51 protein-coding genes are annotated in these 56,069 nt (G+C 32.5%); 29 read left to right on the forward strand and 22 right to left on the reverse strand.

What is annotated here, in order from left to right; all coding sequences use genetic code 11:
* Positions 1 to 348: 348 nt before the first annotated feature.
* Genes B8T70_RS04580 through B8T70_RS04600 form a run of 5 tightly spaced genes read left to right on the forward strand, consistent with a single transcriptional unit; the run spans position 349 to position 4,382 of the window.
* A complete protein-coding gene (locus B8T70_RS04580; RefSeq protein ID WP_086894083.1) occupies positions 349 to 1,125 on the forward strand; it encodes a hypothetical protein in 777 nt (258 codons plus the stop codon).
* Positions 1,126 to 1,133: 8 nt separating this feature from the next.
* Positions 1,134 to 2,525, forward strand: coding sequence for an RtcB family protein (locus B8T70_RS04585; protein ID WP_086894084.1), 1,392 nt, complete (start codon positions 1,134 to 1,136; stop codon positions 2,523 to 2,525).
* A 14-nt stretch (positions 2,526 to 2,539) separates the two neighbouring features.
* On the forward strand, positions 2,540 to 3,145 hold the full coding sequence (locus B8T70_RS04590; RefSeq protein ID WP_086894085.1) for a hypothetical protein: 606 nt from the start codon (positions 2,540 to 2,542) through the stop codon (positions 3,143 to 3,145).
* Complete coding sequence (prfH, locus tag B8T70_RS04595) at positions 3,133 to 3,822, forward strand: peptide chain release factor H (protein WP_086894086.1); 690 nt, start codon at positions 3,133 to 3,135, stop codon at positions 3,820 to 3,822. Before B8T70_RS04590 ends, prfH begins: the two co-directional genes overlap by 13 nt.
* 35 nt (positions 3,823 to 3,857) lie before the next feature.
* Positions 3,858 to 4,382: a hypothetical protein gene (locus tag B8T70_RS04600; protein WP_086894087.1), complete on the forward strand. Its 525-nt coding sequence runs from the start codon at positions 3,858 to 3,860 to the stop codon at positions 4,380 to 4,382.
* Positions 4,383 to 4,426: 44 nt separating this feature from the next.
* On the opposite strand, the gene B8T70_RS04605 is transcribed toward B8T70_RS04600, so the two are convergent.
* Complete coding sequence (locus B8T70_RS04605) at positions 4,427 to 8,494, reverse strand: T9SS type B sorting domain-containing protein (protein WP_086894088.1); 4,068 nt, start codon at positions 8,492 to 8,494, stop codon at positions 4,427 to 4,429.
* A 166-nt stretch (positions 8,495 to 8,660) separates the two neighbouring features.
* On the opposite strand from B8T70_RS04605, the gene B8T70_RS04610 reads away from it, so the two are divergent.
* The gene (locus B8T70_RS04610; RefSeq protein WP_165763188.1) at positions 8,661 to 10,892 is read left to right on the forward strand and encodes a radical SAM protein; all 2,232 of its coding nucleotides are present in this window, start codon (positions 8,661 to 8,663) and stop codon (positions 10,890 to 10,892) included.
* Between the two features lie 321 nt (positions 10,893 to 11,213).
* On the opposite strand, the gene B8T70_RS04615 is transcribed toward B8T70_RS04610, so the two are convergent.
* The gene (locus B8T70_RS04615; protein ID WP_086894090.1) at positions 11,214 to 11,903 is read right to left on the reverse strand and encodes a response regulator transcription factor; all 690 of its coding nucleotides are present in this window, start codon (positions 11,901 to 11,903) and stop codon (positions 11,214 to 11,216) included.
* Positions 11,900 to 13,162 (reverse strand): sensor histidine kinase KdpD, encoded by a 1,263-nt coding sequence (locus tag B8T70_RS04620; protein ID WP_039119963.1) that lies wholly within the window; start codon positions 13,160 to 13,162, stop codon positions 11,900 to 11,902. Before B8T70_RS04620 ends, B8T70_RS04615 begins: the two co-directional genes overlap by 4 nt.
* A 170-nt stretch (positions 13,163 to 13,332) precedes the next feature.
* On the opposite strand from B8T70_RS04620, the gene B8T70_RS04625 reads away from it, so the two are divergent.
* Both B8T70_RS04625 and B8T70_RS04630 read left to right on the forward strand, forming a co-directional pair.
* Entirely contained in the window at positions 13,333 to 13,740 is a 408-nt protein-coding gene (locus tag B8T70_RS04625; protein ID WP_039111192.1) for a DUF1573 domain-containing protein, read from the forward strand.
* A gap of 161 nt (positions 13,741 to 13,901) precedes the next feature.
* Positions 13,902 to 15,482, forward strand: a complete 1,581-nt coding sequence (locus tag B8T70_RS04630; protein ID WP_086894091.1) for a murein L,D-transpeptidase — start codon at positions 13,902 to 13,904, stop codon at positions 15,480 to 15,482.
* Between the two features lie 105 nt (positions 15,483 to 15,587).
* On the opposite strand, the gene B8T70_RS04635 is transcribed toward B8T70_RS04630, so the two are convergent.
* Positions 15,588 to 16,094: a C40 family peptidase gene (locus B8T70_RS04635; RefSeq protein WP_086894092.1), complete on the reverse strand. Its 507-nt coding sequence runs from the start codon at positions 16,092 to 16,094 to the stop codon at positions 15,588 to 15,590.
* A 292-nt stretch (positions 16,095 to 16,386) separates the two neighbouring features.
* On the opposite strand from B8T70_RS04635, the gene B8T70_RS04640 reads away from it, so the two are divergent.
* Positions 16,387 to 16,989 carry an HdeD family acid-resistance protein gene (locus tag B8T70_RS04640; protein WP_086894093.1) on the forward strand — a complete coding sequence of 201 codons (603 nt, stop codon included), beginning with the start codon at positions 16,387 to 16,389 and terminating at the stop codon, positions 16,987 to 16,989.
* Between the two features lie 45 nt (positions 16,990 to 17,034).
* Here the strand turns inward: B8T70_RS04640 and B8T70_RS04645 are convergent, their stop codons facing one another.
* Together B8T70_RS04645 and B8T70_RS04650 are read right to left on the reverse strand one after the other, a co-directional pair.
* Positions 17,035 to 17,373, reverse strand: coding sequence for a DUF5615 family PIN-like protein (locus B8T70_RS04645; protein WP_086894094.1), 339 nt, complete (start codon positions 17,371 to 17,373; stop codon positions 17,035 to 17,037).
* Positions 17,373 to 17,603: a DUF433 domain-containing protein gene (locus B8T70_RS04650; protein WP_086894095.1), complete on the reverse strand. Its 231-nt coding sequence runs from the start codon at positions 17,601 to 17,603 to the stop codon at positions 17,373 to 17,375. Before B8T70_RS04650 ends, B8T70_RS04645 begins: the two co-directional genes overlap by 1 nt.
* Positions 17,604 to 17,702: 99 nt before the next feature.
* Here B8T70_RS04650 and B8T70_RS04655 point away from each other — a divergent pair, with 99 nt between their 5' ends.
* On the forward strand, positions 17,703 to 18,659 hold the full coding sequence (locus B8T70_RS04655; protein ID WP_086894096.1) for an aldo/keto reductase: 957 nt from the start codon (positions 17,703 to 17,705) through the stop codon (positions 18,657 to 18,659).
* A 131-nt stretch (positions 18,660 to 18,790) separates the two neighbouring features.
* Here B8T70_RS04655 and pepT read toward each other — a convergent pair whose 3' ends face one another.
* Positions 18,791 to 20,068, reverse strand: coding sequence for a peptidase T (gene pepT / locus B8T70_RS04660; protein ID WP_086894097.1), 1,278 nt, complete (start codon positions 20,066 to 20,068; stop codon positions 18,791 to 18,793).
* 125 nt (positions 20,069 to 20,193) lie between these two features.
* Entirely contained in the window at positions 20,194 to 21,333 is a 1,140-nt protein-coding gene (locus tag B8T70_RS04665) for a formylglycine-generating enzyme family protein (RefSeq protein ID WP_039111186.1), read from the reverse strand.
* Positions 21,334 to 21,488: 155 nt separating this feature from the next.
* On the opposite strand from B8T70_RS04665, the gene B8T70_RS04670 reads away from it, so the two are divergent.
* Positions 21,489 to 22,508 (forward strand): quinone-dependent dihydroorotate dehydrogenase, encoded by a 1,020-nt coding sequence (locus B8T70_RS04670; RefSeq protein ID WP_086894098.1) that lies wholly within the window; start codon positions 21,489 to 21,491, stop codon positions 22,506 to 22,508.
* Here B8T70_RS04670 and B8T70_RS04675 read toward each other — a convergent pair.
* A complete protein-coding gene (locus tag B8T70_RS04675; protein ID WP_086894099.1) occupies positions 22,494 to 23,207 on the reverse strand; it encodes a DUF3307 domain-containing protein in 714 nt (237 codons plus the stop codon). The genes B8T70_RS04670 and B8T70_RS04675 overlap by 15 nt on opposite strands.
* On the reverse strand, positions 23,204 to 23,815 hold the full coding sequence (locus B8T70_RS04680) for a hypothetical protein (RefSeq protein WP_086894100.1): 612 nt from the start codon (positions 23,813 to 23,815) through the stop codon (positions 23,204 to 23,206). Before B8T70_RS04680 ends, B8T70_RS04675 begins: the two co-directional genes overlap by 4 nt.
* A 359-nt stretch (positions 23,816 to 24,174) precedes the next feature.
* On the opposite strand from B8T70_RS04680, the gene B8T70_RS04685 reads away from it, so the two are divergent.
* The 4 genes from B8T70_RS04685 to guaB all read left to right on the forward strand — a co-directional run bounded on the left by B8T70_RS04685 (position 24,175) and on the right by guaB (position 28,789).
* Positions 24,175 to 25,041, forward strand: coding sequence for a hydroxymethylglutaryl-CoA lyase (locus B8T70_RS04685; RefSeq protein WP_086894101.1), 867 nt, complete (start codon positions 24,175 to 24,177; stop codon positions 25,039 to 25,041).
* 81 nt (positions 25,042 to 25,122) lie between these two features.
* On the forward strand, positions 25,123 to 25,674 hold the full coding sequence (locus B8T70_RS04690) for a hypothetical protein (protein WP_086894102.1): 552 nt from the start codon (positions 25,123 to 25,125) through the stop codon (positions 25,672 to 25,674).
* Entirely contained in the window at positions 25,671 to 27,071 is a 1,401-nt protein-coding gene (locus B8T70_RS04695) for a DUF5723 family protein (RefSeq protein ID WP_086894103.1), read from the forward strand. The genes B8T70_RS04690 and B8T70_RS04695 overlap by 4 nt, the downstream gene beginning before the upstream one ends.
* Positions 27,072 to 27,316: 245 nt before the next feature.
* Positions 27,317 to 28,789, forward strand: a complete 1,473-nt coding sequence (gene guaB, locus B8T70_RS04700; RefSeq protein WP_039111178.1) for an IMP dehydrogenase — start codon at positions 27,317 to 27,319, stop codon at positions 28,787 to 28,789.
* 579 nt (positions 28,790 to 29,368) lie between these two features.
* On the opposite strand, the gene hypE is transcribed toward guaB, so the two are convergent.
* From hypE to B8T70_RS04720, 4 genes are read right to left on the reverse strand one after another with little or no spacing between them, the layout of a single operon-like run.
* Positions 29,369 to 30,385 (reverse strand): hydrogenase expression/formation protein HypE, encoded by a 1,017-nt coding sequence (gene hypE, locus B8T70_RS04705; protein ID WP_086894104.1) that lies wholly within the window; start codon positions 30,383 to 30,385, stop codon positions 29,369 to 29,371.
* 9 nt (positions 30,386 to 30,394) lie between these two features.
* Complete coding sequence (locus tag B8T70_RS04710) at positions 30,395 to 30,631, reverse strand: HypC/HybG/HupF family hydrogenase formation chaperone (RefSeq protein ID WP_039111175.1); 237 nt, start codon at positions 30,629 to 30,631, stop codon at positions 30,395 to 30,397.
* A gap of 4 nt (positions 30,632 to 30,635) precedes the next feature.
* A complete protein-coding gene (gene hypB, locus B8T70_RS04715; protein ID WP_086894105.1) occupies positions 30,636 to 31,499 on the reverse strand; it encodes a hydrogenase nickel incorporation protein HypB in 864 nt (287 codons plus the stop codon).
* A gap of 6 nt (positions 31,500 to 31,505) precedes the next feature.
* Positions 31,506 to 31,847, reverse strand: a complete 342-nt coding sequence (locus B8T70_RS04720; RefSeq protein ID WP_039111173.1) for a hydrogenase maturation nickel metallochaperone HypA — start codon at positions 31,845 to 31,847, stop codon at positions 31,506 to 31,508.
* Positions 31,848 to 32,045: 198 nt separating this feature from the next.
* On the opposite strand from B8T70_RS04720, the gene B8T70_RS04725 reads away from it, so the two are divergent.
* The 8 genes from B8T70_RS04725 to B8T70_RS04760 are packed head-to-tail and all read left to right on the forward strand — an operon-like array spanning position 32,046 to position 40,945.
* Positions 32,046 to 33,173 (forward strand): hydrogenase small subunit, encoded by a 1,128-nt coding sequence (locus B8T70_RS04725; protein WP_039111172.1) that lies wholly within the window; start codon positions 32,046 to 32,048, stop codon positions 33,171 to 33,173.
* An 18-nt stretch (positions 33,174 to 33,191) separates the two neighbouring features.
* Complete coding sequence (locus B8T70_RS04730) at positions 33,192 to 34,928, forward strand: nickel-dependent hydrogenase large subunit (RefSeq protein WP_039111171.1); 1,737 nt, start codon at positions 33,192 to 33,194, stop codon at positions 34,926 to 34,928.
* Between the two features lie 15 nt (positions 34,929 to 34,943).
* Positions 34,944 to 35,711, forward strand: a complete 768-nt coding sequence (gene cybH / locus B8T70_RS04735) for a Ni/Fe-hydrogenase, b-type cytochrome subunit (protein WP_242667423.1) — start codon at positions 34,944 to 34,946, stop codon at positions 35,709 to 35,711.
* 8 nt (positions 35,712 to 35,719) lie between these two features.
* Positions 35,720 to 36,235, forward strand: coding sequence for a HyaD/HybD family hydrogenase maturation endopeptidase (locus tag B8T70_RS04740; protein ID WP_242667424.1), 516 nt, complete (start codon positions 35,720 to 35,722; stop codon positions 36,233 to 36,235).
* 3 nt (positions 36,236 to 36,238) lie between these two features.
* A complete protein-coding gene (gene hypF / locus B8T70_RS04745; RefSeq protein ID WP_086894106.1) occupies positions 36,239 to 38,512 on the forward strand; it encodes a carbamoyltransferase HypF in 2,274 nt (757 codons plus the stop codon).
* A 3-nt stretch (positions 38,513 to 38,515) separates the two neighbouring features.
* Positions 38,516 to 39,142: an FKBP-type peptidyl-prolyl cis-trans isomerase gene (locus B8T70_RS04750; protein WP_052250167.1), complete on the forward strand. Its 627-nt coding sequence runs from the start codon at positions 38,516 to 38,518 to the stop codon at positions 39,140 to 39,142.
* 1 nt (position 39,143) lies between these two features.
* Positions 39,144 to 40,220, forward strand: coding sequence for a hydrogenase formation protein HypD (hypD, locus tag B8T70_RS04755; protein ID WP_086894107.1), 1,077 nt, complete (start codon positions 39,144 to 39,146; stop codon positions 40,218 to 40,220).
* A 5-nt stretch (positions 40,221 to 40,225) separates the two neighbouring features.
* Complete coding sequence (locus B8T70_RS04760; RefSeq protein WP_052259328.1) at positions 40,226 to 40,945, forward strand: sulfite exporter TauE/SafE family protein; 720 nt, start codon at positions 40,226 to 40,228, stop codon at positions 40,943 to 40,945.
* 10 nt (positions 40,946 to 40,955) lie between these two features.
* Here the strand turns inward: B8T70_RS04760 and nudK are convergent, their stop codons facing one another.
* The 6 genes from nudK to B8T70_RS04790 form a co-directional block, all read right to left on the reverse strand.
* Positions 40,956 to 41,537: a GDP-mannose pyrophosphatase NudK gene (gene nudK, locus B8T70_RS04765; protein WP_086894108.1), complete on the reverse strand. Its 582-nt coding sequence runs from the start codon at positions 41,535 to 41,537 to the stop codon at positions 40,956 to 40,958.
* Positions 41,538 to 41,594: 57 nt separating this feature from the next.
* Positions 41,595 to 42,866 (reverse strand): adenylosuccinate synthase, encoded by a 1,272-nt coding sequence (locus tag B8T70_RS04770; RefSeq protein ID WP_039111167.1) that lies wholly within the window; start codon positions 42,864 to 42,866, stop codon positions 41,595 to 41,597.
* A gap of 106 nt (positions 42,867 to 42,972) precedes the next feature.
* Positions 42,973 to 43,428, reverse strand: coding sequence for a Fur family transcriptional regulator (locus tag B8T70_RS04775; RefSeq protein ID WP_035618963.1), 456 nt, complete (start codon positions 43,426 to 43,428; stop codon positions 42,973 to 42,975).
* A 92-nt stretch (positions 43,429 to 43,520) separates the two neighbouring features.
* Positions 43,521 to 45,743, reverse strand: a complete 2,223-nt coding sequence (locus tag B8T70_RS04780; RefSeq protein ID WP_039111166.1) for a bifunctional (p)ppGpp synthetase/guanosine-3',5'-bis(diphosphate) 3'-pyrophosphohydrolase — start codon at positions 45,741 to 45,743, stop codon at positions 43,521 to 43,523.
* 219 nt (positions 45,744 to 45,962) lie between these two features.
* Complete coding sequence (locus tag B8T70_RS04785; RefSeq protein WP_039111165.1) at positions 45,963 to 47,507, reverse strand: serine hydrolase; 1,545 nt, start codon at positions 47,505 to 47,507, stop codon at positions 45,963 to 45,965.
* Positions 47,508 to 47,517: 10 nt separating this feature from the next.
* The gene (locus B8T70_RS04790; protein ID WP_039119935.1) at positions 47,518 to 48,315 is read right to left on the reverse strand and encodes an RNA methyltransferase; all 798 of its coding nucleotides are present in this window, start codon (positions 48,313 to 48,315) and stop codon (positions 47,518 to 47,520) included.
* A gap of 178 nt (positions 48,316 to 48,493) precedes the next feature.
* On the opposite strand from B8T70_RS04790, the gene B8T70_RS04795 reads away from it, so the two are divergent.
* The 4 genes from B8T70_RS04795 (at position 48,494) to B8T70_RS04810 (ending at position 52,381) form a co-directional block, all read left to right on the forward strand.
* A complete protein-coding gene (locus B8T70_RS04795) occupies positions 48,494 to 49,099 on the forward strand; it encodes a trimeric intracellular cation channel family protein (RefSeq protein ID WP_039111163.1) in 606 nt (201 codons plus the stop codon).
* A 32-nt stretch (positions 49,100 to 49,131) separates the two neighbouring features.
* Entirely contained in the window at positions 49,132 to 50,109 is a 978-nt protein-coding gene (locus B8T70_RS04800) for a GNAT family N-acetyltransferase (RefSeq protein ID WP_086894109.1), read from the forward strand.
* Between the two features lie 36 nt (positions 50,110 to 50,145).
* Positions 50,146 to 51,654, forward strand: a complete 1,509-nt coding sequence (locus tag B8T70_RS04805; protein ID WP_255398700.1) for an oligosaccharide flippase family protein — start codon at positions 50,146 to 50,148, stop codon at positions 51,652 to 51,654.
* 106 nt (positions 51,655 to 51,760) lie between these two features.
* Positions 51,761 to 52,381, forward strand: a complete 621-nt coding sequence (locus tag B8T70_RS04810; RefSeq protein ID WP_242667425.1) for a transferase — start codon at positions 51,761 to 51,763, stop codon at positions 52,379 to 52,381.
* An 11-nt stretch (positions 52,382 to 52,392) separates the two neighbouring features.
* Here B8T70_RS04810 and B8T70_RS04815 read toward each other — a convergent pair whose 3' ends face one another.
* Positions 52,393 to 53,529 carry a glycosyltransferase gene (locus B8T70_RS04815; protein ID WP_086894111.1) on the reverse strand — a complete coding sequence of 379 codons (1,137 nt, stop codon included), beginning with the start codon at positions 53,527 to 53,529 and terminating at the stop codon, positions 52,393 to 52,395.
* 40 nt (positions 53,530 to 53,569) lie between these two features.
* Between B8T70_RS04815 and B8T70_RS04820 the strand changes: the two genes are divergently transcribed.
* Both B8T70_RS04820 and B8T70_RS04825 read left to right on the forward strand, forming a co-directional pair.
* Positions 53,570 to 54,664, forward strand: coding sequence for a glycosyltransferase (locus B8T70_RS04820; protein ID WP_086894112.1), 1,095 nt, complete (start codon positions 53,570 to 53,572; stop codon positions 54,662 to 54,664).
* A gap of 2 nt (positions 54,665 to 54,666) precedes the next feature.
* Positions 54,667 to 55,077 (forward strand): FdtA/QdtA family cupin domain-containing protein, encoded by a 411-nt coding sequence (locus B8T70_RS04825; protein WP_086894113.1) that lies wholly within the window; start codon positions 54,667 to 54,669, stop codon positions 55,075 to 55,077.
* On the opposite strand, the gene B8T70_RS04830 is transcribed toward B8T70_RS04825, so the two are convergent.
* The gene (locus B8T70_RS04830) at positions 55,061 to 56,011 is read right to left on the reverse strand and encodes a glycosyltransferase family A protein (protein ID WP_086894114.1); all 951 of its coding nucleotides are present in this window, start codon (positions 56,009 to 56,011) and stop codon (positions 55,061 to 55,063) included. The two genes, B8T70_RS04825 and B8T70_RS04830, sit on opposite strands and share 17 nt — an antisense overlap.
* Positions 56,012 to 56,069 lie beyond the last annotated feature (58 nt).

The following is a 56,069-nucleotide window of genomic DNA, read 5'->3' on the forward strand; positions in this document are numbered from 1 at the left end:
GTTTTAAAATTTGTTTATTTCAAAAAAAAATCACAAAATTTGCATCAGAAAATAAATCATTAACCAAATTAATAACGAAGACAATGTTTGTACTAAACTTTACCTCTCAAAACATCACATCAGGATTAGATTCTGTTGGTATGTGTCTTCGTGGCTTTTCGCAATCATAGCAAATCAATTTTAGATATATGAACAAGCCCGAAGGAAATTAACTTTCGGGCTTTTTTTATTCTAGACACTTCAAAAAATTCCCGATACCCCGAACTCAATTTATCTATTGGAGATAAAATGCTTTTGCCTTGTATTTTCTAATACTTGGCAGGAAAACTATAATTTAAATTTTTTTAAATGGACAATTATCTTTTAGATGATTACATCTTGTGTAGTCGTTTGAAGAAAAAAAAGCAAAAGAAGAGTGCAGTTAAAAAAGATTTTGAGAAACAATTAATTCAGTTAGATAAGTTTGAGGATGAGCTATTGCATAAGCGTAGAGCTTTACCATTAGTGCCTTTGGCAACACCTTATCAAAAAGGATGGGAACGCAATTTTGTACTTAGGGAAGATATTGCGAGATCTAAAGAAGCATTGTTCTATAAAACATTATTGGAGAAGATAAATACGGTGCAATATTCTTCTGAGAAATCTTTTAAGAAAAAGAAAAAGAAGAAAAGAAAGCATGTATACGTCGAGAAACTTCAGATTGTAAAAGAATTTTCAGAATCGGAATGGAGAAGTCCAAAACTAACATTAACAGACAAAGAAAAAATACATTTTTATAAGAGGGAACGATGGTGTCCTAATTGTAAACGCTATAAGATCCATTATATATTTGATGAGCCTTGGCGATATGTATTGCGTGTGAGACCAAATATGATAACACATACTAAAATGGTCGATGGTGTTTTGGAAAGTGAAATTGCTAGGATAAGTAATTATATCACGAATCATTTTCTTCGAAATTCAATGATAAAAATTGCACACGGAAGTGTGAACTATTGGAGATGGAATACTAAGAAATTGAAATATCTAAATCCATTGAACAATAAACAGATTCATACCGTAATGGATGAATATTATAAAGAAATAGAATATCTAAATAAAGAGTCATTAGAACTCATAAGATAAAAAATATAATGGGAAATAAATTATCCGGAAAAGACCTGATTAAAATAGGCTTTCCAAAAAATAATAGTATCAACATTGCCTTGGGGCAAATAAACAGATACAGAAAACGAGAAAAAAAAGAGAGTATATTAAACGAAGCCAAAGAAGTTTTACTATCTCCTGAAAAATTTACAGGACATGGTACTTGGGGTAAAGTTGCTGAAGGATTGGTAAATCCGGTACAAGTAAGAATGCATCAGCTTAATAATACAAGAGCGCCTTTTTCCATATTTGGAGAAAATGAAATTGATGAGCAAGCTAAATATCAGTTATACGATGCTTTAAAATTGCCAATTTCGGTTGCTGGAGCTTTAATGCCCGATGCACATTCGGGCTACGGACTGCCAATAGGTGGTGTACTGGCAACAGACAATGCTGTGATTCCGTATGGAGTAGGAGTGGATATTGGTTGCCGAATGAGTTTGTCAATTTTTGATATTCCTGCGTCTTTTTTTAAAGGAAAAGACCATCAGTTACAAGCAATCTTAAAAGATAATACCAAGTTTGGAATGTATGAAACACATACAATACGAGCAGATCATGAAGTGTTTAGCCGAAGCGAGTTTCAGGATATTCCGCTTATAAAAAGTTTGTTGAGTAAAGCCTACAAACAACTTGGTACTTCGGGAGGAGGAAACCATTTTGTAGAGTTTGGAATTGCTAAAATAACAAATCCGCTTAATGAATGGAAAATTGGTGTAGGTGAATATTTTGCTGTGCTTTCGCATAGTGGTTCAAGAGGTTTGGGAGCTAATATTGCTAAACATTATACGTACTTGGCAACAAAACAATGTCCGTTACCTAAAAATGTACAGCATCTGGCTTGGTTAGATTTAAATACGCACGACGGACAGGAATATTGGCTGGCTATGAATTTAGCTGGTGATTATGCCAAGGCTTGTCATGATGATATTCATCGCAGAATTGCTAAAGCGATTGGTAAACGTGTGGTTGTAACAATCGAAAACCAGCACAATTTTGCTTGGAAAGAAATGGTAAATGGCAAAGAAGCTATTGTACATCGTAAAGGTGCAACTCCAGCTAATGCAGGTGAACTTGGGATTATTCCAGGGTCTATGACTGCACCTGGATTTATTGTTCAGGGCAAGGGAAATACGGAGAGTTTAAACTCTGCATCTCATGGAGCTGGACGACTTTTTTCTCGTAGAAAATGCAAGGAATCGTTTACACAAAGTGAGATTAACAAAGTCTTAAAAGCAAACGACGTATGCTTGATTGGTGGTAATATAGATGAAGCGCCAATGGCATATAAAGACATTAATAAAGTAATGGCTAATCAAACGGAATTGGTGGATGTGTTAGGCACGTTTACACCAAAAATCGTTAGAATGGACAGATAAACAAGTTCAAGATTATGGAAAGGTTTAAAGATGAAAATAAATGGTTAGGCAGTTTTGGAAATGAAATTTTGGTAAAATGTCCAAAATGTGCTTCTCAAGCAGTTGTTAGGAGAGCTTTGGAATCTGAACTTTATTATAGAGATAAAAGAATTTTAGAATGTAAAAATTGCTATTATTCTTTAAAAGAAGGGATGTTAAAATACATTGCTTATGTAGATACTTATTGCTGTAATAATGAAGACAAGATAAAGTTTGAGTCGCAATTACTAAATATGAAACCAGAAACAATCAAGCTAAAATGTTCAATATGTAATGAGATAAAAGAGTTTAAGCCTAATATAAAAGAAGTTCCTTTTGTGTTAGATACTGATAAATCATTACAAAGAGTAGGTGCTTTTAATGCTGAAATATGGTATCAGAAAGAATTTGACCAATCAATTTTTTGGGCTTATAATTTGGAACATATCAATTACTTAGAGAGATACATTAAAGCTGATTTAAGAGAAAGAAACAATAACGGAAGTGGTAACGGGACAATGGTTTCCAGACTTCCGAAATTTGTAAAAGAAGCAAAGAACAGAGAAAAACTGTTGAAAATTATAGAGAAATGGAAAAAATAATTCAAATAACATCAGGTCGTGGCCCAGCAGAATGTAGCTGGGTTGTGGCTCAGGTTTTAAAGACTTTTCTGGAAGAAGCAAATGATAATAAAATAAAAACAACATTGCTTCAGAGAGAAACAGGAATTGAAAATGGTACGGTCGAAACGGCTACAATTTTATTAGAGAGTAATAATCTTAATGAGTTTGTAAACTCTTGGATTGGAACAATCCAATGGATAGGGCAGAGTCAATTCAGGAAATTTCATAAACGTAAAAATTGGTTTATCGGGATTTTTGAAATTGATAAAGCAACAACAACTCAAATTTCTGAAAATGATATTCAGTATCAGGCAATGCGTAGTTCGGGTGCTGGTGGGCAACATGTAAACAAAGTGAGTTCGGCAGTAAGAGCAACTCATATTCCTACAGGAATAAGTGTTGTGTCGATGGATTCACGGTCGCAGCATCAGAATAAAAAGCTAGCTACCGAGAGATTATTACAGAAGTTTAAGGATGAAACTGTAAAGCAGTTTAAAGCCGAATTTCAGGCTCAATGGATGAATCAATTGCAAATTCAGCGAGGAAACCCAATTCGGGTTTTTCAAGGCTCGGATTTTAAAAAACAAAAACAAACAAAAAATTACAAACAGGAAAGGCAAAGATTAAAAAGAGAAGATTATTTAGATAATGATTGATTTCTAAATCTCTGAATTTCTAAACAGAATAAACTATGAAAACAGTAGATAAATATCTTTTTCAGGCATTAGATAGTTATCCATATTCGCTGGAAGAAACCATCGAATCATTGGATTATGCTTTGTCTTATGATGATAAAAATACAATGGCTTTGTGTTTATATGGACAGGTTTTAAGCGACCAGTTATTTAAATATGAAGAAGCCAAAGAATACTTTCAACAGGCAATTTCGATTAATATTAATGCAATCGAAGTGTATACTTTTTACATTCATACCTTAGTTTTAAATGAAGATTATGAGGAAGCCGTGAAGTTGATTGATTTTGCATTAACAATTAAAGGAATTAATAAAACAGAAATTCTTCTGAAGAAAGTGATGCTTTTAGAAAGTCAACAAGAGTTTAAAAAAGCCTTGAAAGCAATGAAAGAGGCTAAACTTGCAACTTTAAATTCAGCTTATGATTATGGTATTGAAGAAACCGAAAAAAGATTAAATAAAAAATTTGATAAAGGTTCTGGAAAAAGTAAGTCAGATAAGAAGAAAAAGAAAAATAAGTAAAGAAAAAAAGGATGCTGTAAGGCATCCTTTTTTAGTTATATAATTTATCGTTTTAAAGTGAAATGTCCTCTAAACGATGTACCGTCTAATCGGGTTATTGTAAACCAATAATCAGAAGCGGGTTCTTGGCGACCAATGTATGTTCCGTCCCAAGAATCGTTTTTATGTAATTCTTTGATGAATTTACCGTAACGGTCAAAGATTCTAATCCCGGTGTTTGGAGCTAAATAATCAAAATCAATTGTCCATGTGTCGTTGTAGCCATCATTATTTGGAGTGAAAAATTTCGGAAAAGGAAATTCCTTCATGTAATTAATGCATTCTACAGTAGTTGGTTTAAGAATTTGTATTGTAATAGGAGTTCTATTGCTTTCGCAGCCATCAATAGTTTGAGAAGCATAATACCTATTCCCATTTTCAAGTGGAGTTGTTTCGGATAAACTAGTTCCTAGCGTTGCTGTGTTATACCATTTTATATTTTCGCCAGTAATTTTGATGTTATTTATTGTAGCATTTTGTTGTTCGCAAAAAGTCTGAATTGCATTTCCAGACGGAGCTTGTGTATCTTGAATTTTTATAGCAACGACATATCTTTCGCTTTCACAACCATTTAATGTTTGCGTAGCGTAATAAGTACCGTTTTGTAGTATCGTAGTAATAGGTAAAATATTCCCAGCTGTTTTGGCATCATACCATGTAGTTAATGTTCCAGTTATATCAATATCATTTATAGTAGCATTTTCATAGATACAGAAAGTTTGTTTGTTATTTCCATTTGGTAAAGGAGTATCATAAACTTTGATAGAAATTGGAGTTCTCTGGCTTTCGCATCCTACATTTTGTGAAGCATAATAAGTCGTATTATCTTGTAATAATGTACCATTCGCTAATGTAGTGGTCGAAGTGTTTGATTCGTACCATTTTATATTTGTGCCAAAAACAGCAATATTATCTAAAGTCGCTTTCTGACTTTTACAAAAGGATTGATTGGGATTTCCTGTCGGAGCAAGAGGTGTATTACCAACCGTCACGGTAATTCCAAATCTTTCACTTTCGCAATTATTAAGAGTTTGCGATGCAAAATAAGTTTTTCTGTTTTGAAGGTTAGTTGTCGGTGGCAGAAGATTCCCATTTGAAATTGCATCATACCATTTTATTGCATCTCCATTAACTTGAATATTTGCTATAGTTGGGTTTTGTCCAGAACAAAAAGGCTGATTTGCAGTTCCTGTTGGAGGAGGAGTATTCGAGATATTTATTGCTACTGGAACTCTTTCGCTTTCGCAGCCACTTATCATTTGCGAAGCGTAATATGTAGTTCCGTTTTGTAGTAATGTTGTATTCAATAAAAGATTCCCAGCTGTTAGCGCATCGTACCATTTTATATTTTGACCAGTTGTTATTGCTATGTCATTTATTGTTGGATTTTGCAGAATACAAAAGGATTGAGGAGTATTAGCAACAGGAAGTGGTTGACTTGTAATAGTAACGGTTTGATTTTGGGTAGACTTATTCCCGTTTCCGTCATTATAATTCCAGACAATTGTATAATTTCCAGCTAAGCTATAAGACAAAGGATTTGTAGTTGTACCAGTGATTGCTCCTGCACAAACATCAGTAGCAGTAGGAATTGTAGTCACTGTTGTGTGACAATCTCCCGTTATAGTAGGAAGAATGGTAATGTCTGGAATTGGAGGTTGAATGTCACCAATAACGACTGTGGTTTTTCCGGTATCATCACAACCTCCTGTTCCTGTAATTAAACAACTGTATTCGCCACTATTATTAACTGTAGTATTTATTATTGTTGGATTTTGATCTGTTGAGGTAAATCCGTTTGGTCCTGTCCATAAATAACTAGTTCCTCCAGAAGCTTTAAGTTCTAATGTTTTGCCAATACAAACAGGGGAATTGCTTGATGCTAATGGATTTGATAGGCAGTCTTGGAATTCTGCAATAAAAATATCAATAAATCCACCGCCATTCGTTTTATGTACTCCTGGCGTACTTAAATCTGTTGAGTCATCGTAAACTGTACGACCAGAAACAACAATTTTTCCTGCTAAGTAATCAATACTTTTTAGGAAATCTCCTCCTTTTCCACCATAATAAGTACCCCAATTTAAGTTTCCATTTGTTGAGAATTTTGCAATGTATCCATCAGGACCGATTTTAATAGTACTTTGAAAAGAATTTGGAGTAGAGATATTATTTGGACTATCGGTATAACCAATTAAATAAATATTACCTTCAGCTGAAATAAAACAGTTTGTACCGGAATCAGTATATAATGTAGAATCATCACCAAAATATGTTCCCCATTGTCTCTCACCATTTGTATTAAATTTTGCTATGAAGGCATCTTGACCTCCAATATTTTGAGAAGTTTTAAATGCTCCGGGTGTAGACATATTGTTTGAACTAGTTGTAGTCCCAATAATATAAATATTATTTGCATTATCGCTTCCAATTCCACTTATTAAATCTGAATTTGCAGACGGATCTATAACTGTTTTATCTCCACCATAATAAGTGCACCAAAGTTTAGTAAAACTAGGACTAAATTTAATTACAAAAACATCATTAGAATTATGATTTGTTTTAAAAGCCCCATTGGTTGAGATATTTGGAAAACTGTAAAAATCGCTAAAGTATTGATCACCTGCTAGAATTATATTGTCGTTTGCGTCTATTGTACTACATTTTATCACAAACGGGAAATAACTTCCATAAAGTCGATTACCATCTTTATTAAATTTGGCGAAGAATCCTGTATAATCAGAGGAATTACTTAAGGTAGTTTGATATCCATCTGGAGTTGCAATTCCTTCATAACTATGAGTTTCTCCAGCTATTATTATATTTTCCTGACTATCTAAAGAAATAGCATCTATCCGATCAAAATTTTGTCCACCATAATAAGTTCCCCAAATTCGTTGGCCGTTCGTATCAAATTTCATCAACAGACCATCCGTGAAATCTCCAATTTCCTTAAATGAATTAGGAGTTGCAAGTGATCCTGCTCTAGCATATCCAACAAGGTAAATCTGATTTAGAGAATTAATTTTAGCATTCTGTATGCCTGCCCCCATTAGGAATGTTCCCCAAATTCTTACTCCATTTGAATTTAACTTAGCCATAAAACCATTTCCAACGAAATTAGTTGGATTTGACTCAAAAGTACCACTTGTTGCAATGTTATTAGTGTTCTCAGTATATCCTGTAAAAATAGTATTCCCTAGAAGATCAAAACCGACAAAATTTGGCTCGTTAGTAAGGTATTTGTCTCCATAATAAGTCCCCCAAAGTCTAATAGGTACAGGATCAATAACGATAGTTTTATCTGTAACAGCAACTGAGCTACTAAATCCATAAACATTTCTCTTAATCTTAGTATAACCAACTGCAATCTCTTTTTTATTATTTCCTTCTTCAATCCAACTTGCAGGCAGCGTTTCTTCCATTTTTCCAAAGCGAACATTCATCAGGATTTTATTATCTACCAAATCAGTTTCAGCACCATTAAATTTTAATTGGATATCTGATATTTTTCCTTTTGGATGTATGATAAAATTATATTCTACAGTTTTTTTAGGATCATCAGGAATTGTAAAAACAACATCGATATTAGGATAGATGTTTTTATATGTAATTTGTTTGTATTGACATACACCAATAATTCCTTCGGGTTTATTTGGTACATTGTAGTAATTATCAAAGTCGCTTGATTTTTGTTCAGCAATGAATTCAACTTTAGAATTTGAATTCACAAAATCAATATCTATTCGGTGGAATAAATATTCTAAATTATATTCTAAATTATATTCTGGATTTTCTTCTTTTTCCGGAATTAAATAGGGAAGTGTTTTTGACGTTGAAGGATGTGTAATTGGAGTTTTCTTTACTTCATAAATGTCATAAGAAAAGCCATTTTTCTTTAATTGAACATTTAAGCCTCCAGAATTTAGTAAATATTTTACTGCATTATTTGGTTTCCCTTTTTGATCAATTATTTGGCCTTTATTCTCTTTAAATCCAATAGATTGATTTTTATTTTGAGCAAATATCGGAAGATTAATTATTAAAAATAGAAAAAGTAAAGTATGCTTCATAGTGGTATTTTAAACGGATGTAAATGTAATTAAATATCTGTTAAAAAAAGTAGGAGTAAAATAGGAGTTTTAAAAAAAGAGAGGAATAAAAATAGCTATAAGACTCGCCAAATCTTTTTATAAAAAGTCCCTAAATATGCCTTATTTTTGCACAAAACATTTCCCTTTGAAAACTAAGCTTTTTATAATCACTCCTCCTTTTACACAACTGAATACACCGTATCCGGCAACCGCCTATATCAAAGGGTTTCTGAATACTAAAAATATAGAATCGGTTCAGGCAGATTTAGGAATCGAAGTGATTTTAGAATTGTTTTCGAAAGAGGGATTGAAGAATTTGTTTAAAGCTTATGAAGATAAGGTAGAAGCAAGAAGTAAGAGTAATCAAAATTTGGTCGATGCTGAAAAAATCTCGGATAACTCCAAACGTATTTTTGCTTTACAAGATGAGTATCTTAAAACGATTGATGCTGTTATTGCTTTTTTGCAAGGAAAGAACCCAACATTGGCATTGCAAATTTGTCAGGAAGATTTCTTGCCTGAGGCTTCTCGATTTGTGCAATTGGAAGAACTCGATTGGGCTTTTGGAACAATGGGAACGCAGGATAAAGCAAAACATTTGGCGACATTATATCTCGAAGATATCTCAGATTTTATAGTAGAATGTGTTGATGAGAATTTTGGATTTAGCCGTTATGCCGAACGTTTAGGTCGAAGCGCCAATTCTTTTGATGAATTATACCAAGCTTTGCAACAAGAGCCAACTTATATTGATGAAGTTTTAATATCGATTTTAAAAGAAAGAATTGAATCGGTTAAACCAACTTTGTTTTTAATTTCAGTCCCTTTTCCTGGGAATTTATATAGTGCTTTTAGATGTGCACAATGGGTAAAACAGAATCATCCTGAAATTAGAATTTCGATGGGTGGCGGTTTTCCAAATACTGAATTACGTTCGTTATCAGACGCTCGTGTTTTTGAGTTTTTTGACTTTATCACTTTGGATGATGGGGAAGTACCTATTGAATTGATAGTTGATAATTGTGAATTGAAAGTTTCTGATGAGTATAAAAGAACTTTTTTACTCGAAGAAGGGAAAGTTGTTTACAAAAACAATTCGTTACGACATGATTATAAACAATCTCAGGTTGGAACACCGGATTATTCTGATTTGCTTTTGGATAAGTATATTTCGGTTATCGAAATTGTCAATCCGATGCATCGTATGTGGAGCGACGGACGCTGGAATAAACTAACGATGGCGCACGGTTGTTATTGGGGAAAATGTACGTTTTGTGATATTTCATTAGATTATATAAAGGTTTACGAACCTGTTGCTGCTAGTTTGTTGTGTGACCGAATGGAAGACATGATGAAGCAAACGGGGCAAAATGGTTTTCATTATGTAGATGAAGCTGCTCCGCCTGCGCTTATGCGTGCTTTGGCTCTTGAGATTCTTCGAAGAAAATTAGCGGTAACATGGTGGACAAACATTCGTTTTGAGAAAAGTTTTTCTGCCGATTTATGTTTGTTGCTAAAAGCTTCGGGATGTATTGCCGTTTCTGGTGGTTTGGAAGTTGCTTCGGATAGATTATTGAAACTGATAGATAAAGGTGTTACAGTTGAACAAGTGGCAAAAGTCACCCGCAATTTTACCGAAGCAGGTATTATGGTTCATGCGTATTTAATGTATGGATACCCGACACAAACGGTTCAGGAAACAGTTGATAGCCTCGAAATGGTACGTCAGTTGTTTGAAGCAGGAGTTTTACAATCGGGATTTTGGCATCAGTTTGCTATGACAGCACATAGTCCAGTTGGGATGTATCCTGAAAAATTTGGAGTGGTTAAAGAAACAGAAGCCATTGGGGCTTTTGCTAATAACGATATTAATTATACCGATAAAACAGGAATAGATCATGATAAATTCAGCTTTGGATTAAAGAAATCACTATTTAATTTCATGCACGGAATCTGTTTTGATTATGAGCTTCAGGATTGGTTTGATTTTAAAATTCCTAAAACGAAGATTGGATCCGACTTTATTTATGATGCTTTACAGGAATCTGAAGATTTTAATATAAAGCCTACTGCCAAAATTGTTTGGCTGGGAGGAAAGCCTTTTACAGAATCTTTTACCAAATCTAAAAAAGGAAATTTGTGGGAAATGCTAACGCTTACTTTTCATGATAAAAAAGAAAGCTTCAGTGTTCAGACCAATAAAAATGAAGGAGAATGGTTAGTTGAAATACTACAGAAAATTTCTTCTTCTAAAACTAAAACCTATACATTTCAGGAGATAAAAACTGATTTTGAAACCAATTTTGAGGACTTTGAATTGTTTTGGTATTCTAAACCTGTAAATACTTTAAGAGAATTTGGATTGTTGGTGTTGTAGTAGATTATTACGCAAAGTTTCACAAAGAGAAAACGTAAAGGGTTATTGTATAAAAGGCCTTCTTCCGTCCCTAAGTTTCGGGATTGGGACGTTCAGGATGATAAAATTGAGATGTTTAGCAAATAGACGAAACAAGTCAGCGTAAGATAGATAACGATTAGTTTTAATCGTTGTGGAATTATATTGAGAAGACGCACTGCGGTGCGTCTCTACAGGCATTGCGTAATAACTGTTGAGCTTTTACTTTTTAATCTTAGTCCCTCAGAACCTCAGTAACTTCCTTTGAACCTTTGTCGCTCTGTCCCTCTGTCCCTCTGCACCTTAAGAATCAACCTTAAACCTAAACCCAATTCCGTGTAAGTTCTCGATAACAATTCCTTTTTCGTTTACTAGGATTTTGCGCAGGCGTGAAATAAAAACATCGAGACTTCGTCCCATAAAATAATCATCATCACCCCAAAGAGAAGTAAGGATTTGTTCCCTTTTTAAAACGGTATTTTTGTTGTCGATAAACAACTTCAGAAGTTCTGACTCGCGTTGTGTAAGACTTGTTTTTTCATTTTCATTGTATAAAATGAAATTTTGAATGTCAAAATGGTATTTCCCAATTTTATAAACCGATTTATCTATGGTGTCATTCTTTTGCGAACGCTTTAAAAAAATTTCAATTTTAAGGAGCAATTCTTCAATACTAAAAGGTTTCACGAGATAATCATCGGCACCCAATCGCAATCCTTTTATTCTGTCTTCTTTTAGTGTTTTTGCCGAAAGGAAAATAATAGGAATATCGGAGTTGATTTTTCTTATTTCGGTAGCGAGTTCAAATCCGTCTATTTTTGGCATCATAATATCCAGAATACAAATATCGAAGTTCCCTTTATTAAAGGCTTCCAAACCCAATTCTCCATCACAGCAATGTGTTACCTCATAATTATTTTGTTCCAAATTATCTTTGGTAAGAAACGCCAAGGTTTCATCATCTTCAGTGTAAAGAATTTTGAAAATACTCATTTTTTGTACGGAATTAAGATGGTTATGGTTATCCCTTTTTCGGGATTGTTAATAGCATTGATTTTCCATTGATGCAAGTTGCAAATCTTTTTTACATAATACAAGCCCAATCCAAAACCATTAGATTGCGTACTTTTTTCATTTGGAATCCTATAAAACTTATCGAAGATAAAAGAAATATTTTTGTTAGCAATACCAATTCCGTTATCTATAAAGGCAATTTTTAATAGCTGGTTTTCAGTAGTTAAACGAATTGTGATTTTTGGTTTAGTATCACAATATTTTATAGCATTATCAAGAAGGTTGTAAACAATGTTTGTAAAATGAAAAACATCGGCAACAATATGATAATTTGTGGCAGCAGATTCAATTTTTATATCAGTTTCGGGATATTTTAGCTTGATGTTTTCTATTGTTTCCTCAATAGCAGGAATAATTGAAATCTCTTTTAATTCGAGCTCCAAAGGGGTGTAATCAGACTTTGCAATGCTCAAAATCTTCTCGATATGATTGTTTAATTTGCCACTTTGACTGATAATGATTTCGGTATATTTTTCGAGTTTCTTGTCTTCCTTAATAGGGTTCTGTTTTATTAAATAATTAGAAGCGATTAAAATAGAAGCCAAAGGTGTTTTAAATTCATGGGTCATATTATTGATAAAATCGCGTTGTAACTCAGAGTATTTCTTTTGCTGTAAAAGCGTAAAAATCGAATAGATATAAATTAGTAAAATGACAATAAGCATTATCGAAAGCACAAACCAAAAACGCATGGAGCTGAAGATATAGCTGGTTTCATTAGGAAAACGAACAGCGAAGTAATAGACTAGATTTTTGTGTTTCGGGAAATAAACTGACTGTTTTTCTTTTGAATTTTTGGATAAAGAAACATGATTTCCATAAACCATTTCATTGCTTTGACAATTGTACATAGCATATTCAAAATCGGTTGTAATATTCATTTTTTTGAATTCCGATTTCAAATAAAACTCTAAGATGTCCGGTTCAAAATCATTTTCGATGTTTACAACATAATAGTCATTGGATATTTTCTGGATAGGACTTTGTGCAGGCAACTCGTTACTACTACTTTCATGTAATTTTTTGGCAACTTCAAGTAACGCAATATGTGTTTTCTGATTCAGTTTTTTTTGCTCAAGCATAAAAGCTTCCTTGGTCCATAGTAATTGTGCGACCAATATGCCGATAATTGCTATAAACCCCAGAAGGATAATACTGTTGAGTCTGTTTATTTTCACTTAAATAGAATTTTCAAGGTGTAATATTAATCAAAAATATCTTTAAATATAGCGATTAACAAGTCGTTAACAAACATTTGAGATCGATTAACAGCGTTCCGTTTTTATGTGATTTACATTTGTAATGTTCAAAATATGAAAAACCAAATAATCATTTAAATTTTAGACTTATGAAAATTATCAGACCTTTATTATTAGTATTTACATTAGGATTAATGTCTTTTTCTGCAATTGCTCCAGTGCAATCATTAGTAGAAAATAATGTTGTAGCTGCAGCAGGAATTGCATGGAAAGCTGAAACGATTGATGTGGGACAGATCCCTCAGAATGTACCAAAAGCAATTGATTTTGAATTTAAAAACACAGGAAAAACAGCTGTAGTTATTACAAGTGTTCAAGGTTCATGTGGATGTACAGCAACAAATTATACAAAAGAACCGATTCTTCCTGGAAAATCGGCAAAAATTACAGCAACATACAATGCTGCCAATAAAGGTGCTTTTTCTAAAACTGTTACAGTTGTAACAAGTGCAGAAACAACACCAAAAGTACTTACTTTGAAAGGGATAGTTTTATAATAAGTAGTTTAATATCTCTGAACTCCAAACAACTCAACTTGTTTGGAGTTTTTTTATGTTTATTTCTGAAGTAATTATAGGTAGATTGTAAAGCAAAGATTAAATTTTTATAAATGGTTTGTTTCTACTAAAACTTTTCTATTTTTATTAAAAAATATATTATGAAAGTTTTGTATCCACTTGTAGCTGTTGCTATTTTTTTTGCTACTATTTCTTGCAATAAAAAGTCAGAAAAGAAAGAGGGAGAGTCAAAAAACACTTCAGGGAAAGTAGTTCCCGAATTAAAAATTGCAATAGATAGTTCAAGTATTATTACTTTTTATCAGGCATACCCTAAATTGCTGAAATTTCAGAATGATGTTTTGGCATTATACAAGAAAAATAAGTCTACTCAATTGTGGTTGGATAATAAAGGAGTTGTAGAGTTCGCACATACATTATTTAATAAGTATAATGGATTGGATCAGGAAGGTTTAAAAGCTAATTTTCCTTATAGCGACAAGATTAGTACTATTTTTGAGCATACTTCAGAAAACCAATTATCACAAGTAGATACAGATTTAATGATTACGAATCTATATTTTTATTATGTTCAGAAAGTATCTGGGGTAGATGAAAAAACAACTAAATCATTAGAATGGCTTTTACCTCGTAAAAAAGTGAATTATCAGGTTTTTACAGATTCAATTTATAAAAAATCTACTATAAGTGATGACAAAAAGAACAAAATGTTCAGCCAGTATTACAAACTTCGTGATGCACTTCATCAATATAGAGAAATTGAAAAAAAAGGAGATTGGAAATCAATTGAGGTAGGTGATGATTTTAAAAGTCTAAAAAAAGGAGATTCAGCACTTGCTGTTGCGCAAATCAGAGAGCGATTGTTTATAACGGGTAATCTTAAAGAGGATAATAAGAGTTTAGTTTTTGATGATGTTTTGGTCGAAGGGGTTAAAAATTATCAATCACACAACGGGAATACTGTAAATGGGAAAATTACATCGGAGCATATTGCAGAAATGAATATTCCGGTATCTGACAGGATTAAAACCATAATTGCTAATATGGAGCGTTGTAGATGGATTGATCCTGAACTCGAAAAAGGAAAAGAATATATAGAAGTTAATATCCCTGAGTTTAAATTGTATTTAATTCGTGATAACGAAATTGCTTTTGTATCGGCTGTTGTTGTGGGAAAAATGATGACTCAAACTGTTATTTTTAGCGGAATGATGAGTTATATTGTTTTTAGTCCGTATTGGAATGTCCCTACAAGTATCATTAATTCAGAGATTAAACCAGGAATGGCTAAAGACAAAAATTATTTGGCAAAGAAAAACCTGGAATGGAATAATGGAGCTGTTCGTCAGCTACCAGGGAAAAATAATTCGCTTGGTTTAGTGAAGTTTTTATTTCCAAACTCAAATAATATTTATTTGCATGACACTCCTGCAAAAAGTTTGTTCGAAAGAGAAAATAGAGCTTTTAGTCATGGTTGTGTGCGTGTAGCAAAACCAAGAGAGTTTGCAATTGAGTTATTAAAACAAGATCCTAAATGGACCCCTGAGCGAATTGATAAAGCAATGCATACAGGCAAAGAAAGTTGGTATACGCTAAAGAAGAAAATCCCCGTTTATATCGGTTATTTTACCGCTTGGGTAGATCGAGATGGGAATTTGAATTTTTATAAAGACATTTATAAAAGAGATGAAAGTCTTATAAAGCTACTTACAGAAGAATAAGGTTTTGTGTAGAATAGAACGCGAATCTGTGTCATCCGCGTTCTATTCTAGGTAATCCTAAATTAGCACAATTTAATTAGTGAAGATTTGCAACAAAAACGTTATTTAGGGCAATACATTAATACACTTATAGAAGCGCTTGCTATAATGATCGGAGTCCAAATTACTAATGGTTACACTACCAACTTTGCCAGAAGAGGCATGTATGAATTTTGATTTCATGCCATTGGCTTCACAAATAATCCCTACATGACCAACTATAGTTTTATTCCTGTAACCGTAAAAAACTAAAACGTCACCAACTTTAAAGTCTTCGGCTTTTTTAGTAATTCCCAGACTTTTATAACCGCTTGAACTCCGCGGTACGCTCACATCAAAATGTTTAAAAACATAATTAACAAAACCAGAGCAATCAAAACCTTTATTTGGATTATTCCCTGCATATAAGTAAGGTGTTCCCAGATATTGTTTAGAATATGTAATAATAGAATCTCTATCTATTGCGGTTTGTATTTTCTCAACTCGATTTATTCTATTTTTTTCCTCTTTCTTTATAGTAAAAGAAGAGAATAAAATAGCTGCTGCAAATAATATATAAATTTGGGATTTCATTTTTTTGAGAGGGAAGTAATTTAATTTATAAAGATATGTGGTTACTTTTTAATATCAAAGAAATGGTAGATCAAAGGGTTGGAAAGCATTTTTTGAATAGGATTTATAAACTTATTTAAGAGAAGAATTAAAGGCTACTTTATGAGTTATTTTTTACAAATAGGGGTTTTTATTTCTTATCTTTGAGAGACTTCGTAATAAAATAGCTTAAATATGGCTACTTTATGATGAAGTTAACCATTAAAGGTAAGCTGAAAACTTTATAGAGTAGGCGTGATTTAAAAATATACTTATGGAAAATTCTTTATTTAAAAAAGTAAAAAAAGCTATTGATTACTGGTACATTCCATTATTAGTGGGGTTGCTTTTTGTGGGAATCGGAATTTGGTCTTTTATAACTCCCTTAGCAGCTTATTTAACCCTTGCGCTTATCTTTAGTATCTCGTTTTTGGGAAGTGGAATTTTTGAAATTATTTTTGCACTTTCTAATAGAAAAAAAATTGATAATTGGGGTTGGACATTGGCTTCAGGGATTTTAGGATTAGTTGTAGGGATATTATTAATCTCTAATCCGTTAATTTCTATTACGATACTTCCGTTATATGTAGGATTTGTAATTTTATTCCGATCTATAATGGCAATAGTTATTGCTTTTGATTTAAAGAGTTATGCCGTACCTGATTGGGGAAATCTTGTAGCTTTAGGAATACTAGGGATTATATTTTCATTTATATTATTGTGGAATCCTATTTTTGCAGGGCTTTCACTAGTATATTGGACCGCTTTTGCTTTTATAGCAATTGGTGTTTTTTATATTTATTTCTCTTTCAAGTTGAAAAAAATACATGATATCCCCGAAAGGTTACATGATTTAGAAGATAAAATTAATTCATAGAAGATATTAAAAAGAAGCTAAGACAGAAGTTTTGGATAGAAATAACTAATAAATTTCTAAAATCATTAACTCATTATTTGATATAAATGATTTTATAATTTCCTTTTTTGAAATAAGAATTTCAGCAATTTGCTTAGTGTTCTTATTGAATGTTTTTAAAATTATTACTTTTGGAGGAACTCCCTTTAAGAGTAATAATTTTTCAAAATCATCATCGTGCGTGAGTATGGTAAAGCTATTTTTCCTTGCGTATTCCCAAATTTCTATATCTTTTGCAGGTTGATTTACGTTAGTAATATCTTTTGAATGAAATGTGCCTGAAAAATCATTCTCAACAAGTTTAAGAATTCTCCATGAAATATTTGCATCAAGAAGTAATTTCATTAAGCTGCAATTATTTTGGTGATGTTTTCTCTATTTGCGGCAAAAGCTAGCGCAGCAAGAATATGCTCTTTTTTTAATTCAGGAAAATCTTCAATGATTTCATCATATGACATTCCGTTAGCAAGCCACGAAAGAATATCAGAAACACAAATTCGAGTTCCGGTAATTATAGGCTTGCCAAATCGAATATCTGAATTTATTGAAATTAAATTTTGCCAGTTAGTATCCATAATTATTATATTTATACAAATTTACAAAAATAATACGCTAATTTGCTTTAAAATAAGTTTGATTGGTTTATAAGGAATTATATCAATAAAAAGAGTAAAATGAAATATAATAGATGCGGAAAAAGCGGATTGTTATTGCCGCAAATTTCTTTGGGATTATGGCATAATTTCGGTTCGGTAGATAATTTTGAAAATGGTGAAAGTATTATCAAAGAGGCTTTTGATAAAGGAATTACGCATTTTGATTTAGCTAATAATTACGGGCCAGTTCCGGGTTCTGCTGAAGAAAATTTCGGAAAAATATTGTGGCACAATTTTCAAGGAAACATGCGTGATCAAATCGTAGTTTCTACCAAGGCTGGTTATACAATGTGGGACGGACCTTATGGTGATTGGGGTTCTCGTAAATATTTGCTATCAAGTTTAGATCAGAGTTTAAAGCGCATGAAACTCGATTATGTAGATATTTTTTACTCCCACCGTTTTGATCCTGAGACTCCTCTGGAAGAAACGATGATGGCTTTGGATTATGCAGTAAGAAGCGGAAAAGCATTGTACGCTGGAATATCTAATTATAATGCGGAACAAACTCGAGAAGCAACATCAATTTTAAAACAGTTAGGTACGCCTTGTTTAATACATCAGGTAAAATATTCGATGTTTGTACGTGAAGCCGAAGCTGGTTTACTAGATGTTCTCGAAGAAAAAGGAGTAGGTTGTATCGCATTTTCACCTTTGGCACAAGGACTTTTAACGGATAAATACCTGAAAGGGATTCCAGAGAACTCCAGAGCATCAAATCCGAATGGACATTTGCAACTCGAGGAAGTATCAGAACAAAAAGTGCAAAAGATAATTGCTCTAAATGAAATTGCTCAAAACAGGAATCAGTCTTTGGCACAAATGGCATTGGCTTGGTTATTAAAAGATAATCGAATTACATCAGTTTTAATTGGCGCAAGCTCAGTAGGACAGTTAAATAACAATATAGATAGTTTACAAAATCTTGACTTTTCTCAAGAGGAATTAAAAGTAATTGAAACTATTTTAGGATAGGAGTACTGTAGAGATGTATAATTTTTTAGTATTCAGTTGCAGTTTTCAATCTAAAATTAAAAGCAAAAATCCCAATCTAAAAATTTTTAGATTGGGATTTTTTATTGTTTTTTGGCTTAAGCCTAATAAAATTATTTCTTTTTTGCAGGTTTCGCAGGCACATCAAAAATACCTGGAATTGCAGTTAACTCAGCTATTTTTACAATAACATCAGTTGCTTTTTGCATGCTTTCTACAGGAACATATTCGTATTTACCATGAAAGTTATGACCACCAGCAAATATATTAGGGCAAGGCAATCCTTTGTATGATAATTGAGAACCATCAGTTCCACCTCTGATAGGTTTAATTAATGGTTTTATATCTAATTCTCTCATTGCTTTCTCTGCAATATCAACAATATGTTTTACAGGCAAGACCTTTTCTTTCATATTGTAGTATTGATCATTTATTTCGGCAATCACGATTGGTTCTCCGAATTTTTTGGCAAATTTATGATTGATTTTTTTCGTAATTCTCTCAATCAATTTTTTACGTCTTTCGAACCTTTTTGCGCTATGATCTCTAATGATAAGTTCCAGAACAGTTTCTTCAATACTTCCGGTTAAATGGTGTACGTGAAAAAATCCTTCATAACCTTTAGTTTCTTGAGGTGTTTCTCCTTTTGGTAACTCATTAATAAACTCATTAGCAATAAGCATCGAGTTAATCATTTTTCCTTTGGCATAACCAGGATGTACACTTTTACCTTTAAAAGTAATTTTTGCACCAGCAGCATTAAAGTTTTCATATTCAAGTTCACCAATTTGGCTTCCGTCCATAGTGTAAGCCCATTCGGCACCAAACTTATCTACGTCAAAATGATGTGCTCCACGACCAATTTCTTCATCGGGTGTAAAACCAACTCTAATTTTTCCGTGTTTAATGTCTGGGTTTTTAATTAGGAATTCCATTGCCGAAACAATTTCTGTAATTCCTGCTTTATCATCGGCACCTAATAAAGTAGTTCCGTCGGTTGTTATTAAGGTTTGTCCTTTATATTGTAATAAATCTTTAAAGTAACTTGGAGATAGAATTATGTTTTGCTCAGCGTTTAATACAATGTCTTTACCGTCATAATTAGGAATAATTTGAGGTTTTACATTAGCTCCCGAAAAATCTGGAGAAGTATCAAAATGTGAGATGAAACCAATAGTAGGAACAGTATGTTCTACATTACTTGGTAAAGTTGCCATTATATAAGCCTTGTCATCAATAGTAACATCCTGCATACCGATGTTTTTTAGCTCTTCGACAAGTTTATTAGCAAGGTCCCATTGTTTTGGAGTACTTGGTGTAGTTTGTGAATTTGGATCAGACTCTGTATCAATTGTTACATAACTAATAAATCGATCTATAATATGTTGCATTTTTATTTTTTTAAGCAACAAATATAGACATTTTTTTTAGCTGTCTTATTTTAGATTAAAACATCCTATTACAAACAAAAAAGGATTCTATTTAAGTAGAATCCTTTTCGTGTTAATTTTAATTTTTAAATGCTTTTAACGCATCTAAACCCAAGATGATTTGCTGCAGATCGTACTTCGCCTTTTCCTCTTGTACCTACCATATAACGAGTACAATATTGGTCGGTACACAAAAATGAACCACCACGATGTACTTTTTTTAGCTGTCCTGGTTCAGATGGATCATTGCTTGTAGTTGGTCCCTGAGGATTTTTAGCAACATTACCATTTTCTGATAATGATTTGTAATAATCTACGCTATACCAGTCATTAACCCATTCCCATACATTTCCTGCCATATCATATAATCCATATGCATTTGGGGCAAATTGTGCTGTTGGCGCAATTCCTTTAAAGCCATCTTCACCAGTGTCACCATCCTTAATCGGAAAATGACCTTGATAGATATTAGCTTGGAACTTTCCTTTAGGTTTTAAAGTATTTCCCCAAGCATATAATTCTCCTGTTTTGCCGCCTCTTGCTGCAAATTCCCATTCAGCTTCGCTAGGAAGCCTTTTTCCTGCCCATTTTGCATAAGCAGTAGCATCTTCATAAGCGATTTGTACAACAGGGTATTTTTCTTTTCCTTTTATAGTACTTTCTGGTCCTTGAGGATGTCTCCAATCTGTTCCGCCTACATAAGACCACCATTGCAGGAAGTTGTTTAAGTTTACAGATGTTGGGGTAGGAGTAAATACGACAGATCCAGTAATTAAATCTTCTTCGTTAGCGGTAGGGAATTCTTCTTTCGTAGGTTTTTGTTCGGCAACGGTTATATAGCCAGTTGCTTTTACAAACTGCTCAAATTGTTCATTAGTAACCTCAGTTTCATCCATCCAATATCCATCTACATATACACGATGTATTGGGGCGGCATCTTTGGTAACTCCTTTTATACTACACAAACTTTCGTCGGCAACATTACTTCCCATCGAGAATTCTCCGCCCGGAATCCAAACCATACCTTTTGGAGCTTTGGATGGAGCTGCTTTTTTATTAACGATTGTAGGTTCAAATTTAGATTCTGATGAAACCATTTGAACTTCATTACAATCCTGAGTAGTTTTTTCTGTAGTTGGCTTTATAAATTTTGCATAGCCAAAGCTAATAAATAGAATACCAGCGGCTATTGTCCCAAATAACCAATATTTGTTTATTTTTTTCATTAATTCGACTGTTTTTGTATAGTTTGTGTTTTCAACAATAAAAATACAATAAAAAGTTAAAACAGATCAAATTAAGAAGTTGTTTTTTTATATAAATTGGGTGCATTTTAGCATATAATAGCTAAATTTGCACCCACAAAAACAACAACACACTTATGTACAAATTGCTTATTCGTCCGATACTTTTTAGGTTTGATCCAGAAGAAGTCCATTATTTTACTTTTTCATTTGTTAGATTTATTTCAAAAATACCAGGAGTTTCATCGATTATAAAAGCAATTTATAAAGAAAATGACCCTCGATTAGAGCGAGAAGTTTTCGGAATAAAATTTAGTAATCCGGTTGGTCTTGCAGCAGGATTTGATAAAGATGCTAAACTATATAAAGAACTTTCAGATTTTGGTTTCGGATTTATAGAAATAGGAACTGTAACACCAGTAGGACAAGAAGGAAATCCTAAAAAGAGATTATTTCGTTTAAAAGAAGATCAGGCAATTATTAACCGTATGGGATTTAATAATGGCGGTGTTATCGAAGCTGTAGAACGCTTGAAGCAAAATAAAGGAGTTTTAATTGGTGGAAACATTGGGAAAAACAAAATAACCCCAAATGAAAATGCAGTCGATGATTACATCATTTGTTTTGATGCCTTGTTTAATCATGTAGATTATTTTGTGGTGAATGTAAGTTCTCCAAACACGCCAAACTTAAGAGCGTTACAAGATAAAGAGCCATTGACACAATTATTGCAAACGTTACAAAATAAAAATCTAACGCATGCAAAACCAAAACCAATATTATTAAAAATTGCTCCAGATTTGACAGATGAGCAATTATTGGATATTATCGATATTATAAAAACTACACAAATTGCTGGTGTAATCGCAACCAACACGACTATTTCCAGAGATGGATTGCAATCGGTAAATAAAGAAGAAATGGGAGGTTTGTCGGGTAAACCTTTAACCCAAAGATCAACCGAAGTAATTCGTTTTCTTTCTGAAAAAAGCAACAAAGCATTCCCTATTATAGGAGTAGGAGGAATTCATACTGCACAAGATGCTATCGAAAAATTAAATGCAGGTGCAAGTTTGGTTCAGTTATACACAGGTTTTATTTACGAAGGTCCAGCTTTGATTAAAGAAATAAACAAAGAGATTTTAAAAGGTTTGTAATAACATAACTTGAGCGATCAAGCCAGTAAGTAATGCAATACCAAAGCTTAAAAGAGTTCCTATAAGAACATATTCTGTTAGTTTACGATCTTTGGCTTCTTTCAAATCGCCAAACCTGAAAATAGATTTTGCTGCCAGTAAAAAACCAATGGCTTCAAAATGTCCGGTGATTATAAAACAAAATACAAATAGACGTTCTAGTATGCCAATGTAATTTCCTGCATTGGCAAGAGAATCGTCGGTTCCATTTTTATTTTCGGGAGTCCAAATCGAGATCAGGTTTCTGATGCAAATAGAAGTTGGTTTTGTTAAAAATAAAATCCCCGTTACTATAATCCAGAATTGACTGTTAAGCCAATGCAAGTATATTCTTTGCTGACTGTATAAAAATGCAATAGCTATCAAAACTATCAAATGTGCAATTTGGTCACCAATAAACCAAGCTCTTTTGGTAGTATCTTTTTGGAAATGAAGTTTTAAAAAATCAATAAAACCATGTGTTATTGCTAATAATAGCGCATACCATCCAAAGGACAATTCACCAACCAGAATCCAGGCTATAATACCATGTAAGGCTATATGTATATATAGGTAAATGCTTTTTTGTTTTTTGGTTTCTTTATCAATAACCCACGAATTAGGCTGAAATATAAAGTCACCAAGTAAGTGTGCCAAAAATAATTTTACAAATAGTATCATAAAGTAAATTCTTTTATTTGTGATCTAAAATATTGGTCTAGATCCATCATTAAATCATATTGTGCACGTTTCTGTCTTCGACTTACGGCTGCTTGGTTAATGCCTAATTTTATCCCGATTCCTTCCTGTGATAATGTCGGATTTTGAATTGCAATTACTATAAATTTAGCAGCAGGAACCAGCCAGTTATCCATAAAAGTAAGACTTAAACGTAACATTAAATTGAGTTTTGTATCAAAATCAAGATTTCCGGATTTTAATGCCAAAGTTGTTTTTTGTTTTTTCAAAGTTTCAAAAAGTTCTCCGGAATTTATAAAAGCAGTTCCATTACTTTCGGATATTTTCTTTGCTGTATGGGTCTTGTCTCCAAAACCAATACTCATTCTGGCATCCAGTTTTATAGATCTCAAATAGGCTTTTATCAATAAAGTTGCTAATAGAGCTTCTTCAGGATTTTTAATTTCTATCTGGAATTCATCACCACGATAAATCTCCCATTCGCTCGGATTTTTGCCGAATTGAGAAAATAGTTTTTTTAAATTCTCAATCCAATCTTTGGATTTCAGTTGTCTGGAACCTATAATATCCCCTGTGATTACGCTTATCATATTCAAATATAATTAAAAATTAAATAGCTTTTTTGTTTCAATTGGCTACATTTCTTTGGTTTACCTATTATAAAATGTCACTTCGACTCCACTCAGGTGGACATATAAAAGTTTGTCAGGCTGAGCGTCCCGATCCCGAAACTTCGGGACGGGAGAAGCCTACATTTATTATAAATGCTCAAATCGATTAACTTTACTCATAGGAATTTTAATATTACAAATATAAGGAATATTATTCATTATTACGTTTTTGTGTAATATTTGTAGTTATTACTTTTTTATGTAATAAAATAAACGAGGAAGATATTTTTTATTTATATAAAAAAGACAGTAACTTAGCATTCAGAAACAGAACTGCTTTGAGTAAAGAAATTAAGATTATCGAATGTCCGCGAGATGCTATGCAAGGCATCAAAACATTTATTCCTACCAAGAATAAAGTTTCTTATATCCAGTCTTTATTGCGAGTAGGTTTTGATACCATTGATTTTGGGAGTTTTGTTTCTCCAAAAGCAATTCCGCAAATGCAAGATACAGCTGAGGTTTTGGCACAACTAGATTTGTCTCAAACTACCAGTAAATTATTAGCAATTATTGCCAATACACAAGGAGCGGAAATAGCTTCGGAGCATAAAGAGATTCAGTATTTAGGATTCCCATTTTCGATTTCCGAGAATTTCCAAATGAGAAATACACATAAAACTATAGCCGAATCTATAATTACGCTTCAGGAAATATTAGAAATTGCTGATAAAAAGAACAAAGAAGTGATCACCTATCTTTCGATGGGATTCGGGAATCCGTATGGTGACCCCTGGAACGTTGAGATTGTTGGGGAGTGGACAGAGAAATTATCCAAAATGGGTGTGAAAACACTCTCGCTTTCTGATACCGTAGGAAGTTCAACTCCAGATATTATTACGTATTTATTTTCGAATTTAATTGCACAATATCCTCAAATCGAGTTTGGCGCACATTTGCATACCACACCCAATACTTGGTTCGAAAAAATAGATGCTGCTTTCCTTGCAGGTTGTCGCCGTTTTGATGGAGCGATTCAAGGTTTTGGAGGATGCCCAATGGCTACCGATAAACTAACAGGAAACATGCCAACAGAAAAAATGGTGTCGTATTTTACAGCACAAAAACAAGATACCAATGTAAGAGCTATGAGTTTTGAAAGTGCTTATAATGAAGCGTCTAAATTGTTTGGAGCATATCATTAAATCATTAATGTCTTTTTCTTTTAATTACAACAATTAATCAAAATCGTTGTTCTCATTACATCAAATTAAAATAATTTTGCAATGAAATTATATCAATATAATATGTTTTTCAGGTTCATAATCGTTGCGTTATTGTTTTGTTCGTGCGCTAGTGATTTAGATTTTGACCAAACCAAAGATCTTAAATTAGAGCCTGTTTTTGTTGCCAATTTAACCTATTTTGATGTTAAAGCAAATACATTTGTTGATAATGGAGAAGAACAGGATGTTGTTTTTAACGTGCAGGATTTCGATGTGTTTAGAGATAGTTTTTTTAGAGACAATTTAAAGAAAGCCGAGTTCAATTTCGAAATTGATAATACGATTGCTAGAGCCTACATAGTTAATTTTGTTTTTCTTGATGTCGATAATCAGGTGGTTCATCATACCGAAATAGATGTTCCAGCTTATGCAAACACACCAAATATTGTAAAGTATACAGATGTTTTTGAAAATGAGACATTAGATTTATTAAAAAAATCAGTTAAACTAGAAATAGGAATTACCATGCTGCCAGGAACTCCATTAACTCCAGATAGCCCAGGAAGATTAAAATTACGTTCGGGAGCAACTGTTTACTTCGAAATCAAATGAGAAAAATCTATTTAATTTTCTTGTTGGCAATGACTATTTCAGGATTGGCACAGAACAAACAAGTGTTGTATAATTTCTCTTCAATTCCGCAATCGTTGCTTGTAAATCCAGGAACAGATATTTCGTATAAGTATTATTTTGGAGTCCCGTTGTTATCTGGTATTTCGGCAAATCTTGGTTCAAGCAGTTTTTCGGCTTATGATTTGTTTGCAAATAACGGAGTCGACTTTAATACCAAGTTAAGAAATGCAGTAAACAAAGCATCCAAAAATGATAAGGTTTCTGTTAATCAGCAAGTCGAATTGTTTTCAGGAGGATTCAAGGTTGGAGGCAGAGAAAGTAAAGCTTACGTTTCATTTGGAGTGTATCAAGAAGCCGATTTTTTTATGTATGTACCTAAAGATTTGGCATTATTAGCATTAGATGGAAATAAAAATTATATCGGAAAATCGTTTGATTTAAGTCAGTTAACCGCCAAGGCCGAAGTAATTTCTGTTTTTCATGTTGGATATCATAAAAAAGTAAGTGATAAATTAGTTTTAGGAGGTAGAGCAAAGTTGTATTCTAGCGGATTAAATGCGACCACTACCAAGAATTCGGGATATATTTATACAGGAAACTCTAATACAACAATGTATAATCAAATTATATCTTCTAATTTAGAACTAAAAACCTCAGGAATTGCCGAATTTCGTAAAGATGATTATAATGGAAGTGTAGCTTCGGATGTTGCAAAAAACACTTTTTTGGGTGGAAATTTAGGATTTGGTTTTGATGCAGGAATAACTTATTATCCTAAAAAAAATATTCAGCTCACAGCAAGTGTAATCGATGTTGGTTTTATTCGCCACAGCAAAGATGTCGAAACGATTACCTACAAAGGGTATTATCAATATGAAGGAGTAAATCCTAATTTTACCAATCCCGAAAAACCAGAAAATGTATTCGATGAGTTCGAAGCAGCAATTCCGCGTGACACAGTTTATGGTAAATACACTACTTGGCGACCAGTAAAATTTAATGCATCATTTCAGTATTCTTTCGGTGAATCCAGATCCGACGAAGAATGTAATTGTGTGTCAAAAGGAGAAACTGAATATCTTAATGGGGTAGGAGCACAATTGTTTGCAATGTCTACACCAAGAACACCATTGGTAGCTTTAACGGCTTTTTATAGACGTACTCTTTTTGAAAATCTTCAAGTAAAAGCAACTTATACCATAGATTCTTTTTCTTCAAAAAACATAGGATTTGGACTTTCAACAAATCTGGGTAAGTTCAATTTATATGCTATGGTCGATAATATTCTGGAATACAAGGATATCACAAAAGCCAATAGTGCTACGTTTCAATTTGGACTTAATTTTATTTTCAAAGAAAATTCTGAATACTATTAAGTTATTTTTTATAAGAAGCTAATCCGGCTATTCGCTATAATCTTTATTGTTTTAAAGGAAAACAATAAAGGATTTCCGCTGCTATCCGGGCTAGGAACGAGGTAGATTTCAGGAGCTTTTTTTAATAGAGATTAACTATAGGAATTTATCCCGAAGCGTCGGGACTAAAAATTTCTGAATAGTATAATGTAAAAGTTTTCAATTTATTCACTATATTTGCACGCAATTCAACTAGAAATTGCACCATGATAGCACACAACTCCAAGATTATCGGCGAAGGTTTAACTTACGACGATGTATTATTAGTACCTAACTACTCGAATGTGCTTCCTCGCGAAGTGAGTATCCAATCAAAATTTTCTCGAAACATAACGCTAAACGTTCCAATCGTATCTGCTGCTATGGATACCGTTACCGAAAGTTCAATGGCAATTGCTATGGCGCAAGAAGGTGGAATTGGTGTTTTGCATAAAAACATGACCATCGAGCAACAAGCTGCCAAAGTACGTAAAGTAAAGCGTGCAGAGTCAGGAATGATTATCGATCCAGTTACATTACCATTAAGTTCTACAATTGCAGATGCTAAAATGGCAATGAAAGAATTCGGAATTGGTGGAATCCCAATCGTTGATGAAAACAGAATCCTTAAAGGAATTGTTACCAATCGTGACTTACGTTTTGAAAAAAATGGAACAAGACCAATTGTTGAAGTTATGACAAGTCAAAACTTGGTAACTGTAGCCGAAGGAACTTCATTAGAGCAAGCCGAAGTAGTTTTACAAGGTCATAAAATAGAAAAATTACCAGTTGTTAATGCAAACTATGAATTAGTTGGATTAATCACTTTTAGAGATATTACTAAACTTACCCAAAAACCAATTGCTAATAAAGATGTTTTTGGTCGTTTAAGAGTAGCTGCCGCAATTGGAGTTACTGGTGATGCAGTTCAAAGAGCAGAAGCATTAGTTGCAGCAGGAGTAGATGCCATTATCATTGATACCGCTCACGGACATACAGAAGGTGTTGTAAATACCTTAAAAGAAGTAAAATCAAAATTCCCACAAATAGATGTAATTGTTGGAAACATTGCAACTCCAGAAGCTGCTAAATATTTAGTAGAAAATGGTGCCGATGGTGTAAAAGTAGGAATCGGACCTGGTTCAATCTGTACAACACGTATCGTTGCTGGTGTTGGATTTCCTCAATTCTCGGCAGTATTAGAAGTTGCTGCAGCAATAAAAGGATCTGGCGTACCAGTAATTGCCGATGGTGGAATACGTTATACAGGAGATATTCCTAAAGCAATTGCTGCCGGAGCTGATTGTGTAATGTTAGGTTCATTACTAGCAGGAACAAAAGAATCTCCAGGTGAAACGATTATCTTCGAAGGAAGAAAATTCAAATCTTACCGCGGAATGGGTTCTGTTGAAGCTATGCAAACGGGATCAAAAGATCGATATTTTCAAGATGTTGAAGACGATGTTAAAAAATTAGTTCCAGAAGGAATTGTAGGTCGTGTTCCTTACAAAGGAGAATTAAACGAAAGTATGCTTCAGTTTATTGGAGGACTTCGTGCAGGAATGGGATATTGCGGTTCAAAAGATATTCCGACATTACAAGAGTCAGGACGTTTTGTTAGAATCACTTCTAGCGGAATCACAGAGAGTCATCCTCATAATGTAACAATTACCAAAGAGGCTCCAAATTACTCAAGATAATCAAGAGATTTCTATATAAAACAAAAGGCATAAGATTTAGTTTCTTATGCCTTTTTTGCGTTTGATGGTTTTTATTAAAAAATAAATAAATGATTGTTTGTCATTTTCGCAAAGAAAATTAAAGAACTTTACAAAGAATTATTTTACTGCAAAACATCCACAATGGTGTCTTTCTGACGCAGGAAGACACGAGTTTTCAATGTCATTAAGTTAAGTTTTTGAGTTATTTTTTTTAAAAGAAGTAAAGATTAAACATAATATTGTCATTTCGACGGAGGAGAAATCTCAATAAGTAACTCCGCAATGAGAATCCAATTTTTGTAGAGTTTCTCGCGGAGATTTCTCCTCCGTCGAAAAGATAAACCTTTGCTCCCGAAGCCTTAGGATTACATCTTTGTGAGAGATTTATTTGGTAAAGTATTACAATTGTTTCCCTAGCTTAATGACATTGCACAAGCGCTAGCTTCTGACTAAGATTCTTTCTGGGTCAGAAAGACAAGTTGATGACGGCTACTCTACAGGTTTTAGGATTGACCTCTTTTATTTTAAAAAAGCATCTATTATATCTTAACCTAGGTATTAACAAATTCGAGGTAATTGTTCCCCAATTAATGGAGATAAAACCCTTTTACCGCCAAATGCACTCTCGGTGATAATTTTTAAAGGATGGTCCTCGGTTATAAAACCTATGCAAGAAGCATGAGGATTCGTTTTTTGTAAAATTGCTAAAGCTCCGTCTTTAATTTCAGCATCAACAATACACACAAATATGCCTTCATTGGCAACATATAAGGGATCTAAACCCAGTAATTCACAGGCACTATTTACTTGATTTTCTACGTTTATATTTTCATCATAAAGATTCACTCCAAAATTGCATTCAGTTACAATTTCGTGTAATACCGATGCTAGACCTCCACGTGTTGCATCTCTTAGAAAATGAATTTTAGCACCATATTTTTCTATCAATTCAAGTGTAATTTCGTTTAAGTTTGTGGTGTCACTCAATATATCACTGTCAAACTGAAGACCTTCTCGTTCCGACATGATTGCCATTCCGTGTGATGCTATCGGACCATTTATAAGTATGGCATCGTTTTTAAGAATATTCCCAATTTTTATATTTGCTTTTTCATGTACAATTCCAACTCCAGAAGTATTAATGTAAATTTTATCTCCTTTTCCTCTTTCAACTACTTTAGTGTCTCCAGTAACAATAAAAACGCCAGCTTTGTCGGCAGCCGATTTTATAGATTTAATAATCTGGGTAAATTCGTTTAAACTAAAACCTTCTTCAATTATTAATGATAAAGAGAGATATTTAGGAATTGCTCCACACATAGAGAGGTCATTTACAGTTCCGTTTACAGCAAGCTCTCCAATGTTTCCTCCTTTAAAGAAAATGGGAGAAATAACATAACTATCGGTAGAAAAGGCTAAATTTCCTTGTAAATTTATAAAGGCACCATCATGTCGAACATCTAAAATATCGTTTTTTAAAATCTTTAAAATAACATCATTTAATAATTGCGTCATATGTTCTCCACCGCTTCCGTGATGTAGATAAATTGCTTCTGAATTTTTAGAATTATTCATTTTTAGAATTTAAATTTCTTCCCCCATTTCCTTTAAAACTGCCATAGTACGTTTGGCTTCTTCTTCGTCTATAATACCTATAGCAGCACCAACATGTACTAAAACATAATCGCCTTCTTTTGCTTCGGGAACAAGCGTTAGATTGACTTCTTTAATAATTCCTTCAAATGAAACGTTTCCAATTCTAAAAGTTTCATCGAGTTGCATTGTTACTTTTTTAAGTTGACCAGGGACTGCTAAGCACATACTGTTATTGGTTTATTGATTGGGTTAAATAGGTATACCATGCTTCTAACCCTTCTCCAGATGTGGCCGAAACTTCAAAGAATTCTAATTGAGGATTTACTTTTCTGGCATATTCTTTTAATTTCTCTAAATCAAATTTTAAATATGGTAATAAATCTATTTTATTGATAATGCATATTTGCGAACCATAAAACATATCAGGATATTTTAAGGGTTTATCCTCACCTTCGGTCACAGATATAATTACAATACGTTTAGATTCTCCTAAGTCAAACATCGCTGGACAAACTAGATTTCCAACATTTTCAATCATCATAATCGAATCTTGTTTAGGTTTCAATTCTTTAACAGCTCTCGAGATCATTTCGCTATCAAGATGACATCCTTTTCCAGTATTTATTTGAATTACAGGAACATTAAGTTTGTGAATCCTGTCAGCATCATTTGTGGTTTGTTGATCGCCTTCGATAACTGAAAAAGTTATTTTACTTTTTAAATCAGTAATTGTTCGTTCCAGTAATGATGTTTTTCCTGATCCGGGAGAACTCACCAAGTTGATTGAGAAAATATTTAAAGCTTCAAAGAAACCTCTGTTTCTCTCGGCAGTTAATTGGTTTTTATGTAAAATATCTTTTTCTAATTGTATCACACTTATCTCGTGACTATGATCATGACTATGACTATGATGATGGCTGTGGTTATGATTATGGTCATGAGTATGTTCGTGGTCATGTTCATGATCATGTTGTAGTTCATTATCATGATGGTGATGATGAAAATTACTATTGTTAGAATGATTCTGTTTTTCGCCCATTTTAGTATATCTTATTTCATTCTCATCAGAGCTACATCCGCAGGTGGTACACATAATTTTCTATTTTATAATTAATTTTTTAATTTTTAGTTCTTTCCCTTCTAAAATTTCTTTAAAAGGACTGTTGCAATTGGGGCAGGAATCAAATATTTTTTTGATAATAAAGGTGTGATTACATTCTGCACATTTTGCCCTCCCGACAGGTTCTTCAACAAATAATTTGGAACCATCCAGCACACTGTTATTAGTGCACAATGGCCATACGAAATGAAAAGAATCCATCTCGACGCCAGATAATTTTCCTATTTCGAGATAAATTTCTAAGACCTTTTTTCCTTTTATTTTCTCTACTTCTTGATGAGCAGTTTTTACAATAGAGGAGACAATAGAAAGTTCATGCATATTGAATTTGCTTTTAGCAACAAAAATTTAGGGGTCAATTTAAGTTTATTAAACCTTTCAGAACATGATAATTATCATAAAATTGTAGGAAAAATAAAATAAAATTTGAAGTATTGATATTTAATGAAAGTATTGGTCTGCAATGTTGAGTATTCTAAATCAAATAGACCATGAAGTGTTTTAAAAACTAACTTAAGGATGGAGGATAAAGTCAAAAAGAATGAGACCTATTATAATAGTATCGAAAGACAAGGTTATAGTAGGAGAGATTTTTTAAAATTTGTAGCATATATAGGGGCATATATGGGTGTAGAAAGTTCTGCAATAGGACAGATCACAAAAGCATTAGAAAGGACACCCAGATTACCCGTTATTTGGGAACATTTTCAGGAGTGTACCTGTTGTAGTGAGTCGTTTATTCGTTCGGATCATCCTATTGTTGCCGATATTATTTTAGACAAAATATCATTAGATTATACGCTAACGCTAATGGCCGCTTCTGGGCATCAAGCCGAAGCAGCTAAACAAGCAACAATGAATAAATACAAAGGAGAATACATTCTTTGTGTTGAAGGCTCTATACCTCTTGGCGCCGACGGAAATTATTGTTGTATAGGAGGCCGTAGCGCTGTTGATATACTAAAAGAATCTGCTGCAGGGGCAAAAGCGATAATTGCTTGGGGAAGTTGTGCAACATCTGGTTGTGTACAAGCAGCAAAACCGAATCCTACAGGAGCAGTACCTATAAACAAAATCATTACCGATAAACCAATTATCAATGTTCCGGGATGCCCTCCTATAGGAGAGGTAATGGCTGGTATTATTGTACATATTGTTGCCTTTGGGAAATTGCCAGAACTAGATAATGCAGGTAGACCAAAAGCATTTTATTCTAAAAGAGTCCATGATAGTTGTTATCGCCGACCTTATTTTGATGCAGGATTATTTGTCGAAAATTTTGATGATGAGAATGCAAAAAAGGGGTATTGCTTATACAAAGTTGGTTGTAAAGGACCTAGTACCTACAATGCTTGCGGTAATATGAAATGGAATGGAGGGGTAAGCTACCCAATTCAATCCGGGCATGGCTGTTTAGGCTGTAGTGCCAAAGATTTCTGGGACGCAGGAAGTTTTTATTCAAGAGACTCCTCTGTATCAGCGGGAGATATAGAAGCAAATGCCGATACAATAGGTAAAATTGCCCTTGGGGGAGTTGCTGCAGGTATTGGGGTTCATGCCATCCTCTCTAATGTATCAAAACGAAAAGAGCTAAATCAAAGAATTAATCAGGCAACTGAAAACGAAAAACACTTAGACGATTTATAATCTATAAAAAAATAAAGAATGGCAGAGAGAATAGTGGTAGACCCAATTACTAGAATAGAAGGACATCTTAGAGCCGAAGTAGAAATTTCGGATGGAACTATACAAGAAGCCTTTTTATCTTCGACTATGGTTAGAGGTCTTGAAAACATTGTAAAAGACAGGAATCCAAAAGACGTTTGGGCTTTTGTACAACGTACTTGTGGGGTTTGTACAGCTTCCCATGCTACCGCATCAATACGAGCTGTTGAAGATGCACTTGGAATTGTAGTTCCTCCAAATGCAGAAATGGTTCGTAATATTATGCTAGGAGCTTTATACTTACATGATCACGTAGTTCATTTTTATCATCTCCACGCATTTGATTGGGTAGATGTAATAAGTGGCTTGAACGCAGATCCTGTAAAAACTTCTCAAATAGCACAATCTATTTCAAATTGGCCAAAAAGTTCACCAGGTTATTTTTCGGATTTACAAAAAAGACTAAAAAAATTTGTAGAGAGTGGGCAATTAGGAATTTTTGCTAATGGTTATTGGGGACATCCACAAATGAAACTACCACCCGAAGTTAATTTAATGGCAACTGCTCATTATTTGGAAGCCTTAGAGTGGCAAAAAGAAATTGTGAAAGTGCATGCTATTTTTGGTGGTAAAAATCCACACCCCAATTTTTTAGTTGGAGGAATGGCTTGCTCTATTAACCTTGATGATGCAAGTGGACTAAATGCCGAAAGACTTGCCCACGTAAGACAACTTTTAGAAGAAGGGAAGCAATTTGTAGAACAAGTATATGTTCCAGATGTTCTTGCCATTGCAGGATATTATAAAGACTGGGGGGCTATTGGAGGGTTTCATAATTTTATGTCTTCTAGAGAATTCCCAATGCAGGGGCATAATAATACAAACGATATTAATTTTAAATTCCCGTCGGGAGTTATTTTGAATAAAGATTTATCTAAACTTCATGACTTAGATTTAAGAGATTTAAAAACAGTAGAAGAGTATGTAAATAATTCCTGGTATGATTATGAAGGAGATGGTAATTTAGGAAGACAACCGTGGAGCGGAGAAACCAAAATAAATTACACAGGTCCTAAACCACCTTATACACATTTGAATGTTGATGAAAAATACAGTTTTATCAAAACACCAAGATGGAAAGGTCATGCGATGGAAGTAGGTCCGCTTGCTAGAATGTTAGTTGGATATGCGTCCGGAAGAGAAGAATTTAAAGAAACTATTGATTCTACATTATCAAAATTGCAAGTTCCAGCCGCAGCACTATTCTCGACTTTAGGAAGAACTGCCGCTAGGGCTTTAGAATCAAAATTAGTGGCAAACTGGAATCTGGAATTTTTTGATACTTTAATTGAGAATATTAAAAAAGGAGATACCAATATCGCAAATACAGAAAAATGGGAAACGTCTACCTGGCCAAAAGAGGCTAAAGGAGTAGGTATTGTCGAAGCACCACGAGGCGCTTTGAGCCATTGGATTGTTATAAAAGATGCAAAAGTGGCTAATTATCAACAAGTAGTTCCATCGACATGGAACGCTTCTCCCAGAGATCCAAAAGGGCAACGATCTCCTTACGAAAGTAGTTTGCTAAATACACCAGTTGCAAATCCAGAATTACCATTAGAAATCATTAGAACGATACATTCATTTGATCCTTGTATCGCTTGTGCAGTTCATTTATACGATGAAAATGGAGATATTATTAAAGAAGTAAACGATATCACAATTTGTAATTCTTAATTTAAATTGTAAAGCATGCCAACAAAAACCAACGATTATAAAAGAGCTTATATATGGCAATTACCCGTGCGTATTTTTCATTGGGTAAATGCTTGGGCTATTACAGGATTAGTCGCAACAGGATTTATTATTGCAAATCCGCCCGGAATTATCTCCAGCAAAGAAGCTACAGAACAATTTTGGTTTGGCTACGTTCGCGGAATCCATTTTATATGTGCCTATCTATTGGTAGCAGTGATGATTTTGAGGGTTTATTTTGCTTTCAAAGGGAATAAATACGCTAATTGGCGTGTATTTCTTCCTTTTAAGAAAGAAGGATTTAAAAGGATGTGGCACGTTATTAAATACGATATTTTTTTGCAAAATGAAGAAACAAATAATTCCCCTACAGGAGCTGTAGGACATAATAGTGTCGCTGCAGCTTCTTATTTGGTTATGTTTTTTATGGGACTTGTTATGATAGCGACAGGGTTTGCAATGTATGCTCCCACATCGACTTGGTTTTTACCAAAGATGTTTGGTTGGGTTGTAAACTTGTTAGGAGGAGATTTTAATGTTAGGACTATTCATCATATTACTACCTGGACTTTTATCTTGTTTGCAATCGTTCATGTTTATTTGGTATTCTTTCATGATTGGTTGGAAGGATTAGGTGAGACATCGGCTATGGTAAGTGGATATAAATTTGTACGAACCGAAAGGGTTAGAAAAGATGAAATTGCCGACGATGTAAAAGAAGTTGTGATAAATACTGGAAATCAAGAAGAAAATAAAAAAATATAAAAGTAAAGATGATTACAGAAAAAGTCAATATACCATATAAATATGATGAGTTTCACTCTAATGGAAATGAAATTTTAGTACTTGGTATTGGTAATTATTTAATGGGGGATGAGGGTGTTGGAGTACATTTTATTAATAGGATTGAGAAGACCGATTTCCCCGAAAATATCTCTTTTATTGATGGAGGAACAGGAGGATTTACATTAATTCCATGCATTGAGAACCATAAAAAAGTAATTATTGTAGATGCAACAATGGATGGAAAAGAAGAAGGGACTATTACACTCTTAACACCCAGATTTTCTAATGATTTTCCGATTTCTTTAAGTGGTCATAATTTTGGATTAAAGGACATGGTCGAAATTTTGACTATGCTTGATACGATGCCCGAAATTTATTTGTACACAATTACGATTTCTAAAATGGAACCAATGCTTATGGAGCTTTCTCCAAAAGTCGATGGTGCGATAAAAGAAGTAACAGAAAAAATTATTCAATTAATTGAAAATTTTAATAAAAACTAAACCTTGAATCATTCTTTTCAAATAATCATTTCTGGACGTGTGCAAGGTGTTGGTTTCCGCCCTTTTGTTTATAATTTAGCTACTGAATTTGGACTGACTGGTTATGTTTCAAATAATGAATTGGGAGTGATTATAATAGCAAGTGGAGAGCCCGAAAGAGTATTTGAATTTCACAAAGCGATTAAAAAAAAATATCCTAAGAATGCTAAAATATCAGCGATTAAGATTTCAGAATTTACTACGAAAGAAAAATTTGAAAATTTTTATATAAAATCAACAACAGAAAACATTTCGGCAAATTTACCTTTAACACCAGATTTTGCAATTTGCGAAAGTTGTAAAGATGAGGTTATAGATTCTGAGAACAAACGTTATTTTTACCCTTTTACTACTTGTACACAATGCGGTCCTCGTTACGCTATCACCAGGAAATTCCCTTTTGAAAGAGAAAATACGAGCATGAATGAATTCCGAATGTGCCAAGCATGTTCTGAAGAATATCGTAATCCCAAAGATATTCGTTTTCATTCGCAAACAAGTTCATGTCCCGATTGCGGGGCTCAACTTTCTTTTACTGATAAAGAAAATCAGAAAATTATAGGTACAAATTTGCAAATTTTCAAACGTATTTCAGATGAATTAAAAAAAGGGAAAATTATAGCTGTAAAAAATATTTCGGGATATTTATTACTATGCGATGCTAGAAACTCAGAGGCTATAATGGAATTAAGAAGTCGGAAAAGACGTTTAAAAAAACCTTTTGCAGTCTTATTTCCAAATTTCAGTCAGGTTGTTACTAATTTGAATTGTAATAAAATAGAAGAGAAACAATTAAAATCTGTTGAAGTACCTATTGTTATTTTAAATTTAAAAGATCAAAATAATCTGGCAGTAGATGAAATTGCTCCAGAAATGAGAACAATTGGAGCAATGCTTCCTAATTCAGGCATTTTACAATTAATTTCATTTGTTTTTAATGCTCCTTTAATAGCTACTAGTGGTAATTTTCACGGGGCACCAATTTGTACAAACGAAAAAGAGGCTACGACTATTTTAAAACCTATTGCAGATTTTTTTCTCCATCATAATTTAGAGATAGAACATCCTCAAGATGATAGTGTAATTAAATTTTCAGAAAAGAACAAAGTAAAAATAATCCTGAGACGATCCAGAGGTTTTGCTCCAAATTTTAAAACAGATTTTTGTAATGATACCAATCAAAAAATAGTTTGCTTAGGCGGAGATTTGAAAAATACTATTACTATTAGTCCTAACAATCAATGTTATGTTAGCGAATATAATGGAGATTTAAGTAATTATGATGCTTATGAACGATTTGATAAAAAAATAAAAAAGTATCTGCAAATTTTTGATTTCTTGCCAGAGGTTATCATTTGTGATAAACATCCAAATTATCATAACAGTCAAATTATTAGTGATTTTACAGATGCGAAAAATCAAAAAGAAATTCTGAAAGTTCAGCATCATGAAGCTCATTTTGCAGCAATTTTAGGAGAGAAAAAGCTATGGGGGAGAAAGAATATTTTAGGTGTTATTTGGGACGGAATGGGTTTTGGAAATGAAAATGAAATTTATGGAGGAGAGTTTCTACGCTACAATGCTAATAAGATTAAAAGAGTTGGTCATTTAGAATATTACCCATGGATTATGGGAGATAAAATGTCAAAAAATCCAAAAATTGCTGCATTTTCTATAAGTGGGAATAATACTTTTTTACGAAATTTTTTTGATGAAAACGAATTGAAAATTTATAAAAATGAGATAGGGCTCGCAAAAATAAAAACATCCTCTATGGGGAGATTATTCGATGCTGTTGCCTTTACTTTAGGCTTTCTGGATAATATATCATTTGAAGGAGAAGCAGGTTTATATCTTGAAAATTTGGCCCAAAGAGGATATAACAAACCTGTTTTAGAATTAGAAGATTATTTAAAAAATGAAATAATTACCAACCTGGTTCCTGTAAGAAGAATTTTATTGCAAATTATTACAGCTCGTAAAAAGAATGTTGGTATAGAAATTATCGCTCTTAATTTTCATTATACTTTGGTAAAATGTATTGAAAAAGTTGCAAAATTTTCAAAAGCAAAAGAATTAGCATTTAGCGGAGGAGTTTTCCAAAACTCAGTACTTATAGATTTGATTGTTGATCATTTAAAATCAAAATATAAACTTCATTTTCATAAAATAGTTTCTCCCAATGACGAAAATATTTCATTTGGACAACTCAATTACTATTTACATATAAAAAAATAAATCATGGATATTTTAGAATTATTAGGGCATGTTGGTAAAACAGAAGAGAAAGATAAAATCTCTTATTCTGCGGGAGTGGTGATGGCATTAAGTCTAAAAGATATAGGTTTTGACGAAATAAAATACGAAGATTTTGTAGACGGAATGCAATCTGTATTTGGAAAAGCAAGCTCAAAGATTTCTCCTAAACGATCTATCGAGATCTTTAATAATTATGTAGCACTTTTACAAGAAGAATTGAAGATTACGAATGCAGAAATTGGAAAAGAATTTTTGGATAAAAATTCTAAAAAGGCAGGAATAATTTCGCTTTCAAGTGGATTGCAATACGAAGTTTTAGTTGAAGGAAATGGAAGTATTCCTAAAAGAACAGATACTGTAAATGTTATTTATGAAGGCTATTTGCTGAATAAAAATGTTTTTGATTCGACTAAAGAAACTGGTGCGCAGAAAATTAAATTATTGCAGACTATACAAGGTTGGCAAGAAGCATTGCAATTAATGCCAGAAGGCTCTCGTTGGAAAGTTTATATCCCACATCATTTGGCATACGCCGAAATTGGAGCACCTCCGATGATTCAGCCCAATTCAACCTTAGTTTTTATAATTGAACTTTTAAATATTGTTTGACATGAAGTATCTCTCAGAGTATAGAAATCCTGAATTGGTAAAACAATATATTACCGAATTGCATAAAATAACTACAAAGCCTTGGAATATAATGGAAATTTGTGGTGGACAAACGCATTCATTAGTAAAAAACGGTTTGTTGGATTTATTGCCTTCAAACATAAGAATGATTCATGGGCCTGGTTGCCCTGTATGTGTAACTCCAATTTCTTTAATAGATAAGGCAATCGAATTGATGAAGCAAGATGTAATTTTGTGTTCATTTGGGGATATGACCCGAGTACCAGGTTCTTCTCAAAGTCTGTTGCAAGCTAAGGCAGAAGGGGGAGATTTACGTATTCTATATTCCCCACTGGAGGCGGTAAATATAGCTGCACAAAACCCTGATAGGGAAATTGTATTTTTTGCAGTAGGATTTGAAACGACAGCTCCAAGTATTGCTTTAGCAGTAATTCATGCTCAAAAATTAGACTTGGATAATTTTAGTTTATTAGTCTCGCATGTACTTGTTCCGCCTGCTATGGAGACTATTTTATCTGATGAGTTTTGTACTATTGATGCTTTTTTGGGAGCCGGACATGTATGTACAATAGTAGGGCTGGAAGAATATTATCCCATTTCTGCAAAATATAAAATTCCGATTGTAATTTCTGGATTTGAACCTGCCGATTTGCTTCGGGCTATTTATCATGCTGTACTACAATTAGAAACAGGAAAATTTGAAGTTGAAAATCAATATACCCGACTAGTAAAAGAAGAAGGGAATATAAAAGCTAAAGAGGTTGTAGACACTGTTTTTACAATTGGAGGTCAAGAGTGGAGAAGTATTGGCGTAATCGAAAATAGTGGATTGGTGATGAGAGAAAACTATAGAAAATATGATGCTAATTCTCGATTTTCGATTAACAGTAGTAATAAAAAGACAGACCAAAATTGTATTGCAGGAGAAATTTTAAGAGGAACTAAAAAACCAAACCAATGCCCCGAATTTGGAAAAAAATGCAAACCGTCTAATCCATTAGGAGCACCAATGGTTTCTTCTGAAGGGGCTTGTGCTGCATATTATAATTATTTGTAGTTGTTATGATTGGAATAATAATAACACTTTATGCAGGATTAGAGCATGCTCTTGAAATGGATCATTTATTGGCTGTTAATAGTTTAGTAACTAATAGAAAAAATATAAAGAAAGCTGCCAAAGATGGGATGTATTGGGGAATAGGACATACCCTTACCATTTTTGTGATAGGTGTTGTTATGATTGGTTTTAAGGTAATTATAAAGGAAAGTGTTTTTAGTTATCTTGAAGGAACTGTTGGTTTAATGTTGATTATACTAGGTGTTTTTCGTTTGTTTAAGTTATTTAAAAAAAATACCCATACTCATACCTACACGCACTCTCATGAACATACCCATAGTAATGGCGTTACCCACACCCATTTGCATTCTCATACATATACCCATTCTCACCCCATAGATTTGTTTGAGCATGAACATCCAGATGAGTCTAAGGGATATCGGGCAGCATTTGGTGTAGGATTAATTCATGGATTGGCGGGTAGTGGCGCTTTGGTCGTATTGGTAATCTCTCAGATGAAAACGGTTTTAGAAGGATTAATGTATATCTTAGTTTTTGGATTAGGTTCAATTTTCGGGATGTTTTTAGCCTCTGGATTATTCAGTATTCCTTTTGCTAAAAATGTACTCAAATCTCAAAAACTACAATACGTATTAATCATAATTTCCTCGCTGCTTTGTATTGCTTATGGATTTAAAGTAGTGTATGAAAATTTCTTTGCATAAGGAACAAATATTAAATCAATCCTTTTATCTTGGCGTGTTGCAATAATAAAATTGTTTTGGCATCTTTTATTTCTCCAGTTGCAATCATATTGTAAGCTTCATCAAAAGTCATTTCTAGTACTTCGATGTTTTCATTTTCAATGTCGAGCCCGCCACCGTCACTAACTTTCATACTTTCGTTATATTCTCCTGTAAACAAATATAGAATTTCGGTTACCGATCCTGGTGACATATAGGTTTCGATTACTTTATCTACATTCTTTAATCGATATCCGGTTTCTTCTTCCGTTTCACGGATGATACATTCTTTAGGATTGTCTTTGTCTAAAAGTCCAGCACAAACCTCAATCATCATTCCAGATTCATTTCCGTTAAGATAAGTTGGCATGCGAAACTGTCTTGTAAGGACTACAGTTTTCTTTTCAGAATTATAAAGTAATATTGCTGCGCCATTCCCTCTGTCATATATTTCTCGGCTATGAGTTTCTTTCTTTCCGTTATTCTTTTGATAATCAAACGTTACTTTGTTTAATACATACCAATTATCAGATAATAATTTAGTCTCAGTTATATTTATTTTAGGATTGCTCATGTGTGAAATGTTTTTTTGGCAAAAAAAACGCTCTGGATTTCAGAGCGTTTAATGTTTTTATTTAAGTATCGTTTGTTTTCTGTCTGGACCTACAGAAACAATCTTGATAGGCACTTCGACTTCTTTCTCGATAAACTCGATATATTCTTTTAATTCAATTGGTAATTGATCATAAGTTGTCATTCCAGTTAAATCAGCTTGCCATCCTTTAAACTCTTTGTAAACAGGAGTTACATTTTCTGGCTCTATATTATAAGGGAAATGAGAAATGTTTTGTCCTTTGTAGTTGTATTCAGTACACACTTTTAAAGTTTCGAATCCAGAAAGTACGTCACCTTTCATCATCATTAATTGTGTAACACCATTTACTTGAACAGCATATTTTAAAGCTACTAAGTCTAACCATCCGCAACGTCTTTGTCTTCCTGTAACAGATCCAAATTCGTTTCCGATTTTTGCCATTGTAGCTCCAACTTCGTCAAAAAGCTCAGTTGGGAAAGGACCGCTACCAACACGAGTAACGTATGCTTTAAAAATACCGTAAACTTCTTTAATTTTGTTTGGCGCAATACCTAAACCAGTACATGCTCCTGCAGCAGTAGTATTTGATGAGGTAACAAATGGATATGTTCCAAAATCTACATCTAATAAAGATCCCTGAGCACCTTCGCATAAAATAGATTTACCAGCTTTTTGAGCTTGGTACATATATTCTTCACTATCAATAAAATCTAATTTTTTTAGTTCTTCGATAGCTTCAAAGAATTCTTTTTCAAGTTCTGCTAAGTTGTATTGAATAGCAACATCATAAAAAGCAATCATAGCTTCATGCTTGTCTGCCAATGCTCTGTAACGCTCTTTAAAATCTTCTAATTCGATATCACCAACACGTAAACCGTTTCTACCAGTTTTGTCCATGTAAGTTGGACCAATTCCTTTTAATGTAGAACCAATTTTTGCTTTTCCTTTTGATGCTTCAGAAGCTGCATCAAGTAAACGGTGTGTTGGCAAAATTAAGTGTGCTTTTCTAGATATAATTAATTTGCTTTTGATGTCTAAATTAAATTTCTCTAGACCTTCAATTTCTTTTTGGAAAACCACTGGGTCAATTACAACTCCATTACCAATAATGTTAATAGACTTTTTATGAAAAATCCCTGATGGAATTGTTCTTAAAACGTGTTTTATTCCGTCGAATTCTAAAGTATGTCCTGCATTTGGTCCACCTTGAAAACGAGCAATAATGTCATAATTAGAGGTAAGAACGTCTACAATTTTCCCTTTACCTTCATCTCCCCATTGTAATCCTAGTAATAAATCTACGGTCATTCTGTTTTTAATTTTAATGTCGAGGCAGTTTTTACCGCCTGCTCAGATTAATTTGTTATCTATTTTTATTTAAATATTTTCGAGAACAATCTTTTTTAGCGATTGTCTATTTCTGTTTTTTGTTTCCGTAAAAATATAAGGAATGATTCGTGATTTCGATATCAAATATTTCTTCGATTGTTTTTTTTATGGTCTGAATTCTAGGGTCGCAAAATTCGATTACCTCACCAGAATCAGTCATAATGATATGATCGTGTTGCTTGTCAAAATACGATTTTTCGTAGTAGGCTTGATTTTGCCCAAATTGATGTTTACGAACCAAAGCACAATCTAATAATAATTCGATTGTATTATATAAAGTGGCTCTACTTACACGATAATTTTTGTTTTTCATTTTGATATACAAGTTTTCAATATCAAAATGTTCTTCACTATCGTATATTTCCTGAAGTATAGCGTAGCGCTCAGGTGTTTTACGATGCCCTTTTTGTTCAAGATATAATGTAAAAACATTTTTTACAATTTCTTGATTTTTGTTGTTGTCAGTTGAAATGAGTGTCATATCCTGCAAAGATAATTTATTATTTTTAAATGAATAAAAGTTTCCTGTTTAAAGTTTCACGTTCAAATGTTTAATCGTGAAAATTCAGACACTTATGTTCTATATTCTCTGGTTACTTTATCTACACCATCAATTTTTTTGATATTATTAATCATTTTCTTGAGTATAGAATTATTTCGTACAATTACTGCAATCTGACCATGAAAAATCCCGGCATCGGTACTCAAAGAGATGCTCTGAATGTTCACGTTCATGTTGTTAGAAATCACTTTTGTTAATTGGTTTGTAAGTCCTAAAACATCCATTCCTGTAATATTGATAATAGCTTTAAATTCTTCTTGAGATGAATCAATCCATTTAGCAGTCATTATACGATACGCATAGTTGGATTGCATTCCGATGGCATTAGGACAGTCTTTCTTATGAACTTTTATCCCTTCGTTTATCGTTACAAATCCAAAAACATCATCTCCTGGAATTGGGTTACAACATGGAGATAATTTATAATCTAGTTTATCGTGCTCAGTTCCAAAAACCAACATATCATAATTACTGCTGATTTCAGGCTTATGAATATCGGTATCAGCTGTATTGCTGTTATTACGTTTTATTTTGTTTTTGAAGAAATTAATAAACGTGTTACCTTTTTGGGCAGCATAATCTTTTAATTGCTGATTTTCGATTGCACCAACACCAACTCTGTAAAATAAATCTAAACTCGTTTTGAGTTTAAAGAAGTTAACCAACTCGTTTATAACTTGTTCGCTAATCGTGATTTTTAAGTGTTTAAGTTTGCGAGTAAGTAATTCTTTCCCTTCTTCGGCAATCTTTTTGGTGTTTTCGTTTAAAACGTTTTTAATTTTATTTTTAGCTCGGGATGTAGTAACATAATCCAGCCAGTTGACGGTTGGTTTTTGGTTTTGAGAAGTGATAACTTCTACCTGATCACCACTTTTTAATTCGTAGTTAAGAGGAACTAATCGTCCGTTAACACGAGTTCCACGAGTTTTTATTCCTATTTCGGAGTGAATACTAAAAGCAAAATCTAATGAGGTTGCGCCTTTTGGCAATGATTTAATTTCTCCTTTTGGAGTAAATACAAAGATTTCTTTTGAATATAAATTCATTTTAAAATCCTCGACAAAATCTACCGCATTGGTTTCAGAATTTTCTAAAGCTTCACGAAGTAAGTTTAGCCAAACATCCAGACCACTTTCTTCTGTAGCTCCGTTTTTATATTTGTAATGTGCTGCGTATCCTTTTTCGGCAATTTCATCCATACGTTCGCTTCGAACCTGTACTTCGACCCAGCGACCTTTTGGTCCCATTACTGTTATGTGCAAAGCTTCATATCCAGTAGATTTTGGCGATGAAATCCAGTCGCGTAATCGGCTCGGGCTTGGTCTGTAATGGTCTGTTACGATAGAATATATTTTCCAGGCAAGAAATTTCTCGTCATGGGGATTCGATTTATATACAATTCGAAGTGCAAACTTATCATAAACTTCGTCGAAGCTTACGTTTTGCGCACGCATTTTTCTTCGAATAGAATAAATAGATTTCGGACGACCTTTTATAATATAATCAATTCCTTCTTCATCCATAGATTTTTTAAGAACATCAGAAATGTCTTTGATGTAAGCATCTTGTTCTTCTTTGGTTTCGCGAATTTTACTTACAATATCATTGTAAACTTCTGGTTCGGTATATTTTAATCCTAAATCTTCAAGTTTAGTTTTAATGTTGTATAATCCCAATCGGTGGGCAAGGGGAGCATAAATGTATAATGTTTCGGATGCGATTTTGGTTTGTTTGTATTCAGCCATCGAATCCATAGTTTGCATATTATGCAAACGGTCGGCTAATTTTATCAAAATAACACGAACATCATCATTTAAGGTAAGGATCATTTTACGGAAGTTTTCCGCTTGCATTGATGCATTTAAATCCCTTTGAACCATCGAAATTTTAGTTAATCCCTCTACAAGTTGTGCTACTTTGGGATTAAACAAGCGCTCAATGTCCTGAACAGTCAGTGGAGTATCTTCGACAACATCATGCAATAAGGCAGCAGCAATCGAGGTGGCTCCCAAACCAATTTCGGAAGCTACAATTTTTGCAACAGCAATAGGATGAAAGATATACGCCTCACCTGATTTTCGTCGTTGTTCTTTATGAGCATCAACAGCAACATCAAAAGCCTTTCGGATTAGTTTTTTATCTGTAGGACTTAAAGTCTGATAACTAATTCGAAGTAATTCTTTGTATTCCTGTGCAATTGCTTTATTCTCTTTTTCAATATCTATCTCTATCATATATTCGCCTGGTTCAATTCCCTAAAAATAAGAATAAGTTTCAATATACACAAGGGAATGGGGTATTGATTTTAGATTTCTAACTTTAGATTTTAGAAGGAGAGATTGACGATTTTATCTAAAAAATGATTATTTCAAAGTTTCAGAAAGAGACGCCAAATTCTGCAAAGTTTTTCCCCTTTGCTCCTTTATACCTTTGTTCCTCTGAACCTATAAAATTCACAGAATTTTAATAAAGTCTAAGTCTTGAAAATCGTAACTGAAATCAGTTAATTCTGAGATTGCTTGCATTTTTAAATTAGTAGCTTTTCCGTTAGAATCATATTTAAAGAAAAGGTGTGCGTCTGCATGAAAATAGGCATTATCCCATTTTACTACATAATTTCCATCTTTATAAAAGAATACTTCACCTACTAATTGTGGAGAACGTTTAGAAGCAAAATATACCTTTCCTTTTTTTTCTGTAATGGTAACTTCTCCAAACCAATTGTCTTTGTAAGTTCCAGTAATTTTGGTAAAATCAGTTTTTAGTTTATCCTTTTTGTTTTTTGCAACAGTTGCCCAAACTTCATCGGTTACTTTGTCTGCTGTTTCTTCATTTGCTTTCATTTTGCTGCTGTATAATGCAACATAATCTTCAGATTTAATGCCTAAATAGCTGTCTTTTATAGTATTTGTAATTGCAGTAAATGCTGCGCCAGATTGCTGATTTGTTAAGACGATAATTCCTAATTGTAGCTCGGGAATTAAAGTTACCTGAGTTACAATGCCTTCTAATCCACCAGTATGAGTAACCTGCTTGTATCCTTTTACATCACTTAGGAACCAGCCTAAACCATATCCGCTAAAATGAGTATTATATGGAGCTCTGGTTCTTGCAGGGATAATAGTTTGCAATTGCCACATCTCGTCATGTTCTTTTTCTGAAAATAATTGTTTATTGTCAGATCCATATTTACCGTTATTCATTTGCATAATTGCCCATTTGCTCAAGTCATTTACGCTTGAATAAATACCAGCAGCTGCATCAAAAAGTTGATTTTTATATCTGCTAATCACTTTTAATTTTCCGTCAATAGGTACGTGTGGAGCAATAATATTTGTGGAGTCTTTTAAACGCAAAAATGAAGCTGCACTATGATTCATTTCTAATGGTTTCATGATGCGTTCTTCAACAAAATCGCACCAGCTTTTTCCGCTTACCACATGCACAATTTCGCCGGCAACGATATACAATAAATTGTCATAATCGTATTTGGTTCTAAAGCCTGAAACAGGTTTTAAATACTGTAAGTTTTGGGTAATATCTTGTGCAGTAAAGTCACTACCGTCAGGCCAAATCATTAAATCTCCTGCTCCAAGACCAAGTCCGCTGCGGTGAGTTAATAAATCACGAATCGTAAATTCTTGCGTCACGTATTCATTGTACATCTTAAAATTTGGAAGATATTTTACCACTTTATCATCCCATTTTATCTTCCCTTCATCAACTAACATTGCAAGGGCAGCACTTGTAAAAGCTTTACTGTTAGACGCAATTCCGAAAAGGGTATTTGCATCGACTTTTTCTTTTGTTATGATAGATTTCACACCATAACCTTGAGCCTGAACGATTTTTCCATCTTTAATAATAGCAACAGCAATTCCAGGAACGTTAAATGTTTTTAGAGTGTTTTCTACCAGTGCATCAACTTCTTGATTGGTGATTTGTGCAGAAACCGTAAAACCGAATAATAGTGTTAAAAGTGATAATTTATAGTTCATACTTTAAATTTTATAATTGATTAAAACCTCGTTGTCTTTTTGCTTCAAAAATTAATATGGCTGCTGCAACCGAAACATTCATGCTGTCTATTTCACCTTCCATCGGAATAATGATATTTTGTGTCGCTGCATCTCTCCATTCCTGTGTTAATCCAGTGGCTTCAGTACCAACAACCAAAGCAGTTGGAGTAGTGAAATCCTGTGTGTGATATGAAGTTGAGTTTTGTAATGTAGCGCAGTAAAAATTGATTTTATTTTCTTTTAAAAAAGTAATAATTTCAGAAGTTGTTCCCGTTGCAATCTGATTGGTAAATAAGCAACCTACACTTGAGCGAACAATGTTTGGGTTGTATAAATCACTTTTTGGGTTGGCAATAATTACAGCATTCAAATTTGCTGCATCGGCAGTACGTAATAATGCACCAATATTTCCTGGTTTTTCAGGAGCTTCGGCAACAAGAATTAATGGATTATCAGATAATTTTAAATCAGATAATTGCAACGATTTGGTTTTGGCTATAGCCAAAACACCTTCGGTTGTGTCTCGATAAGCTAGCTTTTGATAAACTTCTTTATTGATTTCGATTAAATTAACTTGTTTTCCGGTTAATTTATTGATTTCATTTTCTGAAATTAATTCGGGTAAAAACAAAATCGTTTCTATTTCATAACCGCCTTTTATGGCCAATGAAATCTCGCGTTTTCCTTCTATTAAAAACGTTCCGGTTTGTTTACGTGCTTTTGCTTTTTCTTGCAATAACACTAATGATTTTATAAATGGGTTTTGTATCGAAGTAATTTGTTTCAAGGGAAAAAGTGCTGAGTTTGTAAGTGGCTAAGGTAATAAGATTTTTTAAATTTTAAATTCAATACTATTTTTTCAAAATGGCTACAATTTATTAATTGGGGTTAGCACCTATTTATAATGGGGATTTCTTTATTTTTGTCAGAATACTAGAATTTCATTTCATTTTAAAAGCATATAAATGTTTAGTTTATTAGATATCATTGGGACAATGGCATTTGCAATGTCTGGCGCGTTGACGGCAATGAATAAAAGATTGGATCCGTTTGGGGTTTTTATAATTGCCTTTGTTACTGCAGTAGGTGGGGGAACGGTGCGTGATGTCTTAATTGGGAGAACACCTGTGGGCTGGATGCTTGATTTAAAGTATGTGTATGTTATTATTTTAGGATTTATTTTATCTGTTATTTTTAGAAAAAAGTTTGATAAACTAAGAACATCATTGTTTTTATTTGATACTATTGGCTTGGGAGTTTTTACGTTAATAGGTCTGGAAAGAGGAATAATTACAGGTTTACATCCTATAATTTGTATTGCACTAGGTACTATGACAGCATGTTTTGGAGGAGTAACTCGAGATATTTTATGCAATGAGATTCCAGTGATTTTTAGAAGAGAAATTTATGCTACCATTTGTATTCTAGGCGGAATTGTTTTTTTTGCATTGAAAAAATTGAATCTCAACGATGATATTTTGTACCTCGTAACTTGCGTTGTTATTATTATCGTTCGATTAATGGCTGTAAAATACAAATGGTATTTGCCAGCTTTAGAGCATAAACGCTAAATGATTTCTCTAATGAATTCCAATAATAAATCGTGAAAAACTATACCGTAAAATTATATCAGGAAACAGATTATGAAAAGTGGAATGACTTTATCGGTCAAGCTAAAAATGCTACTTTCTTGTTTCATCGTGATTTTATGGAATATCATAAAGACCGATTCGAAGATTTTTCTTTATTAGTTTTTGAAAATGAAAAATTAGTTTCAGTTTTACCTGCAAATAAAGTCGGTAATGTAGTTTATTCTCATCAAGGATTAACTTATGGTGGTTTGGTTTTAATGCCGGTATCAAAGCTATATGATACTATTTTTGTATTTAAGGCGATTTTAGAATATTTAAATAAGAATGATATTGGGAAATTATTTTTTAAAGATATTCCTTCTATTTATTGTGATTATTCGTCAGATGAAATTAATTATCTTATGTATGTATGTAATGGTAAAATTATCATGAAGCATAATGTTTCGGTTATTTCTCTAAAGTATAATATATTGATTACGAAATCAAGAAAAGAATGTATAAGGAGAGGGCAAAAATTGGATTTATATATTAAAGAAGAAGATAATTTAGATACATTTTGGAATCAACTTTTAATACCTAATTTAAAGGAAAAATATAATTCCGAACCAGTTCATACTTTAGGTGAGATTATGTTTTTGAAAAGCAAATTTCCTGATAATATTCGTCATTTTAATGTCTATAACAATGGAGAGTTAGTATGTGGGACAACATTATTTATTACAAAGAATGTTGTTAAACCTCAATACATTTCGGGAAGTAGTAAAAATAATATTTTAGGTAGTATAGATTTTTTATATGATTTTTTGATTACTGAAATTGCTAAAAATAAAGATTTTTTTGATTTTGGTCCCTCCCATGAAAATAATGGATTTCAAATCGTAAAAAGTATTAATTTCTGGAAAGAAAGTTTTGGAGCTCATTCTTTGGTACAAGATTTTTACGAAATTCAAACGTCTAATTATAAATTATTAGATACTGTTTTAATATGATTTTTTTATTATCGAAATAATTAATAAATACTAAGGGTGTCAGAAAGTAATGATTCATATGAAAAAATTATCAAAGCAACTTCAATATTTGGAGGGGTTCAAGTGTTTAATTTTATTATATCTATGATCAGGTCTAAATTGATATCAGTACTTATTGGTTCTACTGGAATGGGAATTGTAGCATTGTTAAATGCAACAATAAATTTTATTGCAGGTTTTACGAGTTTAGGAATAGAAGTGAGTGCAGTTAAATATATTTCAAGAAATTATGTTGATGGAGATTCTTATGAGTTATCAAAAACGATATTTATAATAAAGAGAATAGTATGGGTATCAGGCATTTTAGGAGCATTGTCTGTTTTAATATTATCTACGAAACTTAGCAAAATCACATTTGGGAATTTAGAATATACAACTTCATTCATCTGGGTTTCGATGACTATTTTATTCCGACAATTAAGTGTTGGTCAATTGGCAATACTTCAGGGATTTCAAAAACTAAAGTCTTTAGCTAAAGCTAATCTATATGGAAGCTTTTTTGGTTTGCTACTTTCAATTCCTTTTTATTATTATTTGAAGTTAGAAGCTATTGTTCCTGCAATAATTATTTCTTCAATAGCAGCTCTTTTTTTTTCCTATAAATATTCAAATAGAATAAAATTAGATAAAATTGAAGTGGTTAAAAAAGAGTTATACTATGAAAGTAAGAATATTATTTTTTTAGGTTTAAGACTAAGTTTTAGTACAATACTTACAGCTTTTAGTGCTTATTATTTGCAAATATATATTGGTAATAATGGAGGATTAGCTACTGTGGGATTGTACAATGCAGGATTTGTATTGTTGAATTCTTATGTAGGATTAATTTTCACTTCGATGGCAACGGATTATTTGCCAAGATTATCAGCTGTTATCGATAATGAGTTAAAAACAAATGAAGCTGTTCTTCAGCAAACTTTAATTGGAGGATTGATCATAACTCCAATTATTACTTTGTTTATGCTTTTTTCAAAATATATTGTTTTGCTATTATTTTCAAATGAATTCTTGATTATTGTTCCAATGGTTACAATTGGGGCATTAGGAATGATATTTAGAGTTGTTTCTTTTTCAATTGGATATATGGTATTAATAAAAGCTGATACAAAATTATTTATAAAGAGTGCTATTGGTTTTAATGCATTAAATTTGGTGTTAAATTTATTAGGATACTATTATTATGGATTGTTAGGGCTTGGAATTGCATTTACCTTACACTATTTATTGCATTTGATTTTTGTAAAGATGATATCATTTTATAACTATCATTTTACGTTTGATATAGAGTTTATTAAGGTTTATATTGTCTGTTTAGTTTTATGCTTAACAGCTTATTTAAGTACATTAATCGAAAATGAAACTTTAAAGTATAGTTTATCTGGTTTTGTATTCTTATTTTCTTTATTCTTTTCTTTAAAAGAGATAAATAAAAAAATTAATTTGATTTCTATTGCATCAAAATTAAAAACTAAAATATATGTATTCCTTTTTAAAAAAAATGTATAAAATGGTTAGAACTTTTTATCATGATATGAAGAGGTATGCTAAAGTTAATTGGGTTAAAACTATATATTTTAATTTTAAAAAATTTCCATTTAAAACAGCGAAAAAATTGCCCGTATTTTTTTATGGAAAAGTAAGTTTTCAAAGTATTAAAGGCGAAATTATAATCCAAAGTCCAATAAAAAAAGGGATGATAGGTTTTGGTAAACGATTTGAGAAATTCTCAAGATCAAAAGGAATTGCAGAGATTTGTTTGGAAGGAAAATTAATTTTTAAAGGGTATGCAATGTTTGGGCAAGATTATTTAATTTATATAGCAGAATATGCTTGCCTTGAAGTAGGAAATTTTTCAGGAATGGGGAGTGATTGTAAGATTGCTTGTTCGCAATATATTAAGTTAGGCAATAATGTGAGGATTAGCTATGAGTCCCAAATTTTGGATTCTAATTTTCATCAGATGATTGATACACAAAGTGGTGAGCGAATTCCACTAGCTTCACCAATAATAATTGGGAATAATAATTTTATTGGTAACAGAACTACGATAATGCCAAAAACAATAACGCCAGATTTTTGTACAATTTCTTCAAACAGTTTATCTAATCGAGATTATACTTTGTTAGGAACTAATATTCTAATTGGGGGTGTTCCAGCAAAATTAATTAAAACAAATATTTCTAGAGATTGGGACTCTGAAAAGGATAATTTAGATATTTGGTACAAAGTGTAATTTTTAAGTAATTAATTTGCCGTCCAAACTGTCAGATATTTTCCAGCGATTTCTATATAGTTGTGTTCTTTTTTTATAAAAGCCTTGGCTCGTTTTCCAATAGCAATTATTTCTTCGGGATTTTCGATTAAAAAAGATAAATCATTTACCAGAGAATCTACATCGGGTAATGCATTTATAGCAACACGCTTATCAAGATTATAATATTCCATAAATTCCTTTTCAGCCCCAGTAAAAACTACTTTTCCTTTGGCCATCGCTTCAAGTGCATTATATCCTTGATCATAGGCATAAACTTGGTCTAATAATATGTGGGCTTTGTTATAAAGGTTAGTATATTCCTCATAGGGGATGTTTTCTACTGTGATGATTTCTATTTTTTCTCTATGTTTTTCTTTAATAATTTCTAGAGCTTTTTCAAATAGAGGAATCCCTTTTTGGTAAAAGGTCCCTCTATTTATACCAAGAAATATGATTATTGAATTATGAATTTTAGTTTCTGAAATTATTTCTTTAATGCAAACAGGGTTTGGAATTAATGCTCTAAAATTTGGATGATTTTTTAGCGGTAGGTAGTAATCAAAATCACTTGCTATGATTCCCTGGACGTTTTTATGAACTAGATTTTGAAGTTTTTTATTTTTTATTTTTAAATAATCAAAAATATAATCATATTCGTTGATTAATTTTGGATTATCAAAATATGGGTTCATTATCGAGTATCTAGGTTTCTTTTCTATCATATATTTTACAATAGTACTATCTACACCACAACAAAGTAGATATGACTTTTTGTTATTCAAGAATATTTTTTTTAATAACATGCGTTCAAAGAAAGGAAGAGTTTGTATAGGAGATTCATTTATTAATTGCACAATATCAAAATCTTTGCATTTGTTTAAGTGTAAATAAAAACGAATGGCATATTCAATTTTTGATATGTCAAATTTAATCAATCTATAAATTATTTGTCTAGGAATATTACCTATTTTTGATTCAGACCATCTTGCTTTTGTTGATAAATCAACTGGGTAATTTTTAAAATGATCACCATTAGCAATTATAACAACTGTGTGTCCTAAGGCTTGTAAACCTAGTTTTAAGGAATTATGTAACCTGCTATATTCGCCAATGAGTAAAATGCGCATGAATTTTTATATTTGTAATGACGAAAATAACTAATAAAGAATGATAAATAATAATAACAATCTTAAAATTGCAATTGTTGGGGATAGTTTATCGGGGGGTGGAGCAGAAAGAGTTCATGCAATATTATCAGTTTATTTTAAAGAAAGAGGTTTGAATGTTCATAATTGTGTTTTTGTAGATTGGGTTACTTATAAGTATTCTGGAAGTTTAGAGAACATAGGGAAAATAGCTCCAGATTCTTTTTTTGTTTATAGAAAAATAAGACGTTTTTTTGTTTTTAAAAACTTTATAAAAAAAAATAATTTCGATTGTGTCATTGATTTTAGGATGCGAACTAATTTTTTATTAGAATTTTTAATCTCAAAATTTGTCTATCCTGCGAATACGTTTTATAGAGTTGGAAGTGGGATTTTATCATTTTACATGCCTGATTCAGTTTTTTTATCTAATTTAATTTACAAAAATAGACATGTTATTACGGTTTCCGAAGCAATAAAAAAAGAAATTTTAATTAAAAATTTTGCTAATGATGTGAATCATGTTTATAATCCTATAGATTTTGAAACAATAGAAATATTAAAAGACGAATTTGACTTTGGAATAAGTAATTATATAATTGCTGCTGGAAGAATGAGCGATGATATTAAGCAATTTGATAAATTAATAATTTCTTATTCTAATTCTATTTTACCCCGTAATAACGTAAAATTGATAGTTATAGGTGAAGGTAGAAATATTGAAGAATATAAAAAGTTAACAAAATGTCTAGGTGTTGAAAAATTTGTTGAATTCATAGGTTTTGTGAATAACCCTTTTCCATATTATAAGAAAGCACTTTTTCTAGTTTTATGTAGTTTAAAAGAAGGGTTTCCTAATGTAATAAATGAAGCTCTGGCATGTGAGACTCCTGTTGTAGCATTCGATTGTTTTTCGGGACCAAGTGAAATAATAAGGGATAGGGTGAATGGACTTTTAATTGAGGATCAAAATTTTGATAAATTAACAGAGGGAATAAACGAGATGTTAATCAATAAAGAATTATACTTACATTGCAAGCAGAATACAAAAAGTAGTGTAATACGGTTTTCTGTTAATCGAATAGGTGAACAATGGTTGCAATTTTTTAATAAATAGTCATGAAAAATATAGAGATAATTGATATTCCTAAAATAGAAGATTATAGAGGGAACATTGCTGTTGTAGAGAAAGACTGTATTCCTTTTGAGATGAAAAGGGTTTATTATTTATTTGACATACCAAGTAATTCAAAACGAGGAGGACATGCGCATAAAAAACAAATTGAGTTGTTAATCCCTCTGGCTGGAAGTTTTGATGTAGTTTTAAAAAACGGCATCGAAAGAAAAGTAATTACTTTGAATAAACCCGATAAGGGTTTACTTATAAAAGAGAATGTTTGGAGAGAATTAGAAGATTTTTCCTCTGGAGCAGTTTGCTTGGTTGTTGCATCAGATGTTTTTTGCGAAGAGGACTATATTCGAGATTTTGATGAGTATTTAAAATATATTGAACTTAACTATAAGAAGTAAATCGAATTCCCTTTTTTAAAAACAACAATTTTATTTTTCTTATAATTTGCAATAGAAATAGTGGAGAGTTTAATAAAAAGAGTTGCTTATAGTTTAGCCCAGAAGTTTTTAAGTTAGGATGAATGCTTTTTTTTACTTCAGTGAAGTTTTTTAAATCTTTTTCCATTTTATACATTTTAGCGAAAACATATCGGTTGAAATCTAAATATTTTTTTAAATCTGAATTGTTTTTTGCAAGATTTTCATAAGAATCAAAATTTGGAATAATCTTGTTTTTTAAACTTGAGGTCGTAATTTGGTTCTCAGAAAATATAATATATTCTACCAATGAGGCTCTTGAGTATGCTAATTTATAAGAAGAATTTGCTCTAATATTGAAATCTATATCTTCTCCAAAAGTAATATTTTCGTCATAAAAACCAATAGTGTGAAAGACTGACTTTTCTACACAAAGACTGCAACAACAATAAATGGGTTGCGATAAATTACTTTCAAAGAAATTTGGAATTATCCCATCATTTTTGAAGTTTTTTAAATTAAATGATGGGGTAATTGATATGTTATTAGTATATACTTCTTCATAATTAGTTGCGAATAATCTGGCTTCAGGAAAGTTTTTAATAAGGGAGAATATTTTTTCAAGATAACTAGATTTCCATAAATCATCAGCATCTAGAAAAGCAATATAATTAGTATTTGCATTTTGTATTCCTGTATTTCTTGCAGCCGAAAGACCTCTGTTTTTTGAATGTTGTATAATTTTTATTTTGTCAGAATTAATTTTGGATAAAATGTTTAAACTCTTATCAGTAGATCCATCGTTCACAACAATAATTTCAAAATCTTGAAAAGTTTGATTCAAGATACTTTGCATCGTTTTTTCGATAAAATTTTCTTTGTTGTATAACGGAATAATTACTGAAAAAAATGCCATATTTTTTATTTTTTCAAAGTGAAATAATAACCCAATCGATATAGATCAAAGATAAAAA

The organism is Flavobacterium sp. AJR, assembly GCF_002156885.1.
Taxonomy (GTDB): domain Bacteria; phylum Bacteroidota; class Bacteroidia; order Flavobacteriales; family Flavobacteriaceae; genus Flavobacterium.

Excerpts from the sequence above, each read along its gene's own strand:
- B8T70_RS04580 (WP_086894083.1), top strand. The coding sequence starts at position 349 with ATGGACAATTATCTTTTAGATGATTACATCTTGTGTAGTCGTTTGAAG.
- B8T70_RS04585 (WP_086894084.1), top strand. The coding sequence starts at position 1,134 with ATGGGAAATAAATTATCCGGAAAAGACCTGATTAAAATAGGCTTTCCA.
- B8T70_RS04590 (WP_086894085.1), top strand. The coding sequence starts at position 2,540 with ATGGAAAGGTTTAAAGATGAAAATAAATGGTTAGGCAGTTTTGGAAAT.
- prfH (WP_086894086.1), top strand. The coding sequence starts at position 3,133 with ATGGAAAAAATAATTCAAATAACATCAGGTCGTGGCCCAGCAGAATGT.
- B8T70_RS04600 (WP_086894087.1), top strand. The coding sequence starts at position 3,858 with ATGAAAACAGTAGATAAATATCTTTTTCAGGCATTAGATAGTTATCCA.
- B8T70_RS04605 (WP_086894088.1), bottom strand. The coding sequence starts at position 8,494 with ATGAAGCATACTTTACTTTTTCTATTTTTAATAATTAATCTTCCGATA.
- B8T70_RS04615 (WP_086894090.1), bottom strand. The coding sequence starts at position 11,903 with ATGAGTATTTTCAAAATTCTTTACACTGAAGATGATGAAACCTTGGCG.
- B8T70_RS04625 (WP_039111192.1), top strand. The coding sequence starts at position 13,333 with ATGAAAATTATCAGACCTTTATTATTAGTATTTACATTAGGATTAATG.
- B8T70_RS04630 (WP_086894091.1), top strand. The coding sequence starts at position 13,902 with ATGAAAGTTTTGTATCCACTTGTAGCTGTTGCTATTTTTTTTGCTACT.
- B8T70_RS04635 (WP_086894092.1), bottom strand. The coding sequence starts at position 16,094 with ATGAAATCCCAAATTTATATATTATTTGCAGCAGCTATTTTATTCTCT.
- B8T70_RS04640 (WP_086894093.1), top strand. The coding sequence starts at position 16,387 with ATGGAAAATTCTTTATTTAAAAAAGTAAAAAAAGCTATTGATTACTGG.
- B8T70_RS04645 (WP_086894094.1), bottom strand. The coding sequence starts at position 17,373 with ATGAAATTACTTCTTGATGCAAATATTTCATGGAGAATTCTTAAACTT.
- B8T70_RS04650 (WP_086894095.1), bottom strand. The coding sequence starts at position 17,603 with ATGGATACTAACTGGCAAAATTTAATTTCAATAAATTCAGATATTCGA.
- B8T70_RS04655 (WP_086894096.1), top strand. The coding sequence starts at position 17,703 with ATGAAATATAATAGATGCGGAAAAAGCGGATTGTTATTGCCGCAAATT.
- pepT (WP_086894097.1), bottom strand. The coding sequence starts at position 20,068 with ATGCAACATATTATAGATCGATTTATTAGTTATGTAACAATTGATACA.
- B8T70_RS04665 (WP_039111186.1), bottom strand. The coding sequence starts at position 21,333 with ATGAAAAAAATAAACAAATATTGGTTATTTGGGACAATAGCCGCTGGT.
- B8T70_RS04670 (WP_086894098.1), top strand. The coding sequence starts at position 21,489 with ATGTACAAATTGCTTATTCGTCCGATACTTTTTAGGTTTGATCCAGAA.
- B8T70_RS04675 (WP_086894099.1), bottom strand. The coding sequence starts at position 23,207 with ATGATACTATTTGTAAAATTATTTTTGGCACACTTACTTGGTGACTTT.
- B8T70_RS04680 (WP_086894100.1), bottom strand. The coding sequence starts at position 23,815 with ATGATAAGCGTAATCACAGGGGATATTATAGGTTCCAGACAACTGAAA.
- B8T70_RS04690 (WP_086894102.1), top strand. The coding sequence starts at position 25,123 with ATGAAATTATATCAATATAATATGTTTTTCAGGTTCATAATCGTTGCG.
- B8T70_RS04695 (WP_086894103.1), top strand. The coding sequence starts at position 25,671 with ATGAGAAAAATCTATTTAATTTTCTTGTTGGCAATGACTATTTCAGGA.
- guaB (WP_039111178.1), top strand. The coding sequence starts at position 27,317 with ATGATAGCACACAACTCCAAGATTATCGGCGAAGGTTTAACTTACGAC.
- hypE (WP_086894104.1), bottom strand. The coding sequence starts at position 30,385 with ATGAATAATTCTAAAAATTCAGAAGCAATTTATCTACATCACGGAAGC.
- B8T70_RS04710 (WP_039111175.1), bottom strand. The coding sequence starts at position 30,631 with ATGTGCTTAGCAGTCCCTGGTCAACTTAAAAAAGTAACAATGCAACTC.
- hypB (WP_086894105.1), bottom strand. The coding sequence starts at position 31,499 with ATGTGTACCACCTGCGGATGTAGCTCTGATGAGAATGAAATAAGATAT.
- B8T70_RS04720 (WP_039111173.1), bottom strand. The coding sequence starts at position 31,847 with ATGCATGAACTTTCTATTGTCTCCTCTATTGTAAAAACTGCTCATCAA.
- B8T70_RS04725 (WP_039111172.1), top strand. The coding sequence starts at position 32,046 with ATGGAGGATAAAGTCAAAAAGAATGAGACCTATTATAATAGTATCGAA.
- B8T70_RS04730 (WP_039111171.1), top strand. The coding sequence starts at position 33,192 with ATGGCAGAGAGAATAGTGGTAGACCCAATTACTAGAATAGAAGGACAT.
- cybH (WP_242667423.1), top strand. The coding sequence starts at position 34,944 with ATGCCAACAAAAACCAACGATTATAAAAGAGCTTATATATGGCAATTA.
- B8T70_RS04740 (WP_242667424.1), top strand. The coding sequence starts at position 35,720 with ATGATTACAGAAAAAGTCAATATACCATATAAATATGATGAGTTTCAC.
- B8T70_RS04750 (WP_052250167.1), top strand. The coding sequence starts at position 38,516 with ATGGATATTTTAGAATTATTAGGGCATGTTGGTAAAACAGAAGAGAAA.
- hypD (WP_086894107.1), top strand. The coding sequence starts at position 39,144 with ATGAAGTATCTCTCAGAGTATAGAAATCCTGAATTGGTAAAACAATAT.
- B8T70_RS04760 (WP_052259328.1), top strand. The coding sequence starts at position 40,226 with ATGATTGGAATAATAATAACACTTTATGCAGGATTAGAGCATGCTCTT.
- nudK (WP_086894108.1), bottom strand. The coding sequence starts at position 41,537 with ATGAGCAATCCTAAAATAAATATAACTGAGACTAAATTATTATCTGAT.
- B8T70_RS04770 (WP_039111167.1), bottom strand. The coding sequence starts at position 42,866 with ATGACCGTAGATTTATTACTAGGATTACAATGGGGAGATGAAGGTAAA.
- B8T70_RS04775 (WP_035618963.1), bottom strand. The coding sequence starts at position 43,428 with ATGACACTCATTTCAACTGACAACAACAAAAATCAAGAAATTGTAAAA.
- B8T70_RS04780 (WP_039111166.1), bottom strand. The coding sequence starts at position 45,743 with ATGATAGAGATAGATATTGAAAAAGAGAATAAAGCAATTGCACAGGAA.
- B8T70_RS04785 (WP_039111165.1), bottom strand. The coding sequence starts at position 47,507 with ATGAACTATAAATTATCACTTTTAACACTATTATTCGGTTTTACGGTT.
- B8T70_RS04795 (WP_039111163.1), top strand. The coding sequence starts at position 48,494 with ATGTTTAGTTTATTAGATATCATTGGGACAATGGCATTTGCAATGTCT.
- B8T70_RS04815 (WP_086894111.1), bottom strand. The coding sequence starts at position 53,529 with ATGCGCATTTTACTCATTGGCGAATATAGCAGGTTACATAATTCCTTA.
- B8T70_RS04820 (WP_086894112.1), top strand. The coding sequence starts at position 53,570 with ATGATAAATAATAATAACAATCTTAAAATTGCAATTGTTGGGGATAGT.
- B8T70_RS04825 (WP_086894113.1), top strand. The coding sequence starts at position 54,667 with ATGAAAAATATAGAGATAATTGATATTCCTAAAATAGAAGATTATAGA.
- B8T70_RS04830 (WP_086894114.1), bottom strand. The coding sequence starts at position 56,011 with ATGGCATTTTTTTCAGTAATTATTCCGTTATACAACAAAGAAAATTTT.